52 protein-coding genes and 3 pseudogenes (1 of these 55 running past the window's edge) are annotated in these 56,897 nt (G+C 71.4%); 28 read left to right on the forward strand and 27 right to left on the reverse strand.

Translation table 11 applies throughout. From position 1 onward, the window contains the following. The first annotated feature begins 331 nt into the window (after positions 1–331). The gene (locus ACIRB4_RS10005; protein WP_403289691.1) at positions 332–973 is read left to right on the forward strand and encodes a histidine phosphatase family protein; all 642 of its coding nucleotides are present in this window, start codon (positions 332–334) and stop codon (positions 971–973) included. 140 nt (positions 974–1,113) lie between these two features. Here the strand turns inward: ACIRB4_RS10005 and ACIRB4_RS10010 are convergent, their stop codons facing one another. The 4 genes from ACIRB4_RS10010 to ACIRB4_RS10025 form a co-directional block, all read right to left on the reverse strand. Further along, on the reverse strand, positions 1,114–4,047 hold the full coding sequence (locus ACIRB4_RS10010) for a hypothetical protein (RefSeq protein ID WP_403289692.1): 2,934 nt from the start codon (positions 4,045–4,047) through the stop codon (positions 1,114–1,116). 62 nt (positions 4,048–4,109) lie between these two features. Further along, positions 4,110–4,535, reverse strand: coding sequence for a hypothetical protein (locus tag ACIRB4_RS10015; protein WP_403289694.1), 426 nt, complete (start codon positions 4,533–4,535; stop codon positions 4,110–4,112). A gap of 187 nt (positions 4,536–4,722) precedes the next feature. Beyond that, positions 4,723–6,336, reverse strand: coding sequence for a hypothetical protein (locus tag ACIRB4_RS10020; protein WP_403289695.1), 1,614 nt, complete (start codon positions 6,334–6,336; stop codon positions 4,723–4,725). Between the two features lie 88 nt (positions 6,337–6,424). Next, positions 6,425–9,199 carry a BTAD domain-containing putative transcriptional regulator gene (locus tag ACIRB4_RS10025; protein ID WP_403289696.1) on the reverse strand — a complete coding sequence of 925 codons (2,775 nt, stop codon included), beginning with the start codon at positions 9,197–9,199 and terminating at the stop codon, positions 6,425–6,427. A gap of 515 nt (positions 9,200–9,714) precedes the next feature. Between ACIRB4_RS10025 and ACIRB4_RS10030 the strand changes: the two genes are divergently transcribed. Continuing rightward, a complete protein-coding gene (locus tag ACIRB4_RS10030; RefSeq protein WP_403289698.1) occupies positions 9,715–10,152 on the forward strand; it encodes a hypothetical protein in 438 nt (145 codons plus the stop codon). A gap of 436 nt (positions 10,153–10,588) precedes the next feature. Here the strand turns inward: ACIRB4_RS10030 and ACIRB4_RS10035 are convergent, their stop codons facing one another. Further along, the gene (locus tag ACIRB4_RS10035) at positions 10,589–11,173 is read right to left on the reverse strand and encodes a hypothetical protein (RefSeq protein WP_403289700.1); all 585 of its coding nucleotides are present in this window, start codon (positions 11,171–11,173) and stop codon (positions 10,589–10,591) included. Then, a pseudogene (locus tag ACIRB4_RS10040) lies at positions 11,170–12,537 on the reverse strand (NF041680 family putative transposase); the annotation flags it as partial. The pseudogene ACIRB4_RS10040 and the gene ACIRB4_RS10035, both read right to left, overlap by 4 nt. 53 nt (positions 12,538–12,590) lie before the next feature. On the opposite strand from ACIRB4_RS10040, the gene ACIRB4_RS10045 reads away from it, so the two are divergent. Continuing rightward, complete coding sequence (locus tag ACIRB4_RS10045; protein WP_403289702.1) at positions 12,591–12,929, forward strand: hypothetical protein; 339 nt, start codon at positions 12,591–12,593, stop codon at positions 12,927–12,929. Positions 12,930–13,207: 278 nt separating this feature from the next. On the opposite strand, the gene ACIRB4_RS10050 is transcribed toward ACIRB4_RS10045, so the two are convergent. From ACIRB4_RS10050 to ACIRB4_RS10060, 3 genes are all read right to left on the reverse strand, one after another. Next, a complete protein-coding gene (locus tag ACIRB4_RS10050) occupies positions 13,208–13,726 on the reverse strand; it encodes a hypothetical protein (RefSeq protein WP_403289704.1) in 519 nt (172 codons plus the stop codon). 415 nt (positions 13,727–14,141) lie between these two features. After that, positions 14,142–14,447, reverse strand: a complete 306-nt coding sequence (locus tag ACIRB4_RS10055; protein ID WP_403289706.1) for a hypothetical protein — start codon at positions 14,445–14,447, stop codon at positions 14,142–14,144. A 336-nt stretch (positions 14,448–14,783) separates the two neighbouring features. Further along, a complete protein-coding gene (locus tag ACIRB4_RS10060) occupies positions 14,784–16,520 on the reverse strand; it encodes a protein kinase (protein WP_403289708.1) in 1,737 nt (578 codons plus the stop codon). Positions 16,521–16,697: 177 nt separating this feature from the next. Between ACIRB4_RS10060 and ACIRB4_RS10065 the strand changes: the two genes are divergently transcribed. After that, complete coding sequence (locus ACIRB4_RS10065; RefSeq protein WP_403289710.1) at positions 16,698–17,198, forward strand: hypothetical protein; 501 nt, start codon at positions 16,698–16,700, stop codon at positions 17,196–17,198. A 174-nt stretch (positions 17,199–17,372) separates the two neighbouring features. On the opposite strand, the gene ACIRB4_RS10070 is transcribed toward ACIRB4_RS10065, so the two are convergent. The 7 genes from ACIRB4_RS10070 to ACIRB4_RS10100 form a co-directional block, all read right to left on the reverse strand. Continuing rightward, positions 17,373–18,569, reverse strand: a complete 1,197-nt coding sequence (locus ACIRB4_RS10070; RefSeq protein WP_403289712.1) for an MFS transporter — start codon at positions 18,567–18,569, stop codon at positions 17,373–17,375. 98 nt (positions 18,570–18,667) lie between these two features. Then, positions 18,668–20,941 carry an MMPL family transporter gene (locus ACIRB4_RS10075; protein WP_403289713.1) on the reverse strand — a complete coding sequence of 758 codons (2,274 nt, stop codon included), beginning with the start codon at positions 20,939–20,941 and terminating at the stop codon, positions 18,668–18,670. Between the two features lie 416 nt (positions 20,942–21,357). After that, on the reverse strand, positions 21,358–21,576 hold the full coding sequence (locus ACIRB4_RS10080) for a ferredoxin (RefSeq protein WP_403289715.1): 219 nt from the start codon (positions 21,574–21,576) through the stop codon (positions 21,358–21,360). A gap of 4 nt (positions 21,577–21,580) precedes the next feature. Then, positions 21,581–22,807, reverse strand: coding sequence for a cytochrome P450 (locus ACIRB4_RS10085; protein WP_403289717.1), 1,227 nt, complete (start codon positions 22,805–22,807; stop codon positions 21,581–21,583). Between the two features lie 221 nt (positions 22,808–23,028). Further along, a complete protein-coding gene (locus ACIRB4_RS10090) occupies positions 23,029–23,865 on the reverse strand; it encodes a DUF4097 family beta strand repeat-containing protein (protein ID WP_403289719.1) in 837 nt (278 codons plus the stop codon). 134 nt (positions 23,866–23,999) lie between these two features. Next, positions 24,000–24,530, reverse strand: coding sequence for a hypothetical protein (locus ACIRB4_RS10095; RefSeq protein ID WP_403289721.1), 531 nt, complete (start codon positions 24,528–24,530; stop codon positions 24,000–24,002). A gap of 201 nt (positions 24,531–24,731) precedes the next feature. After that, entirely contained in the window at positions 24,732–25,640 is a 909-nt protein-coding gene (locus tag ACIRB4_RS10100) for an oxidoreductase (RefSeq protein WP_403289723.1), read from the reverse strand. Between the two features lie 113 nt (positions 25,641–25,753). On the opposite strand from ACIRB4_RS10100, the gene ACIRB4_RS10105 reads away from it, so the two are divergent. After that, positions 25,754–26,752, forward strand: a complete 999-nt coding sequence (locus ACIRB4_RS10105) for a helix-turn-helix domain-containing protein (protein ID WP_403290409.1) — start codon at positions 25,754–25,756, stop codon at positions 26,750–26,752. Positions 26,753–26,806: 54 nt separating this feature from the next. Beyond that, entirely contained in the window at positions 26,807–27,454 is a 648-nt protein-coding gene (locus ACIRB4_RS10110; protein WP_403289725.1) for an alpha-ketoglutarate-dependent dioxygenase AlkB, read from the forward strand. A 10-nt stretch (positions 27,455–27,464) separates the two neighbouring features. Here the strand turns inward: ACIRB4_RS10110 and ACIRB4_RS10115 are convergent, their stop codons facing one another. The 6 genes from ACIRB4_RS10115 to rhaI all read right to left on the reverse strand — a co-directional run bounded on the left by ACIRB4_RS10115 (position 27,465) and on the right by rhaI (position 35,238). Next, positions 27,465–28,142, reverse strand: coding sequence for a lactate utilization protein C (locus tag ACIRB4_RS10115; RefSeq protein ID WP_403289727.1), 678 nt, complete (start codon positions 28,140–28,142; stop codon positions 27,465–27,467). Continuing rightward, positions 28,139–29,572, reverse strand: coding sequence for a LutB/LldF family L-lactate oxidation iron-sulfur protein (locus ACIRB4_RS10120; protein WP_403289729.1), 1,434 nt, complete (start codon positions 29,570–29,572; stop codon positions 28,139–28,141). The genes ACIRB4_RS10115 and ACIRB4_RS10120 overlap by 4 nt, the downstream gene beginning before the upstream one ends. After that, positions 29,569–30,324: a (Fe-S)-binding protein gene (locus ACIRB4_RS10125; RefSeq protein WP_403289731.1), complete on the reverse strand. Its 756-nt coding sequence runs from the start codon at positions 30,322–30,324 to the stop codon at positions 29,569–29,571. The genes ACIRB4_RS10120 and ACIRB4_RS10125 overlap by 4 nt, the downstream gene beginning before the upstream one ends. Before the next feature lie 140 nt (positions 30,325–30,464). Continuing rightward, positions 30,465–31,913: a rhamnulokinase family protein gene (locus ACIRB4_RS10130; RefSeq protein WP_403289733.1), complete on the reverse strand. Its 1,449-nt coding sequence runs from the start codon at positions 31,911–31,913 to the stop codon at positions 30,465–30,467. Then, positions 31,910–33,958: a bifunctional aldolase/short-chain dehydrogenase gene (locus tag ACIRB4_RS10135; protein ID WP_403289735.1), complete on the reverse strand. Its 2,049-nt coding sequence runs from the start codon at positions 33,956–33,958 to the stop codon at positions 31,910–31,912. Before ACIRB4_RS10135 ends, ACIRB4_RS10130 begins: the two co-directional genes overlap by 4 nt. A 116-nt stretch (positions 33,959–34,074) precedes the next feature. Next, entirely contained in the window at positions 34,075–35,238 is a 1,164-nt protein-coding gene (rhaI, locus tag ACIRB4_RS10140) for an L-rhamnose isomerase (protein WP_403289737.1), read from the reverse strand. Between the two features lie 533 nt (positions 35,239–35,771). Here rhaI and ACIRB4_RS10145 point away from each other — a divergent pair. The 17 genes and pseudogenes from ACIRB4_RS10145 (at position 35,772) to ACIRB4_RS10225 (ending at position 47,602) form a co-directional block, all read left to right on the forward strand. Continuing rightward, positions 35,772–36,071, forward strand: a complete 300-nt coding sequence (locus ACIRB4_RS10145; RefSeq protein WP_403289738.1) for a gas vesicle protein — start codon at positions 35,772–35,774, stop codon at positions 36,069–36,071. A gap of 72 nt (positions 36,072–36,143) precedes the next feature. Then, on the forward strand, positions 36,144–36,581 hold the full coding sequence (locus tag ACIRB4_RS10150; RefSeq protein ID WP_403289739.1) for a gas vesicle structural protein GvpA: 438 nt from the start codon (positions 36,144–36,146) through the stop codon (positions 36,579–36,581). 3 nt (positions 36,582–36,584) lie between these two features. Next, positions 36,585–37,298: a GvpL/GvpF family gas vesicle protein gene (locus ACIRB4_RS10155; RefSeq protein WP_403289740.1), complete on the forward strand. Its 714-nt coding sequence runs from the start codon at positions 36,585–36,587 to the stop codon at positions 37,296–37,298. A gap of 25 nt (positions 37,299–37,323) precedes the next feature. Then, positions 37,324–37,581, forward strand: coding sequence for a gas vesicle protein GvpG (locus ACIRB4_RS10160; RefSeq protein WP_403289741.1), 258 nt, complete (start codon positions 37,324–37,326; stop codon positions 37,579–37,581). A 95-nt stretch (positions 37,582–37,676) separates the two neighbouring features. After that, the gene (locus ACIRB4_RS10165) at positions 37,677–38,135 is read left to right on the forward strand and encodes a gas vesicle protein (RefSeq protein ID WP_403289742.1); all 459 of its coding nucleotides are present in this window, start codon (positions 37,677–37,679) and stop codon (positions 38,133–38,135) included. Further along, the gene (locus ACIRB4_RS10170) at positions 38,132–39,019 is read left to right on the forward strand and encodes a GvpL/GvpF family gas vesicle protein (RefSeq protein ID WP_403289743.1); all 888 of its coding nucleotides are present in this window, start codon (positions 38,132–38,134) and stop codon (positions 39,017–39,019) included. Before ACIRB4_RS10165 ends, ACIRB4_RS10170 begins: the two co-directional genes overlap by 4 nt. Then, on the forward strand, positions 39,016–39,252 hold the full coding sequence (locus ACIRB4_RS10175) for a gas vesicle protein (protein WP_403289744.1): 237 nt from the start codon (positions 39,016–39,018) through the stop codon (positions 39,250–39,252). Before ACIRB4_RS10170 ends, ACIRB4_RS10175 begins: the two co-directional genes overlap by 4 nt. Beyond that, a pseudogene (locus ACIRB4_RS10180) lies at positions 39,249–39,605 on the forward strand (gas vesicle protein K); the annotation flags it as partial. The gene ACIRB4_RS10175 and the pseudogene ACIRB4_RS10180, both read left to right, overlap by 4 nt. Before the next feature lie 119 nt (positions 39,606–39,724). Beyond that, positions 39,725–40,153, forward strand: coding sequence for a hypothetical protein (locus tag ACIRB4_RS10185; protein WP_403289745.1), 429 nt, complete (start codon positions 39,725–39,727; stop codon positions 40,151–40,153). 217 nt (positions 40,154–40,370) lie between these two features. Beyond that, the gene (locus ACIRB4_RS10190) at positions 40,371–40,985 is read left to right on the forward strand and encodes a flavodoxin family protein (protein WP_403289746.1); all 615 of its coding nucleotides are present in this window, start codon (positions 40,371–40,373) and stop codon (positions 40,983–40,985) included. A gap of 53 nt (positions 40,986–41,038) precedes the next feature. After that, positions 41,039–41,374 (forward strand): hypothetical protein, encoded by a 336-nt coding sequence (locus tag ACIRB4_RS10195; protein ID WP_403289747.1) that lies wholly within the window; start codon positions 41,039–41,041, stop codon positions 41,372–41,374. Positions 41,375–41,593: 219 nt separating this feature from the next. Beyond that, positions 41,594–41,749, forward strand: coding sequence for a DUF6131 family protein (locus ACIRB4_RS10200; RefSeq protein WP_403289748.1), 156 nt, complete (start codon positions 41,594–41,596; stop codon positions 41,747–41,749). Between the two features lie 179 nt (positions 41,750–41,928). Beyond that, positions 41,929–43,671 carry a phospholipase D family protein gene (locus ACIRB4_RS10205; RefSeq protein WP_403289749.1) on the forward strand — a complete coding sequence of 581 codons (1,743 nt, stop codon included), beginning with the start codon at positions 41,929–41,931 and terminating at the stop codon, positions 43,669–43,671. Positions 43,672–43,773: 102 nt separating this feature from the next. Then, positions 43,774–45,108: a radical SAM protein gene (locus ACIRB4_RS10210; RefSeq protein WP_403289750.1), complete on the forward strand. Its 1,335-nt coding sequence runs from the start codon at positions 43,774–43,776 to the stop codon at positions 45,106–45,108. A 161-nt stretch (positions 45,109–45,269) separates the two neighbouring features. Next, entirely contained in the window at positions 45,270–46,028 is a 759-nt protein-coding gene (locus tag ACIRB4_RS10215; RefSeq protein WP_403289751.1) for a hypothetical protein, read from the forward strand. A gap of 255 nt (positions 46,029–46,283) precedes the next feature. Next, entirely contained in the window at positions 46,284–46,763 is a 480-nt protein-coding gene (locus ACIRB4_RS10220; RefSeq protein WP_403289752.1) for a hypothetical protein, read from the forward strand. Positions 46,764–46,984: 221 nt separating this feature from the next. Further along, positions 46,985–47,602, forward strand: coding sequence for a hypothetical protein (locus ACIRB4_RS10225; RefSeq protein ID WP_403289753.1), 618 nt, complete (start codon positions 46,985–46,987; stop codon positions 47,600–47,602). Positions 47,603–47,647: 45 nt separating this feature from the next. On the opposite strand, the pseudogene ACIRB4_RS10230 reads toward ACIRB4_RS10225, so the two are convergent. From ACIRB4_RS10230 to ACIRB4_RS10240, 3 genes and pseudogenes are all read right to left on the reverse strand, one after another. Then, positions 47,648–47,826: pseudogene (locus ACIRB4_RS10230) on the reverse strand (IS5/IS1182 family transposase); the annotation flags it as partial. A 17-nt stretch (positions 47,827–47,843) separates the two neighbouring features. Further along, positions 47,844–48,773: a ketopantoate reductase family protein gene (locus ACIRB4_RS10235; protein ID WP_403289754.1), complete on the reverse strand. Its 930-nt coding sequence runs from the start codon at positions 48,771–48,773 to the stop codon at positions 47,844–47,846. Next, the gene (locus tag ACIRB4_RS10240) at positions 48,770–49,333 is read right to left on the reverse strand and encodes a winged helix-turn-helix transcriptional regulator (RefSeq protein ID WP_403289755.1); all 564 of its coding nucleotides are present in this window, start codon (positions 49,331–49,333) and stop codon (positions 48,770–48,772) included. The genes ACIRB4_RS10235 and ACIRB4_RS10240 overlap by 4 nt, the downstream gene beginning before the upstream one ends. A 100-nt stretch (positions 49,334–49,433) precedes the next feature. Between ACIRB4_RS10240 and ACIRB4_RS10245 the strand changes: the two genes are divergently transcribed. Together ACIRB4_RS10245 and ACIRB4_RS10250 are read left to right on the forward strand one after the other, a co-directional pair. Continuing rightward, a complete protein-coding gene (locus ACIRB4_RS10245; RefSeq protein WP_403289756.1) occupies positions 49,434–50,855 on the forward strand; it encodes an ROK family protein in 1,422 nt (473 codons plus the stop codon). A gap of 184 nt (positions 50,856–51,039) precedes the next feature. Further along, a complete protein-coding gene (locus tag ACIRB4_RS10250; RefSeq protein ID WP_403290411.1) occupies positions 51,040–51,762 on the forward strand; it encodes a CDP-alcohol phosphatidyltransferase family protein in 723 nt (240 codons plus the stop codon). On the opposite strand, the gene ACIRB4_RS10255 is transcribed toward ACIRB4_RS10250, so the two are convergent. Beyond that, entirely contained in the window at positions 51,743–52,216 is a 474-nt protein-coding gene (locus tag ACIRB4_RS10255) for an adenylyltransferase/cytidyltransferase family protein (protein WP_403289757.1), read from the reverse strand. The genes ACIRB4_RS10250 and ACIRB4_RS10255 overlap by 20 nt on opposite strands. A gap of 199 nt (positions 52,217–52,415) precedes the next feature. Between ACIRB4_RS10255 and ACIRB4_RS10260 the strand changes: the two genes are divergently transcribed. Genes ACIRB4_RS10260 through ACIRB4_RS10270 form a run of 3 tightly spaced genes read left to right on the forward strand, consistent with a single transcriptional unit; the run spans position 52,416 to position 56,577 of the window. After that, positions 52,416–53,621, forward strand: coding sequence for a glycosyltransferase family 4 protein (locus tag ACIRB4_RS10260; RefSeq protein ID WP_403290414.1), 1,206 nt, complete (start codon positions 52,416–52,418; stop codon positions 53,619–53,621). Then, positions 53,618–55,339, forward strand: coding sequence for a lipopolysaccharide biosynthesis protein (locus ACIRB4_RS10265; protein ID WP_403289758.1), 1,722 nt, complete (start codon positions 53,618–53,620; stop codon positions 55,337–55,339). The genes ACIRB4_RS10260 and ACIRB4_RS10265 overlap by 4 nt, the downstream gene beginning before the upstream one ends. Further along, positions 55,336–56,577 (forward strand): hypothetical protein, encoded by a 1,242-nt coding sequence (locus ACIRB4_RS10270; RefSeq protein ID WP_403289759.1) that lies wholly within the window; start codon positions 55,336–55,338, stop codon positions 56,575–56,577. Before ACIRB4_RS10265 ends, ACIRB4_RS10270 begins: the two co-directional genes overlap by 4 nt. Here the strand turns inward: ACIRB4_RS10270 and ACIRB4_RS10275 are convergent. Beyond that, on the reverse strand, positions 56,550–56,897 hold the 3' end of the coding sequence (locus ACIRB4_RS10275; RefSeq protein ID WP_403289760.1) for a hypothetical protein. It continues 1,164 nt past the right edge of the window; 348 of the gene's 1,512 nt are visible here — the last part of the coding sequence; its start codon lies beyond the right edge, outside the window; it ends in the stop codon at positions 56,550–56,552. The genes ACIRB4_RS10270 and ACIRB4_RS10275 overlap by 28 nt on opposite strands.

Consider the following 56,897-nt stretch of genomic DNA (forward strand, 5'->3'; position numbering starts at 1 on the left):
GGGCTGGCTGCACTCCTACAATCACCACCGCGGACACACCGCACTCGCAGGCAAACCGCCCGCCAGCCGCGTCCCCAACCTCACAGGGCAATACACCTAGGCAGCGGATCGTCGCGAGGACCGATATCCGAGTAGTCCCTTCGGGTGAGACGTTCTTGTCTCAGTTGGTTAACATGTGTCTCACCGAGGGGTGTGCGCGTCACAGCCCCCCGGGCAGCTCAGCGCGTCGATTTGCCGGAGCGCCGCACGTCACGCGGCTGCCCGAGGAGCACCGCGGTGCGCGGCCGACGCGCAGCTTCGGCTGGCCGTCCACGAAGGAAGGACACGTCGCATGCGCACTCTCTACGTTGTCACTCACCCGCAGGCCACGCACCATGTCGAGGACATCGTCGGGGGCTGGCATGATTCGCAGCTGACCCCTGCTGGCATCCGGGCCGCGGCTGCCGTCGCCCAGGCGCTGCGTGCGCGAATTCCCCGGGGTGCCGACGTGGAGCTGTACGCATCGGACCTGCGGCGCACGCGGCAGACGGCCGAAGCGGTGGCCGAGTTGTTCGGCGTCGCCCCGGTGCTGGATCCCAGGCTGCGGGAGAAGTCCTACGGAGAGGCGGGCGGCAGGCCCCAGCAGTGGCTGGACCGGCGGTTCGTCCCGCCGCCGGTCGTCGGCGAGCGGCTGGAACACGACGAGGGCGTGGAGGGCGCCGAGACCAAAGCGGCTTGGGTCCGGCGCGTTTACGCCGCCATGGACGATATCCTCGGCCGCCCGTGCGAGCACCAGATCATCGTGACCCACGGTGGCTCCCTGACCTTCGTCGTCACGGCGTGGATCAAGATGCCGCAAGCAACGGTCGGCTACGCCAGTTTCCGGGTGCCTGCGGGCAGCATCACCACCCTGCACGAGGATGACTTGTTCCACAACCGGCAGATCGTCGCGCTCGGTGACACCCGCCACCTTGACTCCGCCGCAGCCGACTGACTGCCATCACTGCCATCACGAGAGCTCGGGCCCTGCCTCGTTGGTATCGGACGTCGTGGAGACGAAGCCCGGTGGCACCGTGCCGGCAGGCGCAGGCCGACTGGATGGTCGTTCGGGCTGCGTCGGCACCCCGAGGCTTCTCAGGGGGATCGGCGCCGCGCCGGACGGAGGAGCCACTGCCAGGGTGGCCGGTGTCGGCGGATCTCCCGGCGGACTGCGCGGGCCTTCTCCTGCGCGCCGGTCTCTTCGTGGAACCGTGCCAAGAGCTCGAGTGTGCGGACCACGTCCTTCCGGTAAAACTCGGGGTCGTCGGCCATCAGGTCGTCGTACACCCTTACTGCACGGCGCAGCCGTTCTTCGACCCCTGTGTCGCACGCGGGTCGCCCCATCTCCAGGCGATGCAGAGCAAGCTGGATGAGTGCCTCCGCGTAATCGCGGCGGTCCCTCCCGCTGCCGCCTTCAGCCAGCCGCCGGTACACGTCGGCGATCTCCGTACGCGCGGCGAGCCCTTTGGCGCCCTGTTGTTCCGCTGTCGGCAGGAGCAAAGCGACGAGGCGTCGGCAATAGACCGGTTTGATCCGCGCCATGTACCGGTAGACCGCCGTCTCCAGGGCGTCGATCGCCTCGATCGACTCGAGGACCTGCTGCGGTCCGTACTCCGCCGGGGGCACGCTGATCTCAGGTGGTGGTCGCATGCGGCTGCGCAGCTCGGCGGCCTCGGCGCGGACTGTACGTGCTTCTGCTGCGCGGCCATTCGCTTCGAGTGCGCCGGCGTGGGCCTCAAGGGATTGTTCGAGCGAGGGGGTCAGTGCGTCCGGGTTCGCCTTGGCCCGCTCTCGGTTGATTTTGACCGCCCGGGTACTCGCCTTCAGGGCCCGCATGCGCCAGTCGGTACCGATGGGGACGGCACGGTGCCAGGTGAGCAAAAGACCCGCGAGGTTGCTCAGGGCCAGTGCGTAGGTTCCGGGATGGTCTGGCTGGTCTCCGCCCTTCCTGTGCCCGAGGAGGAGCACCGCTCCCTCCGTCGCCGCGACCGCCGCTCCGCCGCGACCTGCCGCGGAGAGGTCGGTCCCGATGTTGAGAAGGGTCGCACCGAGGTCGTCGCCGTGCCTCTCGGCGTCCTGTTCGGAGAGCAGGACAAGCGTGTTGAGCGCCATGGCATGGGCGTGGAACCCTTCGGCCATTCGCCCGGCTGTACGGAGGGCTTGCCCATAGTCACAGAGGGCGAGCGCCCACCGGGCCTTCCGGCCGTCAGGGCCGAGTCCGCCGAGTTGGCCCTCAGAGTCGGTCTCGGTGAGGAGACGCTCGAAGCACACGGCCCGTTGCGCCGCTTCGACAGCCTCCTGCGGCTGGCCAAGACTTGTGTGGCTGGCGAACAGATTGACGTACGCCCCGGCCAGATTCGGGGTCTGTGAGCCGGGCCGCTCGGCCTCCAGCTGCTCCAGGATCTCGACGGCCCGCACCGTCGAACTGTGCGCTTCCTCGTAACGTCCGGCACGACGCTTGGCGTGCGCCAGTTTGCTGTGGACGGAAACATGTTCGCCTGCGTCGTCCGTGGCCGCAAGCCAGTGCGGGGCGAGTCGTTCTACCAAGACCGCGTAGGCCGGCTCCAGGTCGGGGTGCTCGCCCTCAGGTAGGCGAGCCTCGATCGCCTCCAGGAGTTCCATGTCGATGTCGTCGAGCGCGGCCACCGCGCCGAGTGCCCGTCCGCCGGCGGCGACGGCGAGCCATGGCGCCCGCCGCAGCAGCGGGTACAGGTGGTCATGGCGCATGTGTGGCCAGCGTTCGGCGGAGGCGGCCAGGAAGGTCAACGCGCGGGGCGTCCAAGGCTCCGGCCGCCTCTCGCGACCGGGCAACAGGAGGCTGCCGAGCGCCTCAGGGGCCCAGGAGGACGACGGGTAGGCATCCTGGGCCGAGTGGCCGGGAAGGGTGAGAGCGAGAAAGTCCTCAGCCAGCCGGTCGGGCAGCAGAGGTTCGAGGACGACGCCGGGCCCGGTTGCGGAGGGCGGGTAGCAGACGCTGTGGTCGGCGAGGACCCGGTCGGCGGGGTGCGGTGCGGCGGGCGGGATTGCGGTTACCTGGTCGACGACGATCCGGCCGATCCCCGAGCGCATGGTCCCTGTCAGTACGGCCGCGAACACAGCGCGGTTCATCACCTGCGGTGGAGTCGTGTACGTCCGCCCCACCGCGGCTGTCGCACGGCCTGCGTCCTGGGTGTGGAGTCGTGCCCAGTGGGCTTGCTCGCGGTTGAGGAGGTAGGTGACCAGGCCGACGGCACCGGTGGGTGTACGGCGGCCGTGCAGGTGGGCGTCGACGGCCACCAGGGCAGCCATGTGAACGGACAGCGTCAGCCCGAAGTCCGGCTCGTCCAGGGCCATCGGCGGGGAGATCCGTAACGGCGTGGTGCCGGGCGCGCCGGGGGCGGGTGCGAGGTAGGCGGCGAACGTGTCCCGGGCGGCCTCGAACATCTCTGCCCGTTCGCCGCCGGTTTCCCGCAGGGGCGTCAGGGCTTGGAGGGATGTGGCCGCCTGGAAGTCGTGCACGGCGGCCTGCACGGCGGGCCACTGGTCCGTGCCGCGGGCCAGCAGCAGCACCCGGGTCGGCAGGTCGGGATGGTGGAGCAGCCGGTTGCTCAGCAGCCAGGTGAGGTGGGGTAGCGGCCATTGGTCGGCATAGTCGACGACCAGCAGCACCCCGGCGGCGCCTGCGGCCCGCAGGTCTCCCCCGGCGCCGGCGGGGACCACGTTGCCGGGGCCGTGTACGGCCCTGACGACCTTCCATCCCTCGGCAACGCTGTCCCGGGCGAACGCCGCCGCGAGGCGGCTCTTGCCCTGGCCGCCGGGTCCGTGGAGCCAGCGGACGGCGAGCCGTCGGCCGCCGGCGCCGCGCCACGCGCGGAGCTCAGCGAGCTCCATCGCGCGGCCCGTGAAGGGAACGATCTCGTGCCGGGCGCTGAGCAGGCGGCTGGGCAGCTCCCGCAGCCAATCGGGGTCCAACTCCGCCGGGTCGAGCCACTCTTCCAGGACATAGGCGGGCAGCCCGTCCACATACACGTGAAGGTCGGCGCCGACCACGCCGTACGCGAATCCACCCTCCGCTGTGACGTGCTGACGCGCCGACGGGTCCTGCTCGCTCATCAGGGGGCGCCCTCGGCGGCCGGCCGGTGATGGTGTACATGCACGCTGCTGCCGGGGCCCTGGGCGCCGAAGGCGGCGCCGCCGGCGTGTGCGGTGATGTGCTGCGACCACTCCTGGGCGGCCGGGGGCACGGAGACCTCTTCGATCAGAGCACGCAGCTCGTCCGCAGCTTCGGGGTGTTCGCGCAGCAGGGCGCCGATCCGACGCGCCCAGGGGCGTACAAGGTCCTCGCGTACGGCGTCGGTGTCGTCGCCCTCGCCCGTGACCAGTTCCGCGTCGCCGTCCAACTGGGCCTGCAACGCGGTGGACCGCTCATCGCCACGACGACGGAACAGCTCGATCACGCGCTCTCGGGTTCCCTCCCAGGCGCTGGTGGCCATGGCCGCCACGACGGTCGTCGCACCCGTCATGGCCAGCACGGTCATCGGATCCGACATAAAACCCCTCTGGTTGTTGGGTGCAATTACGCCGGCAAGGGTACCGATGCCGTCGCGGCCCGTCCGGTGATGGGCGCATCAGCACGTTCGGGTTCGAGAACCGGCACGATCGCTTGCCCCGCTCAGCTCTGCCGACGAACGTGGCAGGCAATTCCCGGGCGGGGCTCCTCGAAGCTCAGGTCGGGGATCGATCACCCGCCCGGAGTGGTGGCACCGCCGGCTCGGTGGTTGCTGGTTTGGGGAGGACGGGTGTGGGTTGGGTGGTGTCGGGGGCGAGGTTGCCTTCCATGTCGATCCAGGTGTCGTTCCATGCGTGGCCGTGCTGCGGGCCGCGTTGCCAGGTGTGGGTGACTCGGCCGTGCGGGTCGCGTCCGAAGACGGACAGATCATCGCTGGGGTTGAGGATCACGGCCGGGTCGGTGCTGAGGTGTCCGCCCAGGGGTGTCCAGGCGGACCAGGGTCCGCCGGTTCCGGTCTGCCAGCGGTGGTGCAGGCCACCGTCGGTGCCGCGGGCGAAGAGGACCATGCCGCCGTCGCGGCCCACCAGAACCATCGGCCTGCCCAGCACGGCGCCTTCCATGTCGACCCAGGTGTCGTTCCAGGCGTGCCCGTGTTCCGGGCCCCGCTGCCAGGTGTGCGTGATCCGTCCGTCCGGGTCGCGGGCGAAGACCGACAGGGCGTTGTTCGGGCTCAGCACCACCGACGGGTCGCCCGCGAGCCGCCCGCCGAGGGGTGTCCAGGCGGACCAGGGTCCGCCGGTTCCGGTCTGCCAGCGGTGGTGCAGGCCACCGTCGGTGCCGCGGGCGAAGAGGACCATGCCGCCATCACGCCCCACCAGCACCGACAGACGGCCCGCGACCGAGCCCTCCATGTCGACCCAGGCGTCATTCCACGCGTAACCGTGCTCCGCGCCCCGCTGCCACGTATGCGTCACCCGGCCGTCCGGATCACGCGCGAATACCGACAACGCGTTGTTCGGACTCAAGACGACCGAGGGATCTCCCGCGAGGCGCCCGCCCAGTGACACCCACTCCGGCGCCCAAGCGCCCGCCTCCGACTGCCAGGTGTGCCACAGGGTCCCGTCCGCGCCACGGACGAACACCACGAGCTTCCCGTACCGTCCCACGAGCGCCCAGGGGCGTCCGACCGCGCCGCCCGGCGGTCGGCCCAGCCCGGTCCAGGCCGACCAGGCACCACCCGCCGCGTTTTGCCACCGGTGCACCACTCCACCGGACGGATCGACGCCGAAGACGGCCATGCCCGAACCGTGGTCCACCACCGAAGGCACACCCACACCCACCCGAACCACCCGCGGCGTGGCCTTCCACCAGGACGTCTCCTTGCGGGCACCTGCCCAGCTGAAACTGAAGTGGACGTGGTCGGTGTGCGGGCTCACTCCGGTGTACGGGGTCCAGCCGGCGTTCGGGCGGTAGGACTCCCAGATGCGCCGATTCCAGATGATGTACATGATGCCGAAGCGGCGGGCGAGGGCGTGGGGGTTGCCGTGCCGGTCTGTGGCGAGTAGCCAGTCGATCAGATCCGAGGCGAGGTGTCCCTGAGTGTGGACGTCGACGCCCCAGTCCCAGGCACGCCCTTCTTTGTGCTCGCTGTCGATGGTGTTCCCGCATGCGCGGCTGATGCCCATGCTGCTGGTACCGGGGTAGGTGGCGAGCACCAGGTCACGAAAGTCCAGCAGCCCCGGCTTTGCCTGCGGATCGCAGACGCGTGCGGGCTGGGACGGCGCGTAGCCGTCGATCTGGGGACCGAAGTCCGGGGCGGTGGGGGCCATCGGCGTGGTACTCCTCGTCTGCTGCGCACCCGGGACGCGACCGCGACCCGGACGCCCACCACTGTGCCGAGGCGCACTATCACCTCAGTCACTCCTCGGTCACATCCGGTGAGGACACCTCGTCGATGAGGGTGAGGGCGAGGGCGATGCCGTCGTCGGCCGCAGCGCCACGGTTCCACTTCCGGGAGTACGCCTCCGGACCCAGGCGGTCTCGGGCGAGGCTTTCGGTGCGCGTGTGGACCGTGTAGAAGGGGTGCAGTCCGATCAGTGCGACACCGGTGTCGCGGCGCAGCCGGTCGGCGGCCCCGAGGAGTCGAGCCGCCCGCCCGTGGTGCCCCAGGGCGCCGACGGCCCAGGCGATGGTCTCCACGGTCCAGACCGGGCCCCAGCTGTTGTCGATGGCCTGCTGCCGGCCCAGTGCGTCGCGCAGAGGTCCGAGGGCGCGGGCTGGGTCGCCGTGCAGTACCTCCGTCAGCCCGGTGCACCAGGTCGCCCAAGAGCGGGCCCATTCGGCTCCGTACGCCTCGGCTTCGGTGACGTAAGCGCGGCAGGCGTGCCATGCCGTCTCCCGGGGGCTGAGGAAGGCGGCGGCCATGGCCCAGAGCATGGTCGTCATGTGGGCGTCACCCGTGAGCCCGGCCGCGCGGAAGCCGTCCCGCGCGAGGGCGAGCCGCTCGACGCAGCCGGGGCTGCCGTGCACAAGGAAGTCATAGGCGCCCTCAATGTAGAGAGCCGGCGCCGTCGCGGAGTGCGCCCCGGCCGTTCGGCAGTGCTCGGCGAACCTCCGTGCCGCTGGACGGTCGCCCTGGCAGAGCGCGATCCATGCCTTCATCGCGGTGGCGAGAGCGCGCGCGTCGTCGGGCAGGTCGCTCTGCGCGCCGGCGAGGCTCTCCAGCCAGTGGCGCCCTTCGCTGGGGGTGCACCCGAAGAACCAGAAGCGGGTGCGGGTGAGGTTGATGGCGATCTCCACGCCGACGGCGGCCCGTCCAGGGTGAGTGCGGCAGAGTTCCAGGGCTGCTCTGATGTTGGGCACTTCAGCTCGCAGCCGAAGCAGCCAGGGCACCTCTGCCGGCCCGCACCATTCCGTGGCGGCGCGGACGGTCATGCGGTGATAATGGTCGTTGTGGCGCAGGCGCACCCCCGTCGCCTCGGCGGTATCTTCCTCCAGGCGGCTCATGCCGTACTGGCGGATGGTCTCCAGGAGGCGGTAGCGGGCCGTACCACCGGTGTGCTCCGCGACCACGATCGACTTGTCCACCAGACCGGTGAGGAGGTCGAGCACGTCCCCCGGAGCGATGCCGTCACCCGTGCACACCGCCTCGGCCGCTTCCAGCTCACAGGTGCCTGCGAACACCGAAAGCCGCCTCCACAGCAGGCGTTCAGTGGAGGTGCACAGTTCGTAGCTCCAGCCGATGACTCCTCGCAAGGTGTGCTGGTAGCGATGGGGCGTGCCCCTACGGGGCGCGGCCAGGAGCCGGAAGCGGTCTTCCAGGCGCTCCAGGATCTGCTCGACGGTCAAGGAGGTGAGGCGGACGGCGGCCAGCTCGATGGCGAGGGGAATGCCATCGAGCCGTCGACAGAGTTCGGCGGCCGGGGCGCTGTCCGCGTACGCCTGGGAGGAAGCCGGGGCGCAGGCGGCGGCGCGGTCGGCGAGCAGGCGCAGCGCCTCCGAGGGGGCGGCGCCGTGCTGGCCAGGCAGGGAGAGGCCGGGCACGAGCAGGACGTGTTCCCCCGGCACGCCGAAGCGTTCGCGGCTCGTGGCCAGGATGCGCAGTCCGGGGGCGGCCCGCAGGAGCCGGAGGGACAGGGCGGCGGCGTCCTCGACCAAGTGCTCACAGTTGTCCAGCACGAGCAGGGCGCTGCGGTCGCGGAGGTGTTCGGCGACCACCTCGGCCGCGGGCCTGGCGGACTGGTCACGTAGACCGAGGGCGTCGGCGACCGCCCGGTCCAGCAGGTCGGGCTCGGAGAGAGGGGCGAGGTCCGCCAGCCACACGCCGTCGCCGAAGCCGGGTGCCGCCTGCCGCGCGGCGCGCAATGCCAGCCTCGTCTTGCCGACGCCCCCGACGCCGGTGAGCGTGACCAGTCGGGACAGCTCCAGCAGGCGGTGGATGCGGGCGAGCTGGCTCTCCCTGCCGATGAAGGTCGTGGTCTCCGCGGGCAGGTTTCCAGCGGTGCGTGTGCGGGCCGGCGCCGCGACCAGCTCCGGTGCGGCGTTCAGGATGCGCTGGTGCATCGCGCGCAGTTCGTCCCCGGGGTCCACGCCCAGTTCCTCGGCGAGTAGCGTGGCGACCTCGCGGTAGCAGGCCAGCGCCTCGCCCTGGCGGCCGGTCTGGTAGAGCGCCAGCATGCGCTGGGCCCAGAACCGTTCACACAGGGGATGCCTCTCGGTGAGAGCGCGCAGTTCGGGCAGCACGTCGCCCGGGCGGCCGCGGCGCAGGTCCGCCTCGATGCACAACTCGAGTACCTGGGTCCGCTGTTCGACGAGGCCGGGGATGACATCCTGGAACAGCTCGCTCGGCAGATCGGACAGAGGATCACCACGCCACAGTGCGAGGCCCTCACGCAGGAGGGCCGCGGCGCGCTCGGGATCACCTGCCTCCAGGGCTGCTCCGCCCTGCCGTGCGAGAGCGGCGAAGCGGTGCGTGTCCAGTGCCGAGGGTTCGACATCGATCCCATAGCCCCGGCGGTGGGTGCGGATGAGACCCGGGTCGAGGGCGCGGCGCAGCCGCAGCACGTAGTTCTGCAAGGTGTTCCGCGCCCCTGCCGGCGCGTTCCCACCCCACACCCGGTCAACGATGGTGTCGACCGGGAGGATCCCGCCGGCATGAGTGAGCAGGACGGCCAGCAGAACCCGAAGACGCATGGCCCCGACGCTGACAGGAACGCCATCCCGCAGGATCTCCAGCGGTCCCAAAAACTTGAACTCGTACTGTGCGCCCATTGGCGTGAGCGTAGAACAGCAGTGACCGCGGTGCTACTTTGCGTGACGAGGGAGTCACTGGTAAGTGACCGGTACGTCGCTGAAGTGTGGAACGATCGGGAGCCACCGGCTTCGGCGTCGCAAGCTCACGCCTCCGCCGGCATACAGCGAGATGGCAGCGATACGATTCCCCGCCCTGACCGCCGCCGGGCTCCTTCCCGCCGAGCTGCAGGAGATGGCCGTCTGCTACCTGCCAAGGCGCATCGGGACCGCCGCTCCGCCGAATCGCGCCGCGGCATGCAGTACGTCACCGACACCGGGGGCCGCCTCGCCCCCGCCGCCCGCCGCGGCCGCGCACATCTCGCCCGCCTCGCCGGCGACTTCCCCACCACCCACGCCATCGTGCCGACCGACCTCGGCTGGCCCGGACGCCACCACCGCGTCGACGGCAACGTCTGGTGGCCCCACGGCGACACGCCCCGCCCCGCCCCGCCGCCGGGTACAAGGCCGCCCGCACCGAAGCCGAACAACACGGCGTCGCCGGCGGGGAGACCGGCCTCGCCGAGCAGCTCCTGACCGGCCTCGACCTGCGGGCCACTACCCTCACTGTGAAGATCGCAGCCCTCGTCCGCGCCGCCGGCACCGACAGGGATGTCCCCGACCGCGCCGAGGCCCTGCGTGCCGAGATCACAACCGCCGATCTCCGCGCCTCCGAAGCGATGCTCGAACTCGCCCTGGCCTTCCACCGCACCGCCACCGGCAACAGCCCGGCGGCGGCTGCGAACATCACCCGGCTCCGCGACCTCTTCCCGGACGGCGACTACGCGTACTGCGCCGAGGTGGCATGGTCGGAAGCATGGATGAGGCAGTGGAGCTCAAGCGCCGGGCGGCCGTGATGCAGGGGGATCTAGGGCACCTGCCTGTATCGGCCGACGCCAGGAGAGCGGAACCTGACGGCCGCGCTCATCACGGCCCGGGAGAGCGACGGTGACCGACTGACCGGCGCGTCCGTATGCGGGGGCACGCAGGAGACCTCCGGCGGTGACGCTGCCGCCTCTCCTCTGCTGAACTTGTTGCCCCTGGTTTGGGCGGTCCTCGAGAACCAGGTAGCCCGAGAGTCGTCCCATGGCCGCTCGGCTCTCGGCGAGGTGAGTGATCTCCCGGATGCCGTCGTCGCCTACCCAGGGCCGGCCTGACCCGCAGTGCGCGGGCCCGGGACTGCGGCCGGGCGGGCGAGCGCACCGCTTGAGCTTGCGTTTTAACCTTTGCCTCGACCAGTTTTTGGCTGGTCGAGGCAGACAAGAGAGTTCGCACGGACCTGAGTGCCAGCTCTCAATCTTCATGCGACACACCGAGGTCGTGGCGCATAGCGGTCCTCATAGTTCGGAGCATCTCCCAGACCTCGTACTGGGCCTGGGCCGCGGTCTCCATCGTTTCGCCTGGTTCGGGGGCGCCGCGTTCGAGGCGCTTGACCTGGCCGTAGACCTTGTTCAGGGCTTGGTTGACGACACTCGCTCGCATGAGTACTTCTTCGGGGGCGATCATCTGTGCTTCGGAGTATCGATCGCGGTGCGCGTTCTTCGCCTCCTCAAGTGCGTCGCTGTCGGCCTCCTCCACGCCGCGTTCCCTCATGACGTGTAGGTGGCGGTTGAGTGCGGTGGTGAACTGCCGGGCATCTCGGTTGAGTTCCACATAGCAGGTGCGTCGCAGCGAACGGTTCTCGCGGACCTCCTCATGGTCTCGAACGAGCTCTATCTCCCGGCGCTTCGCTCGTTCGGAGCCGCGCTGGGTGAGTAGCGCCCCTCCCAGGGTTCCTGCGACGCCTGCGACAGCGATGATCACTGAGCTGAGATCCACCGACGTACCCCCGTGAACTTCCTCGGCCTCGTGCCCGCTGCACATGGCCCAGGCCGTCAAGTTTGCCGCTCCTCGGTGCGCCGGGGTTTGGTGCCCTTCTTGTGGTGGGCGGGGCGGCTGTACGCCTCGCCGGTGGCAAGGACTCTGCCCACGTCATGACGGGTGGCCGGGTGGCGGTTCTTCGAACCCGGCGGCCGGCCAGGCCCAGGACGAGACGGTTTCGGTGCACTGGCCGGGGAGCCGGTCTTCGTGCACAGGTTCCTGAACCCCCTGCGGACCCGGGCGGGCGTGAGCCTGTTCGGCGGAGCCGGTTTCTCCCAGGGGCGCCGGAGATCGGTGGCCAGCGGCCGCGCGAGCCGGAGCTGGGCATAGGCGGCGATCACCAGCCACGTCCACCGGTCGGCAGCCTCCGAGCTGCGAAGCCGGGGCTTGGTCCATCCAAGTGTCTGCTTGAACAGGCGGAAAGTGTGCTCCAGGTCGAAGCGGCGGAGGAAGGACTGCCAGCAGCGGTCGACATCGGCCTGGGTGGCGGCGGTGCCCGACCACCACAGCCAGACCGGCTTGTTCACCCCGCCGCTGGGCAATGTCTCCACGACCAGGCGGATGACGGTGCCTTCGATGATGGGTAGCGGTCCGTCGTAGTCGATCCTGGCCGCCCGGCGGGTGAGCCGAGGGTGCAGGCGGTCCCATGCCTGCGCGGTCGCCTTGCCGTAAAGGTGGGTGTCGGTGGTCGTCACGGCCTGCTCGATACCCCACGTGGAGGGGTCACCGAAGACGAACTCGCCTCCGTGCTTGGGTGGTCGGCCGCCCTTGGGGTCGTAGACCCGCGGCGGTGTCGGCCGGCGCATGACGCGGTCGGAGCGGAGTCTGCCGGGGATCTCGACGGGCAGATCGGTCAGCAGGTGGGCGATGCGGGGTGCGTCGTATCCGGCGTCCAGAACGATCAGGACTTCGGGGTCGCCCGGCTTCCACTGGCCGGCGGCGACGAGCCGCTCGACCAGCTCGCGGAGCTGGACCGTGGTCACCGCGGCGACGTCCGCGCCGGGCTCCAGACGGACCGCGTCCAGCACTGCTGTCCACGACGTCCGGCCGGTCTCCAGCGCAGCCACGATCGAGTACGGCCAGCCTGGGACCATCTGGTGCTTGCCCTCACCCCGGCCGAAGGTGTGGCAAAAGGACCGGTCAGCACAGGTGTTGGCGTCCGGCCGCAGCCACGGCGAGACATCCGCGGCCAGCACGATCCGACCATCCGCCGCCCTCGGCAACGGCATCGAAGCCAGGGCCCGACGCAGCCGGGCGATATCGATCCGTCCCTGGTTGAGGCCGCCGTAAAGGGCCCCGTGCCCGCGGCGGTGCTCCGGTGCGAGCGCCAGATCAACCAGCGTCCGCACCGGCCCGTCCGTGCACAACAACGCATCGCATAAAACACTGGGCGGGCCGGGGAGAGGAGAGTCTTCAGGCCGACGGCGGAGGCATCGTGACCTGCATCAACGTCGCGTACAGCCTGTCCCTGCTGGAGTTCGGCATCACACACCCGGACGTCCGAGTGCCGTCGTTGCTAATTATCGACTCCCCACGGAAGGCGTCCGGGAGCAACCTCGACGACCAGGCCCGAGGCCGCCGGACCTACCAGCGCTTTCAAGCACTTGCCGAGACCCACGCCTCCCAGGTTCAGCTGATCATCGCCGACAACGACTCGGCGCCGATCCCGGGCCCAGCCTTCGGAAGAATCGAACTGGACTACGAAAATCCCCTTGTCCCGGGCGTAGCCCACCCTGGGCCCGAGCACACCCACCGAGCCGAGGACGAGTCCTGACGCTAGTCATGACACTGGCGGCATCGCTCAACCTGACTGCAAGGTAGAGCCCGCCCTGGTCCGGCCAAACGTTTGCCAGTAATGCCTTCGGTCCATCTTCCCGAGTCGCTTCACCCCGCCCTTGCCGTGGCAGGGAGTCACGCACACATCACGGCCCTGGACCAGGGGTGGGTCAGCGTATTCCATAACGAACGCCTACGCCCCTCCAGCCCACTGCCGGCTACGGGCAGGCTCTCCGAGGTCTGAACGCCTGGGCGATGAGCTGACGAGTAGGGCGGTCACGAGCGGTGAGACTCCGGGACCCACTGTTCGAGCAGTACCTCTGCGGGCAGCGCGCTGCCGTCGGGCGTCAGGCGCTGGACCGGCATGTCGTGAGAGGCGCATGCGAGCAGTTGCTCGGCGACGAGGTGGGGAACGAGTAGGGCTGTGGTGCCTGCCTGCCGGTTGAAGGCCACCTGGTAGGTGGCGATGACGGCAGCTTCCCACAGGGTGAGGGGGTCGCGTTCCGGCTCGCTGTGGTGGGTTCGGGGGAGGGCGGGTGCCTTGACTGCCACCAGCTGCCATGGCGTGCTAGCGGGGCAGCAGGCTTCTACGCGTGCCTGGCGGATCCAGTCGGCGGTGAGTTCGCGAAAGGCGGCGTGGGCCTCGAGCTTCCCTTTACGGCGACGCCCGAAGGCGTCGCTGACGACGGTGTAGACCGCGAAGTCCTGATCTTCCAGGCGGCGCCATGACCAGATGGCTCGCTGACTCCACTCGTACCAGGCTCGCCGGAAGGTCTTCTCCGCCGCCGCTCCCAACCCGGCGAAGCCGGGATGCTCAGTGAACTGTGGCGTGGGCAGGACACGTACGGCTGCCGCCTCCAGCAGTCGGGCCGGCTGCAGGAGGGCCGCGAAGGCCCGGCGCTCGTCGTCGAGGACGGCGGCGAGCCGGGTCTGCAGCCTCTCAGTCCACGGGGCGAGGAAGGGGTACTCGGCTACGGCCTCGTTGCTCCATGTCAGGTAGGAGTGCAGTCGGCGCCAGTGCTCGTGGCGCTGGGACCGGAGGTTGCGGGCGCGGTCGTACCGCTCCCATTCCTCGTCGCGCCCGGCCTCGTCGTCTTCCTCCTCCTCGTCGCTGGAGTCGGTGACGCGGGGCGGGTACTCGCCGGCGGTCAGGGCGATGGCGGCGTCACGCTCGGCCTCGATGTCTTCCTCTCTTCGGATCCCGGTCGAGTCAGATGGCGAGCGAGTCCACCACGCTCACAGCGGCGCCGAGCGGAAGGATGAGGCTGTCCGTGGGCAGAGGCCATCGGCAGTTCGTACAGAGCCGCTCCACGGCTTCGCCGAACGGGATGTCGATCTGGTCCACGGAGGCGGCTGACCGCAGCGTGCTGCACTCGGGGCTCCCGTGGAGCTTGCCCTTGCCCGTCGCCGAGGCGTGGCAGGTAATGAGAACGTCCCGGGTCGGTCCCAAGGAAACCTCAGGCGTGAAGAGAGAACCGAGCATGACGTGGCGAAGCTCGTCGCGAGTCGAGGGCATGTCGGGAGGCTATGCCCGGGCACTGACAGTCCGCCGGTAATCCGCCCCCTCCGCCCTGCAGTGACCCGAGAAGCTGGAGCAGATGCCTCGCCGCCAGAACGGCCGTCTTGGGGACCAGTTGGGGACCACACGCTACGCGCAGTGCTGCACAAGACATACCGCCGTGCACACGTTGCGCCTGGATTAAGTCTGCTATATCCGGAAAATGCCCTCGACCCGCACATCTGGGGGTCAAGGGGTCGCAGGTTCAAATCCTGTCGTCCCGACTTGCATCTACGCAGGTCAGAGGCCGTATCGGAAGCATCCGATACGGCCTCAAGATCGTCATGCCGGCTGTCATTGCGGGTTGATCGTCTTCAGGCAGACCGTGCCGGGCGGTCCGGTGAAGTACCAGTCCTCCGGGTCCCTCCCGCAGCTCTCCCGCCCTCCGAACGTGCCAGGCAGAACCCTGGTGATCCGCAGCGGCATACCCCCGCCCGGAGCCGCGGTGCCGCACTCGTACGGGGACCACATCTCTTCCGTGGCCACCGCCCTGATCTCGACGTAGCGCTTGCCGGCGACGCACTCGCCCGCGCGGAACTGCCGGGTGAGACAGAGGTAGCGGCGATCGGTCTGGGTCTTGCTGTCGTTGGACCAGGAGATCGTGCCGTTTGAGCTGTAGTCGCATCCCTTGACGTCGTCCGTCACGGCTTGCACGTACGTGTAAGCCTCGGACGCGTCGCAGTCGACCGTCTTCGGCACCTCCGGTGTCCAGCTTCGTCCTTCGGGAGCAAGCACGTTCGTCAGGCAGTTGCCTGCCCGGATCTCGCGGAAGGCCGGCAACAGCGGATTGTCGGAGAAACTGTCCGCGTACCACTTCTGGTAGACGGACAGCCCACCGAAGAAGACTCCGACGGCGATGAGGAGCGCAACCAACACACGCCGTAGCTTCCGCAGCGCCCCGTCCCGCTTGTCGTCCAGGGCGGGGCGGGGTCGTGAGGCAGCAGGACGAGGGCCGGCAGTCGCACGGCGGGCCGGCGACGGCACGGGCTCCGCACTTTTGGCGAGAGCGCCTTTCACCGCCTTGGTCGGTGGGTCCGAAGGGACGCGCTCGGTGGGGGTGGATCGTCCCGTCGGCCCCTCGTACGACCGGATAAGGGCGATCCAGCGGGCGGGCAGCAGCCGACGTCCGCTGTCAGCGGTGTGCGACAGGCCGCGCAGTACGTCGGCGGGCGATGGCCGCGCCGCGGGATCCAGCGACAGGCAGGAGCGGACCGTCTCGTCGAGCTCGGGCGGAAGTCCCGTCAGATCGAGCTCGCCCCGCTGGACATGCGTCAGAAGGCGAAGCGTGTCCGAGTCCTCCGCGTACGGAGGGCGCCCTACGGCGAGGTGGAAGAGGGTCGCCCCCATCGAGTACACGTCGGACTTGGCGGTTGAGGCCTCTCCGCGCGCCTGCTCCGGAGAGGTGAAGGCGATGGTGCCCAGCGTGAGCGACGTGCGGGTCAGGTCCGTGGCGTGGGAGATGCCGAAGTCGATCAGACGCGGACCGCTCAGCGGCAGCAGCACGTTGCCCGGTTTCACGTCCCGGTGCACCACGCCCGCACGGTGCAGGTCGACGAGCGCCTCGGCCATGCCCGCGGCGACCCACCCGGCGGCGGCCGGCTCCAGCGCCCCGGCGTCACGGACGAGCGCGGCGAGCGACGGCGCCGGTACGTACTCGGTCGCCATCCACGGCGGATCGCCCGCGGCGTCGGCATCCACGACGGCCACCGTGAACACGCCCGTCACCCGCCGGGCGAGCGCCACCTCCCGGGCGAAACGCCGCCGGTCGAACTCCGCCGTCTCCCCAGCGGCCAGCAGCGTCTTCACCGCTATGAGCCGGCCGCTCAACGTCTGTGCGAGATAGACCCGACCCATGCCGCCGGCACCGATGCGGCCAAGGAGCCGGTAGTCACCCAGACGTAAGGGATCACCGTCACCCAGCGGTCGAATACCTGGCACGTGCACGTTCACTGCTTCCTCCCCGACAGGCCAGTGCGCGCGGACGCCGCAGCCTACTTGCAACAGCCGCGCCACCCCAGGGCCCTGGATCATGCGCCGCTCACCGCTGCCCTCGGGCAGGGCTTGGCCTACTGCTCACTGCTCGTACGGACACCGGCCCGGCGTCGGGGAGCTGCAGAGCCCTCCGTTCAAGGACGCGGGAACCCTGGTCCCGACGCGTGCGGTCGAATTCGGGTGCGCTGATCTGCGGGGCAGCCGCATACTCACCGCATGGCTCCGTTCTCCGGCCGGTTTCAGGACCCGCGCAGCACCGAGTACGACTTCATCAGCTCGATCATGGTGCGATGCCCCGGCGGCGCGAAGGCCGCTCGCGTCATTCCAGCGCCCGAAGAGTGCCATCCCGGAGGCCGGATGCTGTTCAGGCCGCGGCGGATGGTCTGCCGTGGTTGCGGACTGTCACGAGTGTGGAGCGGCCGGGCGGTCATGCTCCCCCGCGGTACGGCTGTACCCGCGACGGATCCGTACTTCGGTATGCCGTTGTGGCTCCAGGTTGAGACCCGGCATGGCTGGTTGTGGGCGTACAACCTCGAACATCTTGACCTGATCCGCCGTTTCGTCCAAGCACCGCTGCGGGAACGAGCGCCCTGGTACGACACAGGACCGCAGAAGACCTTGGTGGCCCGCCTTCCGGCATGGATCAAGCGAGCGAAGAACCGAGACGAGATCCTGCGTGCCGTCAGTCGGATCCACGGTTCATTGGCTGCCGCCTGAGCTGCTGACCGATCGACGCCGAGACCAGAGGTGGTCGCTGTCGGCCGGCCTGCCCTTCCCGCGGGATCCCGTCCGTCGGCCGGTCCTGGCCATGGACGTCTCGCCATGGGCGCGGGGGCGCTGTGGTCGGACGCACCGTGCTCCTCAGGCCGGTCAGCGGTGGGGCCGTATGTCTCAGCCCTGCGTCGTCCGCACCGGCCGGCGCAGAAGGTAGGCCGCCGCCGTGGTGACGAGGAGGAGCATGCAGGCGATGAACACCAGGCCCGCGGTTCCCAGGCCGAGGGGGTCCGCCAGGAGGCCGACGCCGATGACCGGGAGGGAGATGCCGGCGTAGGCGACCAGGAAGAGGGTCGAGATCACGGCGGCGCGCCGGTCCGGTGGGGCGGTTGCGGCGACGGCTGACAGGGACACGCGGAAGACGAGGCCTTGTCCCGTGCCGCCGATGACGGCGGACAGGACGACGAGGGCCAGGAGGTCCGTGTACAGGGCCCCGGCCAGGAGGGCCAGACCGGTGAAGAGGACGGCGCAGCCCGCGGGAAGGGAGCGCGTCACTCCGACGCGTCCGACCGCCAGTTGACCGGCGGTCGAGGAGAAGAAGGCGAGCGCCACCACCAGACCGCTCACCGCGTGGTTGTCCACGTGCAGGTAGCGGGCGAGGAAGGCCGGACTGACCGAGGTGAACACCCCGAAGAGGGCGAAGCCGGTGAAGGACGCGATCGCCGCCGGAACGAACACCGGTCGGACCCGGGCCGGCAGGGCGGGGCGACGCGCACGTACGGCCGTGAGGGGCCGTCGCTGCCGCACGGTCTCCGGAAGGCGCAGCAGCACCAGCGCCGACACCGCCGCCAGAGCCAGATGGATGCCGTACGGCAGCAGCAGCAGCGGGGCAGGGGCGTACTGGGCGAGCAGCCCGGCGAGCAGAGGGCCGCAGCCGAGGCCGCCCATGTTGGCCGCCGTGGCCACGAACGTGGCCCGCGGCCCGCCGCCGGGCGGGGCCAGCTCCATGACGTACGCGGTGGCCGCCCCCGTGAACAGGCCCGCGGACAGGCCCGACAGCAGCCGGCCCGCGTACAGCCAGCCCACGGAGTCGGCGCACAGGAAGCAGACGGCACTCGCCGCGGCGAAACCCAGACCCCACAGCAGGGCCGGCCGTCTGCCCACGATGTCGGACGCGTCACCCGCGACGAGCAGGACGGCCATGACCCCGAACGCGTACACCGCGTACACGACCGTCACCGTCAACTCGGAGAACCCGAACTCCGCCTGGTAGACGGGGTACAGAGGGGTGGGAAGCGTAGTGCCGGCCATGCACACGACGAATACGGCGCCGGCGAGCAGACAGCGCGGCCAACTCCGAGGATCACCAGCCATGCCGCCGACCGTAACCCCGAAGGGCGCTTTCGCCCCTACAGCACCACGCCCGGGTTGGCCAGGCGTGGTGCCGTGTGCGCAGGAGGCGTACGGAGTGGTCAGCCCACGAGGTGGTCCTCTCGCGCGGAGTGCCCCGAGGGCGCCCCGGGCCGCTGCCGCGTCAGTTTCTCCCCCTCGACGTCGATGTTCGGCAGGAGCCGGTCCAGCCACTTCGGCAGCCACCAGGCCGACGCGCCGAGGAGAGCGAACAAGGCGGGCACGATGGCCATGCGGACGACGAACGCGTCGAAGAGGACGGCGGCGGCGAGACCGAAGCCGATCATCTTGACGAAGTCGTTGTCCTCCATGATGAAGCCGGAGAAGACGCTGGTCATGATGAGCGCGGCGGCGCTGACGACCCGGCCGCCGTACCGGAAGCCGGTCACGACCGCCTCGCCGGGGCGGGCGCCGTGGACGTACGCCTCACGCATCCGCGAGACCAGGAAGACCTCGTAGTCCATCGCGAGGCCGAAGACCACGCCGATCATGAAGATCGGCAGGGTGCTCATGACGGGCCCTGGCTGGTCGACGCCGACGAGGCCGGCGAGCCAGCCCCACTGGAACACCGCCACCACGGCGCCCAGGGCCGCGGTCACCGACAGCAGGAAGCCGAGCGCCGCCTTGAGCGGGACGAGCACGGAGCGGAAGACCACCATGAGCAGCAGGAACGCCAGGCCGACGACCAGGCCCAGGTAGGGGAGCAGCGCGTCGTCCAGGGTCTGCGAGAAGTCGATGAACATCGCGGTCTGGCCGGCGACCAGGATCGCGGAGCCGCCCGTCGCGGTCTCCAGGCCGCGCGCCGTGGCACGCAGGGAGCGCACCAGGTCCTCGGTCCGGGCGTCGGTCGGACCGGTGGCGGGGACGATGGTGAGGAGCGCGGTGTCGCCCGCCCGGTTGGCGGTGACGGCGGAGACGGCGTCCACTCCGCGTACGTCCGCCAGCGTCGTGCGGACCCGCTCGGCCGCCTTCGGCGCGTCCTGCGCCTCGACGATGACCGTCAGCGGACCGTTGAAGCCGGGGCCGAAGGAGTCGGACAGCAGGTCGTACGCCTTGCGCTGCGTGGTCTGCGGGGCCATGGTGCCCTCGCCGGGCAGCCCCAGTTCGAGGTCGGCCGCGGGCAGGGCGACGACGCCGAGGCCCACCACGCCCAGCAGCAGAACGGCGACGGGGCGGCGCAGCACCAGACCGGCCCAGCGAGCGCCGAGGTTGGGCTTGCGACCCGCCTCAGGCTTGGCGGCCTCACGCTCGTCGGCCAGACGCTGGGCGGCCTTGCGTCGCTGACGCTTCGACAGCGGCTTGCCGGTGTACCGCCTGCGCTCCGCGCGGGCGAGAACCCTGACAGGTGCGAAGCCGAGGAGTGCGGGCACGAAGGTGATCGCGACGAGTACGGCGACGGCGACCGTCCCGGCCGCGGCCAGGCCCATCGTGGTGAGCATCGGGACGCCCACCACCGCGAGCCCCGCCAGGGCGATGACCACCGTGAGCCCGGCGAAGACGACCGCCGAGCCCGCGGTGCCCACGGCCCGAGAGGCGGCCTCGGCGCGCTCGTGCCCCTCGGCGATCTCGGAGCGGTACCGGGAGACGATGAACAGGGCGTAGTCGATGCCGACGGCGAGGCCGATCATCATCGCGAGCGTCGTGGTGGTGGACGACAGGCCGAGCGGGCCGGCGAGCGCGGTGATGCCGCTGACGCCTATGCCGACGCCGACCATGGCCGTCAGCAGAGGCATTCCGGCGGCCACCAGGGAGCCGAAGGTGAGGAGCAGGACGACGGCGGAGACGAGGATGCCGAGCTTCTCACCCGTACCGCTCATCGCCTGCTCGATCTCGACGGCGTCCCCGCCCGCCTCGACCACGAGCCCCGTGTCCCGGGCCCGCTCCATCGCGCCGGTGAGACCGTCGCGCGCCGCGCCGGTCAGCTCACCGGCCGCCACCTCGTACGTGACGTAGGCGTACGTGGTCGTACGGTCGCCGCTCACGGCGTTCGCCTCGAACGGGTCTGCAACGACCGCGACTTGGGGCGCCTTGGCCAGATCCGCGACCAGTCGCCCGACCTGCGCCTTGCGGACGGGAGAGGTGATCTTCTCGGTGCCGGGGGCGCGGATCACGACGCGTGCGGCGGCACCGTCCGGGCGGGCGTCGGGGAACTTCTCGCGGAGGAGGTCGAAGGCCCGCTGCGACTCCGTGCCGGGCATCGAGAAGGTGTCGGCGGGAGGGGCGGGTGCGGTGGAGGCCGCGAAGCCGGCGCCGACGAGAGCCAGGAGCCATAGGAGGACGACCAGGCCCCGCCGTCGGAAGGCGAAGCGGCCGAGCCGGGAGAGGAAGGTAGCCACGGTGGAGGAAGTCCTGTCGTCAGGGTGGTGGTTGGCGTGGGGTGGGGGAGAGTGGCACCGCTCGCCGGCGGCATACGAAGGGCGCCGTTGAGGGCGACGGGTCGCGCTCTCCGGAGAGGCACGGTGCTCAGAGCGCACCGGGGGGAGGGCGGCTGGGCCGGGCACCGGGCGGGGAGGGCTGGACCGGGTGCCGTGGGGGAGCCGCCGCGGGCGGTGGTGAAGGGGCGGCGACGCTGAGCCGGGGGCAGCGCTGAAGGCGCGGCGCGCTGTACGGGCGCGGGCTGCACGAGCGGCGATCGGGGCCGCTGCGGCGCGATGAACGGGGAGCGGGCGCGAGGGACTCGGCGGCGCGCGCCGTTGGAACGCGTTGCGGCAGCGGTGAGTTGCCCTGCGCGATGCTGAGAGCAGAGGAGCGCCTACGAGGCGGGGGCTGAAGGCTCCCTGTCGGTGAGGGTGATCGCGGCGGCGGGGCAGACACCGGCCGCGACGCGGACCGCAGCCTGCCGCTCCTGTGGCGGCCGGGCGTTCAGGAGGACGACCAGACCCTCGTCCTGGTCCTGGTCGAAGACCTCAGGGGCGGTCAGGGCGCACATCCCCGCACCGAGACAGCGGTCGCGGTCGACACGGACGTCCATCGGCTCAGCCCTCGTCCCAGGTGACCGGCAGCCGGTGCACGCCGTAGATGTTCATGTTCGTACGCAGCGGCACCTTGTCCGCCGGCACATCGAGGCGCAGCGTGGGGAACCGTAGGAGCAGCGCGGGCAGGGCCACCGTCAGCTCGACGCGGGCCAGTTGCTGACCCAGGCACTGGTGGATGCCGTGCCCGAAGCCCAGATGCCCCGTCGCCTTGCGGCTCAGGTCGAGCGTGTCGGGGTCGGGGAACCTTTCCGGATCCCGGTTGGCGGCCTCGAGCGAGAGGGTGACGGTCTCGCCGGCCGTGATCGTCAGGCCGTCCAGCTCGATGTCTTCCAGCGCGGTCTTCACGGTGGTGTGGGCGACCGTCAGATAGCGCATCAGCTCCTCGACGGCCTCGGGAGCCAGATCCGGGTCGGTGCGCAGGGCTTCGGCCTGGGCCGGGTTGGTGAGCAGCGCGAACGTTCCGTGGGCGATCATGTTGGCGGTCGTGTCGAGACCGGCGCTGAGCAGGAAGCCGCCGACGCCGACGAGTTCCTCGTCCGTGAGGTCCGAGCCCCGGGCGAGGTCGCCCAGGAGGTCGTCGGAGGGTTCGGCGCGCTTGGCGGCGACCAGCTCCGTCATGAACTCCTGCAGTCCGGTGAAGGCGGCGTACTGTTCCTCTGGCGCCGCGTCCATGGTCATCAGCGTGTGGGCGTGCCCCTGGAAACGCTCCCGGTCGGCGTAGGGGACACCGAGCAGCTCGCAGATCATCAGCGCGGGCAGGGGCCGGGCGAACGCCTCGACCAGGTCGGTGCCGGGCCCCCGACGCTCCATCGCGTCCAAGTGCTCTGCGGTGATCTCCCGTACTCGATCGGTCAGTCGGCGCATGCGGCGAACGGTGAACTTGCTTATGAGGATCCGCCGGAAGCGGGTGTGCTCGGGCGCGTCCATGCCGGTCATGTCACCGACGGGAGCGGGCGGGACAGGGCCCTCGGGTCCACCGGGGAAGGGGTAGTGCATCAGCTCGTACCGCGAACTGAAGCGGGAGTCGCCCATGATCGAGCGGACGGTGGAGTAGCCGGTGGCCAGCCAGCCGACGTGCCCGTCGGGGTACGTCATCCGGGCGAGCGGGCGCTGATCGCGCAGCTCCGCCAAGCCGGCGGGCGGGTCGAAGGGACAGCCGGCGGCGCGCTGTGTGGGGAGCGTGACGGGCTCGGCGGCATCGGGCCGGGTCGACGGTTCGTGCTGCATGGTGTCCTCCGTGGAGAGTGACGTGCGGTGAACTGTGACGTGCGTCGTGATCTGCGGCCTGGGGTCGTCTGTCGCGTGGGTGGTCGAGTGGGGCGGGCGGTCGTCAGCGCTTGGCCGTACGGCCGAAGGCGGAGCGCGCCCAGAGGGGTGGGTGGAGGTCTGGGCGGAGGTCTGGGCGGCGGGTGACGCGGTCATGGGTCGCGCTCCCCCTTCCGGGGAGGTCAGGCGCGGCGGATCACGATGTCGCCGACGCTGGTACGGGCACGGATCTCGACGGTCTCGTCGGAGGCGTCGGGGCCTTCGGCGTCGCCGAGCGCGTTGCGGAACGTGCCGAACTTGGAATTCACGTCCAACCAGGCGGCCGTGGACTCACGGATGCCGACCTCCACGTCACCGACCGCGGTCTGGAGGTCGATCACGCCGCGCGCCACCTGGTTCACGCTGATCGCGCCGTTGGCGGCCTTGGCCTCGACCGAGGCGTGCGCGATGCCGACCGTGATGCGGCCGTTGGAGGCGTTGACCTTGAGGTCGCCGGTGATCTCGCCGATCGAGGTTTCGCCGTTGCCGTTCCTGACGGTCGCCGCTCCCGCGATCTCGCCGATGTCGACCCGCCCCGACCCGTGGATCTCGGAGTCGCCCACGGCCCGGCCGACGCGGACGTCGCCATGGCCGGTCCGCAGGTTCACGGCGGAGGCCTCGTCGAGCCGGATGTCGCCGAGCGAGGTCTTGACGCGGCACTCGCCGAGCGGTCCCTCTCCGATGTAGTCACCCATCGGGGAGGTGCCGCGGACGTGCGATCCGGCGGGAAGCTCGACGGTCACGTCGATGGAACCGTGCTTCCCGAACAGGCCGCGCTTCTTCGGCCCCTTGAGGGAGAGGGTGCCGTTGGCGTACGTGACCTTGGTCTGCTGTGCGGCCCGTACGTCGGCGTCCTCGGCGCCGTTGCTCGGCACCACCTCGACAACCGTGTCCTGCCGCTTGCTCGCGGTGATCCGCACATTGCCGACCTCGAACTCGAGGACCGCGGTGATGGGTTCGGGGGTTTCGTAAGAAGGCATGGCTGTCCCGTCCTCGTGACTCTGGAGTGTGTATCCGCAGGTGGGAAGGTGGTGGTGTGTGTGATGTCGGAGTGGGGATCCCGGCGAGGACCTGTGCGGCCCCGGCCGGCCCGGACGCCCGCTGGACAAAGCCCCTAGCGGACCCAGCCCTGGTAGCCCTGGCCTCGACGCGGGGCGCGGGGGGCGGGCTGGGCCGGTGAGCCGCCCGGCTCCAGGGCGGTGGCCACCGCCCGTACGAGCCAGGCGTTCACGGACAGGGCCTCTTGAGCGGCCGCGTACTCCACCCGAGCCTTGAGGTGCGCCGGCAGGCGGAAGTTGATGCGGGCCGTCCCCCCCTCCTCGTTGTCGGCCGGAGATGGCGCCACGGGCGGTGCCACCGATGCCGCGACGGCGGGGGCCTCCTCGGCGGAGGGTTCGGCGGCCGGGGGCGCCGTCACCACGAACTCGGGGTCGAGCCCGCGCAGCCGTACGTCCACCGAGCCCGGGGCGAGGTCGCGGGTGATCTCGTCCGAGGCGTCGGACAGCGCGTTCAGGAGGGTCAGCCGGGCGGCCGACTCAAGGGGTGCGGTCAGCCGCTCGGCCAAGGCGCGGGCCTCGTCACCGCCGGCGCTCGCGGCGACCGCGAGCTCCCGGCGGAGGTGATCGACGTAGGGGGTCAGGTCCATGAGTGCCATAGTGGCACCACTGTGGCGCCACTCGCAAGCCATTGTGGCGCCGTGTGGCATCTCATGGCGTCGTGCGGCCCCCTCATGCGCCATCTGGCGGTGCGGTCCGCCGTTCCGATGCCATGTCGCCGAGCGGTGCCACGTGGTGCCGTGATGGTGCCATCCCGCGATCGGGCACCGCCCCCCCGTACGCCTCGTCTCTCACGCTGCCCTGCGGTGCACGGAGTCGAGAAGCGCCAGCTCGTCCGCGGAGAGCCGCAGCGCACCGGCGGCCACGTTCGCGGCCAGGTGCTCCGGGTCGCCCGTGCCGGGGATGGCCAGTACGTGCGGCCCCTGGTGCAGCGTCCAGGCCAGCCGCACCTGTGCCGCGCTCACCGCGTGCGCCCGGGCCAGGGCCAGTACCTCGGCGCTGTCGCCGCCGCTCGCACCCGCCTCCCGCCCGGTGCCGGCGATCGCGTAGAACGGTACGAACGCGATCCCCTGCTCACCGCAGGTCCGCAGGAACGCGTCCTGTTCGGGCCGTACGCCGATGCCGTACATGTTCTGGACGCAGACCACGGGAGCGATGGCCTGCGCCTCGGCCAGCTGGTGGGGGTGGATGTTCGACAGGCCGAGGTGCCGGATGAGGCCGGCCCGGCGGAGTTCGGCGAGCGCGCCGAAGCGTTCGGCGATCGAACCGGTCCCGACGATGCGCAGGTTCACCACGTCGAGGTGGTCCCGGCCGAGCTGGCGCAGGTTCTCCTCCACCTGGCCGCGCAGCTGCTCGGCGGTGGCGTGCGGCGACCAGGCCCCTGACGGGTCCCGGCCCGGCCCGACCTTGGTGGCGATCACGAGATCGTCGGGGTAGGGGGCCAGTGCCCGGTTGATCAGCTCGTTGGCGGAGCGCAGCGGCGAGAAGTAGAACGCGGCGGTGTCGATGTGGTTCACCCCGAGCTCCCTGGCGCGGCGCAGCACGCCGATCGCCTCCTCGCGGTCGCGGGGGACGGCGTCGGGGATGAGCGCCTCGCCGCTCTGCGGCAGGCGCATGGCGCCGAAGCCGATCCGGTTGACCGTGCGGTCCCCCAGTGTCCAGGTGCCGGACGCCGCTGCTGTGATCGTCTGTGAGGTCATGTCGGGGATGGTCTCCGCCCGATAGGCTGCCGGGCCATCGATTAAGGCATCTGTGAATCCTCGGGGTGGATGTGCTGGCGGAGCTGGCGTTCTCGGTGAGTGACCTGGCGCGGATGCGGTTCGCCGTCTGCCCCATGTGGGAGGTCGGGCCCAGCATGCGCCTGCTCCGGGCCGGCTCCACCCCTCTCGTACACCGGACCTGGGTCTCGCAGGTACGGCCGCGGCTGGCCGCCGCGGGCCTCGACCGGGGCCGGTTCGCCGCCCTGGTCCCGCCCTCGGGGTATGTCCCCGACTTCCTCAACCCGGCGCCCGCCGGGCCCGTGCCCTCCCTGGAGGAGGAGCTCGCCGGGATCCGGGCCACCCCCGCCGGCCGGGTCCGCCGTGAGCTCGACCGCCTCGCTCACGAGCAGGGGAGTCTCGGCCCCCTGTCGCGTGCCTTGTACGCCGATCCGCGACGCGAGCTGGCCGCCCTCGCGGAAGAGATCGAGACGTACTGGAAACTGGCCTTGGCGCCCTACTGGCCGAGGATCCGCGAGGTGCTCGACTCCGACATCTTCCACCGGCTCCGACAGCTGGCCGAGCACGGCGCGGGCCGCCTCTTCGCCGAGCTGCACCCCTCGGCGAGCTGGGACGATCACGCACTGCGGCTCGCCGGCCGGCCGGGCCCGCTGTCCCGGCCGTCGGCCGGTGCCGGGTTGCTGCTGATCCCGTCGGTGTTCGCCGGGCCGGGTCTGTTCACCCGCGTGACACCGCCCGACCCGCCCCAACTGGCCTATCCCGCCCGGGGGGCCGGCTCGCTGTGGGAACCACGGCCTCTCCCGCGAACCGATGCCCTCGCCGCCGTGCTGGGCCGCTCGCGAACCCGGCTGCTGACCGAGCTGGACTCCCCGGCCTCCACCAGCGAACTCGCCCGCCGCACCGGGCTCTCGGCGGCCGGTGTCTCCCAATGTCTGACCGCCCTGCGCGATGCGGGCCTGGTCAGCGCCCACCGAGTCGGCCGCCGTGTCCTCTACGCCCGTACCTCCGTCGCGGAGGAGCTCTGCGCGGCCGCCGCGCCCACCCGCCACAGGGCCGAGGAAGCTCCTGATCGCGCTGCTTCCGATTCCTCCTGATTCACACGGCTCCTGATTCGTGCAGGCGTTCGATTGTTCGTCTACGCTGGAACCATGACCGCACCACGACCGGACATCCCCGGCCTCCAGGGATCCCTCTTCGACCAGGACACCGACATCCGGCTCGGCCCCCTGGACGGCGTGCGGCGGACCGCCCTCGACGGCGGGGCCTGGGTCGACCACCTGCCCGGCTGGCTGAGCGGTGCCGACGCGCTCTTCGAGGAGCTGGTCGGTGCGGTGCCGTGGCAGGCCGAGGAGCGGAAGATGTACGACAACGTCGTCGCCGTACCCCGTCTCCTCGCCTACTACCGCGAGGGCGCCCCCCTCCCGCACCCCGTGCTCGCGGAGGCCCGCGAGGCCCTCAGCGCGCACTACGGCTCCGATCTCGGCGAACCCTTCGTCACCGCCGGTCTCTGTCTCTACCGCGACGGACGCGACAGCGTCGCCTGGCACGGCGACCGGACGGGGCGCTCCGCCACCCGCGACACGATGGTCGCCATCCTCTCCCTGGGCGACCCCCGCGACCTCGCGCTCCGCCCCCGAGGCGGTGGCTCCGTGGCGCTCCGGCTTCCGCTGGGCCACGGCGATCTGCTGGTGATGGGCGGCTCCTGCCAGCGGACCTGGGAGCACGCGGTCCCGAAGACCAGCCACGCGGTCGGGCCACGCATCAGCGTCCAGTTCCGCCCACGGGGAGTGGGCTGAGGAGGCCTGGTCAGAGGCCGCGGGCCGACGCCCGTCCTGGCTCCGGGTCCCCGACGAGCACGACGTCGAGACGGCGCGGGCCGTGGACGCCCTCGACGCGGTCGAGTTCGATGTCGCTCGTGGCGGAGGGGCCGGAGATCCAGGTCAGCGGGCGGGCCGGATCGAGGCGTTCGAGAGCCTGGGGGACGGACGAAACGACCTGCTCGGGGGCGCGGACCAGGCAGATGTGGTGGTCGGGCACGAGCGTGAGGCGCCGGCTGCCCTGATCCTGGCCGCCGTCCAGGACGAGGGTGCCGGTCTCGGCGATCGCCAGCGCGCAGCCCGTCACCACGGCGTCGCACGTGTCGAGATCGTACGGAGTCAGGTCGGCGCGATCGGGATACGGAGTGACGTCCGCACGGTCGAGCACCCGGGCCGGCAGCCCACGCGGGACGAGCACGCGTCGAGCGCCGCGCTCGGCCAGCAGGCGCCCGACGAGCTCCGGAAGCTCCGCCGGCCGACAGCGGTGCACGGCGGCCCGGTACTCCTCCAGGTTCTCGGCGAGGAGGTCGACGCGCTGCTCGGGGGTGAGGCCGCCGTGCTCCCGGGCGTAGTCGCGGGTCACCGCCCGCGCGTACGGCACGTCTGCCTCGGGGACGTCGGCAAGGGCCTGCCGGATCCGTCCCAGGACCGACTCTCTGTCGCTCACCGCGAGCCCTCCCCGCGTTCGTGCTCCCGCTTCCACCAGGCGCGGAAGGGCTGGGCGGGCACCTCGGGCAGATCGCGGCTGTCCGTCCACGCCCGCCCCGGCCCCGGAAGGCGTGCGGGGTGGAGCCGGCGCGTGAAGGAGGCGAGGCGCTGACCCGCGGCCAGGACGCGGGGATGGCGGAAGACCCAGGCGGCGGCGCCCATGGCCGCTCGCTCCGTACGATGACCCGGATTCTCGGCGACCTTCTCGCGGAGGTGGACGAGCACTTCAGGGATGTCGATCGCGACGGGGCAGACGTCGTAGCAGGCGCCGCACAGGGTGGAGGCGTACGGCAGGGAGGCGTCGATGTCGCTGGTGGTGCCCCGGAGTTGAGGCGTGAGGATGGCGCCGATCGGGCCGGGATAGACCGATCCGTAGGCATGCCCGCCGACACGTTCGTACACGGGGCAGACGTTGAGACAGGCCGAACAGCGGATGCACCGCAACGCCTGACGGCCGACCTCGTCGGCGAGCGCGGTGGTACGGCCGTTGTCGAGCAGCACCAGATGGAAAGCCCGCGGCCCGTCACCGTCGCTGGTCCCGGTCCACATGGACGTGTACGGGTTCATCCGCTCCGCCGTCGAGGAGCGGGGCAGGGTCTGCAGGAAGACCTCCAGATCACGCCAGGTCGGCACGATCTTCTCGATCCCGACCACCGAGATCAGGGTCTCCGGCAGGGTCAGACACATCCGCCCGTTGCCCTCCGACTCCACCACCACCAGGGTGCCGGTCTCGGCCACCATGAAGTTCGCCCCCGAGATCCCCACCTTCGCCCGCAGGAACTTCTCCCGCAGATGCAGCCGGGCCGCCTCCGCCAACTCGGCCGGCGCGTCACCGAGATCCTCCGGCGCCGGACGCCCCCAACGCCCCATCCGCGAGGCGAAGATGTCCCGGATCTCACCGCGGTTGCGGTGGATGGCCGGAACCAGGATGTGCGAGGGCCGGTCCTCGCCCAACTGCACGATCAGCTCCGCCAGATCCGTCTCGTAGGCCGTGATGCCCTCGGCTGCCAGGGCCTCGTTCAAGCCGATCTCCTGCGTGGCCATCGACTTGACCTTGACCACCTCCGACTCGCCCGTCGCCTTCACCAGCCCCGCGACGATCCGGTTCGCCTCCTCCGCGTCACCGGCCCAGTGCACCCGCCCGCCCGCCGCCGTCACGGCCTCCTCCAACTGGACGAGGTATGCGTCCAGATGACGCAGCGTGTGATCCTTGATCTGCTTCCCGGCCTCCCGCAGCCGCGCCCAGTCCGACAACTCCGCGACCGCCCGGGCACGCTTGTCCCGGATCGTGTGCGTGGCGTGCCGCAGATTCGCCCGCAGTACCCCATCACCCACCGCATCACGCGCCGCCTCAGGGAACGACGGCATCCCCACGAACGTCCCACTCACGCCAACGGCTCCTCTTCCGTACTCGCCAGGATCTCGGCGATATGGACCGGGCGGACGCCGGCCTTCAGGCGGCGCATCGTTCCTCCGATGTGCATCAGGCACGAATTGTCCGCCCCGCAGAGCACCGAGGCCCCCGTCGACACCGCCGACCGCACCTTGTCGGCGCCCATCGCCGCCGACACCTCCGCGTTCTTCACCGCGAACGTCCCCCCGAAACCGCAGCACTCCTCCGCCCCCGGCAGCTCCACAAGCTCCAGACCCCTCACCGCCTCCAGCAGACGCCTCGGCCGCTCCCCGAGACCGAGACCCCGCAGGCCGTGACACGAGGGGTGGTACGTCACCCGGTGCGGGAAGTACGCGCCCACGTCCGTCACCCCCACCACATCCACCAGGAACTCCGTCAGCTCGTACGTCTTCGGAACGAGCGGGGCGACGGCCAGGGCGAGTCCGTCCCCCCGGCCCTCCACCCGCGCCCGCTCGCCCATGCGCGGGTACAGCTCGCGGACCATCGCCCCGCAGGAGCCGGACGGGGTGACGATGGCGTCGTAACCGCCGAACACCTCGGCGAACCGGCGGGCGAGCGGCTCGGCCTGGCGCCGGTGGCCGGTGTTGTAGTGCGGCTGCCCGCAGCACGTCTGGCCCATCGGGAAGTCGACGTCGACCCCCAGCCTGGCCAGGAGTCTCACCACGGCACGGCCCGTGTCCGGATAGAGCGTGTCGTTCACGCAGGTGAGGAAGAGGGCGACACGCATCGCGGCTCCTTCGAGTCCATCGGTGGGACTCCGGGTGGGCACGGTGTCAGGGCCGCGCCCACCCGGAGGGTTCATGGCCGGTTCTACGCGATGATCCGCCGGCTGGCGGTTGTACGCGAGAATCGGCCGGGCTGCCGGTTCTACGCGATGATCCGCCGGGCCGCCGCGTCCCAGGCGGTCCTGTCGCCCGACGGTTCGTACCGGCGCGACGGCTGCGTACGGGCGAGGAGTTCCCGCATCGCGGCGCGGTCCCCGACGAGTCCGTGCGCGCGCGCCTGGACCAGGACATTGCCCAGCGCCGCCGCCTCCACCGGGCCGGCGACCACCGGCAGCCCGCACGCGTCGGCGGTGAGCCGGCACAGCAGGGCGTTCCGGGCCGCACCCCCCACCAGGTGCACCACGTCGACGGGGTGGTCGGCGAGCCGCCGCGCCTCGTCGATCGCCCGGCGGTGGGCCAGGGCGAGCGAATCGAGGATGCAGCGCGTCGTCTCCCCGCGCGTCGAGGGGACCGGCTGACCGGTGGCCCGGCAGGCGTCGGCGATCCGCTCCGGCATCCGGCCCGGCGCGAGGAAAGCGGCGTCGGAGGCGTCCACCACCGACCGGAGACCGGGCGCCTTCTCGGCCTCCCGCAGCAGGCCCACGACATCGCTCTCGCCCCAGACGCGCATGCACTCCTGAAGCAACCACAGGCCCATGATGTTGCGAAGATAGCGGACCGTTCCGTCGATGCCCGACTCGTTGGTGAAGTTCGCCCTCCTGCTCGCCTCCGTCAGCACGGGCGCCTCCAGTTCGAGCCCGGCCAGCGACCAGGTGCCCGTACAGATGTAGGCGTACCGCTCGCCCCTCGCGGCGGGCACGCCGGCCACGGCGGACGCGGTGTCGTGCGACCCCACCGCCGTGACCGGCACCGGAGCGCTCGCCCCGACGTACTCCCGTACGTGGGGCAGCAGCGCGCCCGCCGGATCGCCGGGGTGCCGAAGAGGTGCGAAGAGGCCGAGATCGACACCCAGCGCCTCCGCCACCCCCGACGACCAGCCGCCCGTGCGGGCGTCGATCAGCTGGGTCGTCGAGGCGTTGGTCACCTCCGTCCCCTGCTCGCCCGTCAACCAGTACGTGATCAGATCGGGAATCAGGAGCAGGCGCCGCGCGGCCGCGAGTTGAGCCGTGCCCTGGGCCGCCACCAGCTGGTAGAGCGTGTTGAAGGGGGCGTACTGGATCCCCGTCTGGGCGTACAGCCGTTCCGGGGGGATCTTCTCCCACACCCTCTCCGCCACGCCGTCGGTACGGGAGTCGCGGTAGTGGACGGGCGGCCCGAGCAGGTTTCCGTCGGCGTCGAGCAGGCCGTAGTCCACGGCCCAGCCGTCGACGCCGACGGAGTCGACCGGGCCGGCGGCCCGCAGCCCGTCCAGGATCCCGGAGTACAGGGCGAGAACGTCCCAGCGCAGCCCTTCGGGGAGGCGGCACGGCCGGTTCGGGAACCGCTGGACCTCGGTCAGGTCGAGGAGGTCCCGGCCGACCTGGCCGACCATGACGCGCCCGCTGCTCGCGCCGAGGTCGACCGCGGCGAACGCCTTCGTCCGTCCGCTCATCGCAGGAAGGCGGCGGCGACGCCCGCGTCCACGGGGACATGGAGGCCGGTGGTGTGCGTGAGGTCGCCGCCGGTGAGGGCGAAGACCGCGCCGGCCACATGCTCGGGCAGCACCTCCCGCTTGAGCAGGGTCCGCTGGGCGTAGAACTCGCCGAGCCTCTCCTCCTCGATGCCGTACGTCGCCGCCCGCTGGGCGCCCCAGCCGCCCGCGAAAATCCCCGAACCGCGCACCACCCCGTCCGGGTTGACGCCGTTGACCCGGATGCCGTGCTCGCCCAGTTCGGCGGCGAGCAGGCGGACCTGGTGGGCCTGGTCGGCCTTGGTGGCGGAGTAGGCGATGTTGTTCGGGCCGGCGAAGACGGCGTTCTTGGACGCGATGTACACGATGTCGCCGCCGAGGCCCTGCGCGATCATCACCCGGGCGGCCTCCCGGGAGACGAGGAAGGAGCCGCGGGCCATGATGGCGTGCTGTACGTCCCAGTCGTCCGCCGTCGTCTCAAGCAGCGGCTTGGAGATCGAGATCCCCGCGTTGTTGACGACGAGATCGACGCCTCCGAAGGCGAGCACCGCGCTGTCGAACGCCCGGGCGATCTGCCGCTCGTCGGTGACGTCGACCGTCACCGGCACCGCCCTGTCCGGGCCTCCCAGCTCCTCGGCCACTGTCGCCGCGCTCTCGGCGTCGCGGTCCGCGACGACCACGCACGCGCCCTCGGCGGCCAGCCGGCGCGCGATCGCCCGGCCGATGCCGCTGCCCGCCCCCGTGACCAGGGCGACCCTGGTCGCCAGGGGCTTCGGCTTCGGCAGACGCCGCAGCTTGGCCTCCTCCAGCTCCCAGTACTCGATGCGGAACTTCTCCGACTCCTCGATGGGCGCGTACGAGGAGACCGACTCGGCGCCGCGCATGACGTTGATCGCGTTGATGTAGAACTCGCCCGCCACCCGCGCCGTCTGCTTGTCCTTGCCGAAGGAGAACATGCCCACGCCGGGGATCAGCACGATCGCCGGGTCGGCGCCGCGCATCGCGGGGGAGCCGGCGGTGGCGTGCCGGGCGTAGTACGCGGCGTACTCCTCGCGGTAGGCGGCGTGCAGCTCCTTCAGACGGCCGACCGCCTCCTCCGGCGGGGCCGTGGCCGGTAGGTCGAGCACCAGGGGCCGGACCTTCGTCCGCAGGAAGTGGTCGGGGCAGGAGGTGCCGAGCGCCGCCAGGCGGGGGTGCTCGGCACGGGCCAGGAAGTCCAGGACCGCGCCGGCGTCGGTGAAGTGGCCGACCTGCGGCCGGTCCTTCGAGGCGAGGGCGCGGATGTGCGGGGCGAGGGCGGCGGCGCGTGCACGGCGCGCCCGCTCCGGCAGCGCCTCGTACCCCGGGACGACCGGACCGAACGGCTCGGGCGCGCCCCGCTCGGCGAGGAACGCCTCGGCGGTGCGGATGATGTGCAGCGAGTTGGCCTCGCACTCCTCGGGTGTGTCGCCCCAGGCGGTGATGCCGTGCCCCCCGAGGACGCAGCCGATCGCCTGCGGGTGGGCGGCCTTGACGGCGGCGATGTCGAGGCCGAGCTGGAAGCCGGGGCGGCGCCACGGCACCCACACCACACGGTCGCCGAAGCACTCGGCGGTCAGCTTCTCGCCGTCCGCCGCGCAAGCCAGGGCGATGCCGGAGTCCGGGTGGAGATGGTCGACGTGGGCGGCCTCGACCAGGCCGTGCATCGCGGTGTCGATGGAGGGGGCCGCGCCGCCCTTCCCGTACAGGCAGTGGTCGAACGCGGCGACCATCTCGTCCTCGCGCTCCACCCCCGGATACACGTCCTTGAGCGCCCGTAGCCGGTCCAGCCGCAGGACCGCGAGCCCGTCCTCGGTGAGGGTGCCGAGATCGCCGCCCGAGCCCTTCACCCACATCAGCTCGACGTCCGTACCGGTCACGGGATCCGTGCCGGTTCCCTTCGCCGACGTGTTGCCGCCGGCGTAGTTGGTGTTGCGGGGATCCGAGCCCAGACGGTGCGAGCGGGCCAGCAGGGCGGCCGGTGCGGGGGGAGGCAGTGCGGAAGACATGGATCGATCGCCCTTCGGGACGTGACGAACGGGGAGAGGGTGTGCGGGTGTTCCGCGTCGGACGCGCTCGGTGTCGGGGCGGTCGGTCAGGCGCCCCAGCCCGCGGGGGCGGTCGGTCAGGCGCCCCAGCCCGCGGGCGCGCCGCCGACGCGCTCCTCGGTGACCTTCCGTGCCCAGCCCGAGCGGTGGTAGGCGGCGACCGGATCCGGGTCGAGTCCACACTCCTCACGGACCTCCGCCAGCAGCGGGCGTACGTCGGTGTTGTAGGCGTCCATCAGCACGGCGTTCGCCTCCAGTACGTCACCGGACCGCTGGGCGGCGGCGAGTGCCTGGCGGTCCACCAGGAGGGCCTTGGCGGTGGCCTCCTGCACGTTCATGACGGAGCGGATGATCGCGGGGATCTTGGCCTCGACGTTGTGGCACTGGTCGAGCATGAAGGCGACGTCGGGGCCGAGGCCCTCGCCCCGGACCACCTCGTACATGATCCGGAACAGCTGGAAGGGGTCCGCGGCGCCCGCCATGAGGTCGTCGTCGGCGTAGAAGCGGGAGTTGAAGTCGAAGCCGCCGAGCTTCCCCTCGCGCAGGAGCGTGGCGACGATGAACTCGATGTTCGTGCCGGGGGCGTGGTGCCCGGTGTCCACGACGACGCGGGCCTTGGGGCCCAGCTTCAGGCAGTGGGCGTAGGCGGTGCCCCAGTCCGGGACGTCGGTGGTGTAGAAGGCGGGCTCGAAGAACTTGTACTCCAGCAGCATGCGCCGGCCCTCGCCGAGCCGGTCGTACACCTCGCGCAGCGCTTCGGACAGCCGGTCCTGACGGTCACGGATGTCGTCCTGGCCGGGGTAGTTGGTGCCGTCCGCGAACCACAGCTTCAGATCCCTGGAACCCGTCGCCTCCATGATGTCCACGCACGCGAGCAGGTGATCCACGGCCTTGCGGCGCACCTTGGCATCGGGGTGGCACACGCTGCCGAGCCGGTAGTCGTCGTCCTGGAACGTGTTCGAGTTGATGGTGCCGAGCCGCAGGCCCCGCTCCTCGGCGTACGCGGCCAGGGCGGCGTAGTCGTCCACCTCGTCCCAGGGGATGTGCAGCGCGACGGTGGGAGCCGCTCCGGTGAACTCGTGAACCTTCGCCGCGTCGTCGAGCTTCTCCCACGGAGTGCGGGGGACGCCGGGCTGGGTGAACACCTTGAACCGGGTTCCGGAGTTGCCGTAGGCCCAGGAGGGCGTCTCGACGGCTTGCGCCTTGAGAGCGGCCTTCACGGCCTCGTGCACGTCAGTCATGAGCCACCTCGGAAGCTGGGCCGGTCTGTGAATCGTTTCAGTAACGCTAAGCCCTGGCTTCTTCCATGGTCAAGATGGGTGAGGGGGTGTGCGTGAAAGGATTCAAGAGATGAGCTGGCGGAGGTCATCGCACGGTGCACGTGCCCCGCCGGATACGCCCCAGGTCGGCACCAGGACGCCTCGAACAGGCCGTCAGGGCAGTCCCACGGGACGGGGCGGCAGCGGCCACGCACGGTGCCTGAGCCGGCCGGCCCCGCCCCCCGCATGACCGCCGATGGCTCCACCGCGGTCACGCAGCCTGACGCCAAGAGCCAACTGCGCTCCGCCGCTCCCGAGTTGAATCACGTGGCGGCACCGTCCCGCCAGGTTCCGGGGCTCCAGGTTCGGCGCGGCGCGGGCGGATTCGCGTCGTCGCTCCGGTGAATTGCCATGAGATACGCATACGTTCCGGACGCACGGGCACGCGAACGTCAGCCACAGACGGCGGACGGAGAGATTCTCCACGCCGATCTTCCGGGCCTACAGGCGGGATCATGAACGCGACTGACGACGAACGTGACAGGAAAACCGGCGAGCGTATCGACATCTCCACCGCGATGAGACGGGCCTCCGCCCAGCTCGCGGAACTTCTCCGGTGCGAGCCGGGATCCGTCTCGGCGGTGAAATCCACCGAAGAGGGCTGGTCGGCCGATGTGGAAGTGACCGAAATCGAAAAGGTCCCGGACACGATGAGCGTCATGGCGTCCTACCACGTCGCTCTCGACCCCGAGGGCCGACTCGTCGGGTACGAACGGACGAGACGCTACGCCCGAGGCCAGATCGACCGCCGCTGACGGCGGACGGGGCGCAGGCACCCCCAAGCGGGGCCGCCGGGCGCCGAAGGCACCATCGGAAGGAGTTCCATCGTGACACTCGTCCAGCAGAGCAACGCAACGAGCGGCGGAAGCGGTTCCGGAAATCTCTACGATGTTCTGGAACTCATTCTCGACCGGGGTCTCGTCATCGACGCGTTCGTACGCGTCTCCCTCGTCGGGATCGAAATACTCAAGATCGACGTCCGTGTGGTCGTCGCCAGTGTGGACACCTATCTGCGGTTCGCCGAGGCGTGCAACCGGCTCGATCTGGAATCCGGCCGAAAGGCACCGACCCAACTGACCGAGATCGTCGGCGACATGACCGAGAACGGCGCCAAAGGAAAGTCGAAGGGCGCACTGAGCGGTGCCGTCGAGGCGTTCACGGACACCTTGCAGGGCAAGCGCGAGGAATCCGAGGAAGAGCCGCGGAAGCGGTCGGCACGCAAGACCACCTCCAGCCGTTCGTCGGCCCAGGGAAGCGAGGAGTAGCGCATGTCCACCTACGTCTACGCCATCACCGGCGCGGACCACCCGTTGCGGCTGGACGACCTCCAGGGAGTGGGCGACCCGCCGTCGCCCCTGCGGACCGTCACGACCGGCACCGTGGCCGCGGTCGTCAGCGACGCGCCCGCCGGGCTGCGGGCCAAGCGCCGTGACGTGCTGGCCCACGAGAACGTCCTCGAAGCCCTGATGTCGGACGGCGCGACCCTGCCCATGCGCTTCGGGCTGCTCGGCCCGGACGACGAACGGGTGGCCGAGGTCCTGGACCGGGAGGCTCCGGCCTACCAGGAGCGGCTGGCCGAACTGGACGGCCATGTGGAGTACAACCTCAAGGCCGCCCGCGACGAGCAGGACATGCTGCGCGAGATCCTCACGCAGTCCGAGCAGGTACGGCAGCTCAACGAGCGCACCCGCTCGAACCCGGCGGCCCACGACGAACGGGTCGCCCTGGGGGAGCTGGTCGCCCATGAGGTGGCGGCCCGCGGCGGCGGCCAGGCCGAGGAGACGATGCAGCGTCTCTCCCCGGCCGCGGCCCGCGCCTCCCGCAGCGAACCCGGAGCGAGCCACTTCCTCAACGTGTCGTTCCTCGTCCCGACCGGGTCGACGGACGCCTTCGTACGCGCCGTGCAGGAGGAGGCCGACCGGCTGGGTGAGGCGTACACCTTCACCCTGACGGGGCCGCTTCCCCCGTACAGCTTCGTGTGACCGCCCCGGGAGGGAGGTGACGGCCATGGGACTCATCACCGGCGTGCTGACCTTCCCGCTGGCGCCCGTACGCGGCACGGCCTGGGTTCTCGACCAGGTGCTGCTCGCCGCGGAGCGGGAGTACTACGACCCCGAGCCGGTGCGCGCACAGCTGGCGCGGCTCGCGGACGACCTGGCGAACGGCCGTATCGACGCCGAGGAGTTCGACCGGCGAGAGGACGAGCTGCTGGACCGGCTCGACGAGATCGAGGAGTACCGCCGGCGACGGGGGAACAGCTCATGACCGCCCCGAGCGAGGGCCGGCCGTAGGCCGGGTCCGTAGCCGTACCCAGGCCGTCGGCAGCGACCGCGAACCAGCACACAGACAGGGACGACACCGTGTCCGATTCACTGGCAGGCCGTATGCCCGCCCCACCGCGCGCCGCGCCGGTCCAGGGCCCGCAGGGCTCGTCCGCCAACCTCGCGGACATCCTGGAGCGCGTGCTCGACAAGGGCATCGTCATCGCCGGCGACATCCAGATCAATCTCCTCGACATCGAACTCCTGACGATCAAGCTCCGGCTGCTGGTCGCCTCGGTCGACAAGGCGAAGGAGATGGGCATCGACTGGTGGGAGCACGACCCCTCGCTCTCCTCGCGGGCACGCCCCGCCCCTCCGGTCGAGGGCGGGCACGAGCCGGCGCTCGACCGGAGGGACCCGCTGGCCGAGGAGAACGAGCGCCTGCGCGCTGAACTCGCCCGGCTGCGATCGGTGGCCGGCTCTACGAGTGCGGGTGCGGATGCCGGTACCGGTGCGGGTTCCGATGCCGGTGTCGTACGGGAGGAGGGCGAGAGGTGAGCACACAAGAGCGGACACGGGAGACGGCTGCCGCCCTGGGCACCGCCTCGGACGGGTCGGAGACGACGCTGACGTACGTGTACGCCGTCGGCCGCGACGACGGTGTGCTCCGCGGCGTCGCCGGCCGCCTGGCCGGAGTGGACGGTCACGAGCTGGGGCTGATCGGTGGCGGCGGCTGGGGCGATGGCGGCGGGCTCGTCGCGCTCGTCTCGTCCGTACCGGCCGATGTGTTCGGCGAGAGCGCGCTGCGGGCTCAGATGGAGGACCTGGGAAGACTGGAGGAGATCGCCCGCGCCCATCACGCCGTGATCGACGCCGCGTTCGCCGAGACGGTCGTGCTTCCCCTGCGCCTGGCGACGGTCTATCTGGACGAGCGCCGGGTGGTCGCCATGCTGACCGAGCAGCGGCTTCCCTTCGAGCGGCTCCTGGCGGAGCTCGACGGACATGTCGAGCTGGGAGTGAAGGTCTACGCGGACCCGGCCGCCGTCAGTACGCTTACGGCCCCCACTCCGCCGGAGGCGCCGGCCGCCCCGGCCAGTCCGGGCAGGGCGTATCTGGCCCGGCGGCGGGCCCAGCGGCGCGGCACGCAGGATCTCTACCGAGCCGCCGGGGACATCGCGGCCGAGGCGCGGAGTGTGGCGGAGTCGCTCTCCCGCGCCAGGGCGGTGCACCGCCCCCAGCAGGGGGAGCTGTCCCGGCATCGGGGCGAGAACGTCAGCAACGAGGCGTATCTGGTGGCCACCGAGGACGCGGACCGGTTCCGGGAGCGCGTCGGTGACCTGGCCCTGCGCGCGCCGGGCGTCCACGTCGAGGTGACGGGCCCCTGGGCTCCGTACTCCTTCGCGACAGCGGAGACGGGCGGGGACGAGGGCGCACCACGATGAGCGCGCCGTTCGCGGGCGACGGCTTCCAGGACAGGGAGCCTCTCGCCGGGCCGCCGGTGGCCCTGATCGACCTGCTGGACCGCCTCCTGAACGGGGGAGCGGTACTGACCGGGGACCTCGTCCTGTCCGTCGCCGACGTGGACCTGGTCCACGTCAACCTCCGCGCGGTCATCCGTTCGGTCACCGGTGACGAACCGGCTCCCGAACTCATCTCAGGGAGGCACTCGGCGTGAAGGAAACACCCCCGGCACCGGACGCGGTCCGGACGTCGGACTCCGCCCCGACGGTGAAGGAAGGTGCCCGGAGAGGCGTCCCCACGGCTCGACGGCTGGCCACGGACCCGGACACGGTGGAGCGGGACCTCATCAAACTCGTCCTCACCATCGTCGAGTTGCTCCGTCAGCTGATGGAACGCACCGCCGTCCACCGGGTCGACCAGGGAGACCTCAGCGAGGACCAGGAAGAACGCATCGGCATGACGCTGATGATCCTGCAGGAACGAATGGAAGAGCTGTGCGAGAGATACGGCCTTTCGATGGACGATCTGAATCTGGATCTGGGGCCGTTGGGGTCATTGCTTCCCCGTGACTCGATCGGCCGTGACGGAATGTTCTCAGTGACGGAATCCGGCGGAATCTTCTCCGTGACGGAACCCGGCGCAACGCCCCCCGTTTCATCAGTGGTTGAGCGGCAAGGAGGAAACACATGACTGCAGAGAGCGAAAACGCCAGGAATTCCCGCACCACGCAGACCAAGAACACCCAGGCCAAGAAGACGACGGCCAAGCGGGCGGAGTCGAAGGCGTCGAACGCCACGGCCACGGTGGAGTCGGCGGCACGTGACGCCGAGAACTCCGTGTCGGCGAGCGCGCGGTCCGCGGGCGAGGCCACCAAGCGCGTCGGCCGTGCGGCGGCGAGCGGCCTCCAGAGCGGGCAGCAGACCCTGACGGCCAACGCCGCCAAGGCGGCGACCGCGGCCACCACCGCGTGGACGGTCGTCAAGCAGCGGAAGGCCATCGCGGCCGGAGCCGCGGCGGGAGTCGCCGGGGTCGCGGGCGCCGCCTTCGCCATCGGCCGCTCCACCGCCAAGCCGCCGGTCGGACCGCTGACCCGGCTCGCGCGCGGCCGGATCTGACCGAGTACGGACTCACAGGCCCCGGCGGCGCCCGTCCCCGGCCCCGCACCCTCCGGTCCGCCCCGTCACGACGGGGCGGACCGGAGGCATGCGGCGCCGCGGCGACGCCGACGCGGCCGCCGCCGGGGCGGGAAATGCCGCCCGTACGCCGGCTCAGATGCCGCAATCCGGAGCTCGCGCTGACATAGCGGACCTGTCACGGGGTAGCGGGGCACTCATGGACACCACACCACTGCGCGCCGTCGCCCTCGTCTGCAGCCTGTCGCCGTCGCCCGCTCCCTCCAGCTCGCAGCTGCTGGCGGAGCAGACCATGGCCGCGCTCAGCGACCACGGCGTCACGGGCAAGACCATCCGCATCGCCGACCGCAACGTCCTGCCGGGCGTGAAGACGGACATGGGTGACGGGGACGACTGGCCCGAGATCCGGGACACCGTCCTGGGCGCGGACATCCTGGTCCTGTCCACCCCGATCTGGCTCGGCCATCCGTCGAGCATCGCCCAGCGCGTCCTGGAACGCCTGGACGCCGAACTCTCCGAGACGGACGACGAGGGCCGTCTGCTGACGTACGGGAAGGTCGCGGCCGTCTGCGTGGTGGGCAACGAGGACGGCGCGCACAAGGTCAGCGCCGATCTCTTCCAGGGCCTGAACGACGTCGGCTTCACCCTGGCCCCCGGCGCCGTCACGTACTGGGTGGGAGAGGCCATGCAGGGCACCGACTACCTGGACCTCGACGAGCCCCCCAAGGCCACCGCCCAGACCACCGCCACGCTCGCCTCCAACGCGGCGCACCTGGCCCGGCGCCTGAAGGCGGCCCCCTATCCCCCGTCCTGAACGCCGGGGCAGGACCCTCCCAGCAGGCACCGGACAACCGAAGGAGCACGACCATGACCGAGAACAGGCGAGACGAGCACCGCCCCCGGACCACCCCCTCCGAAGCGGTGGGGGAGAGCGGTGACCAGGAGGCGCGGCGCGAGGCGGACGAGGCGGTCGTCGACGACAAGGCCGGCACGCGAGGCACGGAAGGCACGCGAGGCGACGCAGGGGACGCAGGCGACAGAGGCCACGCAGGCGACGGAGGTACGGAGGACACGCGCGGCGCGCAGGGGCACGAGGCCAAGCTGGAGCGCCCCGGTCTCGGGCGCGAGGAGCAGACCCGTCCGTACCCGTCCGGCGTCTCCGGAGCCGACGACGGCGCCCCGTCGCGGAGCGACGACGACTAGGCGGCGGACGGCACGCCATGACCGTGCGCCCGAGAGAAAGCGGCTCGGAAAGGAGCCGATACGCACCGGTCCGTTCCGTCCGACGCCCGCCGGTTCGTTCTCCGCGCAGATTTCTTCGTTCAACGCGAATGAGATGGCGCCGGTGATGGTATTCGCTTCATGCCTTTTCACTCCGTTCTTCTCGGCGGAGTCATCCAATCGGGGTGCAGGGAGGTCGTCGTGATCATTCTCGGAGTGATCCTGCTGATCATCGGTTTCGTCACCGGAATCTCGATTCTCTGGACCATCGGGCTGATCCTGGCCGTGATCGGTCTGGTGCTGTGGATCGCCGGTGCCGCGGGGCACGCCGTGGGCGGCCGATCCCACTACTGGTGATTCGGATCCAGCCGCCTACGGGTGACCGGATCCAGCCGCCGCGAGGCGGCCCGGCCGGCAGCGTGACCGGACCGGAACGCCGTACGCGCGGGGAGACCCGCGCGTACGGCGTTCCCGGCGGCGCCCGGCCGTGAGCGACGAGACGGGAGGACCGATGCCGTGACGGGAGGACCGACGCCGTGACGCGAGCCGACTGGCTCCTGGCGGACGGGGAACGCGGCAACACCGCGACGCGCCTCGACAGGCGACGCCCGGACGGAGCGTGCTGGGCCGAGGGCAACGAGGCCCGGCCCGTGGTCCACGGCGCCGCCTACTTCGCGGAGCTCCTGGCGGGCATCCGCGCGATGCGCGCGGGTGATCTGCTGCTCTTCACCGACTGGCGCGGGGACCCCGACGAGAGGCTCGACGGGGACGGCAGCGAGATCGGCGCCGTCCTGCGTGACGCGGCCGAGCGCGGTGTCATCGTCAAAGGGCTCCTGTGGCGCTCCCACCTGGACAGATTCCGGTTCAGCGAGGAGGAGAACCGCCACCTCGGCGACGAGATCGAGGAGGGCGGCGGCGAGTGCCTGCTCGACATGCGGGTACGGCCCGGCGGCTCGCACCACCAGAAGATGGTGGTGCTGCGCCACCCCGGCCGGCCGGAGCGGGACGTCGCGTACATCGGCGGAATCGACCTCTGCCACGGCCGCAACGACGACGCCGACCACTACGGCGACCCGCATACGCTCCCCTTCGCCGCGGCCTACGGGCCGCGCCCGCCGTGGCACGACGTCCAGCTCGCCCTGCGAGGGCCGGTCGTCGGCGACATCGAGGCCGTCTTCAGGGAGCGATGGGAGGACCCCGCCCCGCTCAGCCGCAGCCCCGTCACCCGCCTGCGAGAGCTGGCGCACCGGGAGGACACCCACGCGGACAGACTGCCGCCGCAGACGCCCGACCCCGAGCCGCGCGGCACCCACACCGTGCAGGTCCTGCGGACCTATCCCAACCGGCTGCTCGGCGGCTACCCCTTCGCCCCCGACGGCGAGCGCAGCATCGCGCGGGCCTACCTCAAGGCGCTGCGCCGGGCCCGGAGCCTGATCTATCTGGAGGACCAGTACCTGTGGTCCCCCCGGGTGGTCGCCTCCTTCGCGGAGGCCCTGCGCAGGCACCCAGGACTGCGGCTGATCGGCGTCATCCCCTCCGTCCCGGAGCAGGACGGCCGGCTCACCCTCGCCATGAACCTCATCGGACGCATCACCGCCCTCGACGCGCTGCGCCGCGCCGGCGGGGACCGGGTCGCCGTGTACGGCCTGGAGAACCACGCAGGAACCCCCGTCTACGTCCACGCCAAGGTGTGCGTGATCGACGACGTATGGGCCTCCATCGGCTCCGACAACGTCAACCTCCGCTCCTGGACCCATGACTCCGAGCTCAGCTGCGCCGTACTCGACCGGAGCACGGACCCGCGGCAGCCGACCGATCCGGGCGGACTGGGCGACGGCGCCCGCGTCTTCGCCCGTGACCTGCGCCTCACGCTCATGCGCGAGCACCTGGACGCCGAGGAGCCGGGGGCGCCCGCGCCCCGGAACGCCGATACGCGTCGGGCGATAGCGGGAGCCCCCGAACCGGCCGCGGCCGCATCGCCGGACGCGCTGCGTGATCCCGGCGTCGCGGGAGCGCGCCGATCCGCCGCGAGCGTGGTGCCGGACGCGGACGCGCTGTGCGACCCCGGCGCCGCCTTCGACGCCTTCCGGGAGACCGCCGCCGCGCTGGACGCCTGGCACGAGGGCGGCCGCGTCGGCCCACGGCCACCGGGCCGGCTGCGCCGGTACGTCCCGCCCGAGCTGCCCCGGACCCAGCGGCTGCTCGCGACTCCGCTGCACCACCTCCTGGTCGACCCCGACGGCCGCCCGCTGCGCCTGCGGCGCCGCAACGCCTTCTGAGAGCGCGACGCCTGCTGCGAGCGCGACGGCCGCCGTCCGGGCTCCGCGCGGCCGGAGATACGCTGCCAGGGATCCTCAACGGAGTCAGGGATGGAGCAGCACATGGAGAGCCTCAGCCGAACCGCGCTGGTCGAGGGCCTGATGGGGCGCTTTCCGCACGTGCCACGGGAAGCCGTGATCAAGGAGGACCTGCTGCGCGGCGGCATGGCCTTCGACGAGTCCGCGCTCAGCGGCACCGCCGACGGGGCCTCCGGTGACGTCAAGCCGAAGTCGTACTTCATCTTCTCCTTCGACCACCGCACACTCCCGGAGCTCGGAGCCGCGGCGCTCAACCGGCCGCCCGAGGAGATCGTCCTCACCGGCGGCCCCTACGACCTGCGCCGTACCGTCGTGTCCGTACGGGTCAACCCGGACTCCCCCTACGTGGTCCGGGCCGGGGAGGACGGCGCGCTCGGGCTCTATCTGGACGGCGTGCGGATCGCGGACGTCGGGCTGCCGCCGATGCCGGAGTACTACCGGCACACGCTGTCGAACGGCAAGTCGGTGATGGAGGTCGCGCCGACCATCCAGTGGGGCTACCTCGTCTATCTGACGGTCTTCCGGGTGTGCCAGTACTTCGGCGCGAAGGAGGAGTGCCAGTTCTGCGACATCAACCACAACTGGCGCCAGCACAAGGCGGCGGGCCGGCCGTACACCGGGGTCAAGCCGGTCGAGGAGGTGCTGGAGGCGCTGGAGATCATCGACCGGTACGACACCGCCGGGACGTCCCGGGCCTACACCCTGACGGGCGGCTCGATCACCTCGCAGGTCGGCGGCCGCGACGAGGCCGACTTCTACGGGCACTACGCGAAGGCGATCGAGGAGCGGTTCCCCGGCCGCTGGATCGGCAAGGTCGTCGCGCAGGCGCTGCCCCGCGACGCCGTCCAGCGCTTCCACGACTACGGCATCCGGATCTACCACCCCAACTTCGAGGTGTGGGACCGCCGGCTGTTCCAGCTGCACTGCCCGGGCAAGGAGCGCTACGTCGGCCGTGACGAGTGGCACCGCAGGATCCTGGACTCGACAGAGGTGTTCGGTCCGCGCAATGTGATCCCCAACTTCGTGGCGGGCATCGAGATGGCCGAGCCCTTCGGGTTCACGAAGGTGAGCGAGGCGATCGACTCCACCGCCGAGGGGCTGCGGTTCTTCATGTCGAACGGGGTCGTCCCGCGGTTCACCACCTGGTGCCCCGAACCGACGACGCCGCTGGGCAAGGCCAACCCCCTGGGCGCGCCGCTGGAGTACCACATCCGTCTCCTGGAGACCTACAGGGCGACGCTGGAGGAGTTCGGCCTCAGCTCCCCGCCCGGCTACGGCCCGGCGGGCCCCGGCCGCGCGGTGTTCTCGGTCAGTTCCTTCATGGACAGCCTGGAGGGGCTGGAACACCCCGACTCCTGAAGGATGGTCTGCGGCACGACCGCGGTGGTGGTGTGCGGTCCCGTGGGAAAGGGGATTGCTCCGCGCCCGGGCGCGGGTGATCATGTGGGGCCGCATGCGCTCGGAGTCTCATGCGGGGGAGCCGCCGACCGGCGGCATGAGAGATCAGAGAGCCACCGCCCATGCGTACGTCCGTCAGAACCGCCGCCGTCACCGCCATGTCCCTCGCCCTCCTCGTCACCGCGTGCGGCGGCGAGAAGAAGGCCGACGAGCAGGGCAAGGGCAAGGCGACCGCGCCCAGCGCCGCCGCCACGCCGACGGCGCCGGCGGCGAAGGTCCTCACGCAGGGTGAGCTGGAGGAGGCGATCGTCGGCCAGGCCGACCTCAAGGGGTACAAGGTCGAGGCGGGCGAGGGCTCCAGGATCGGCTCGAGCGCCGTGATCGTCGACAAGGAGGCGTGCAAGCCCCTCGCCGACGCTGTGAGCGCCATCCCCCACCACCTCGCCTTCGCCACGGCCGAGACCACGGCGGTCGAGCTGCCGAAGAAGGACCCCGCCGCTGAGCCCGGGGAAGCCCTGCTGAAGGGACTCGGAGCACGCGCAACCACTCTGGCCCTCTCTTCGTACGAGGGGGACAGCGCTCAGGAGGCGCTGTCGGCGGTGAAGGCGTCCGGCACGGCGTGCGCCGGCGGCTTCACCGTCACGGTGATGGACGAGAAGACGAAGGTGCGCTCGGTCGCGCCCGCGTCGGTGTCCTTCGGCGACGAGTCGCAGGCGTGGACGGTCACCATGGTCGTGGAAGGCGCCCCGCACGTCACCAATGTCGTCCTCTTCCGCAAGGGCGGCACCGTGGCCCTCGCCGTCACCAACAGCCTCGCGCCCGGCGGCACCGCCACCCTGCCGAAGGCCGTCCTCGCGGCCCAGGAGGCCAAGCTTGGCTGAGCAGGCCCTGCCCTGGGGATTCCGCGCCCGGCGCCTCCGCTCCGCCGTCCTCGCCGCGACCGCCCTCGCCTGCTCCTCACCGCCTGCGGCGGCGAGGCGCGGGACGGCGGCGACGCCGGGGAGCGGGCCGCGGCGGCCGGTGCGGACGCCTCCGCCACCGTCACCCCGGCGGCGGCCGAGACGCTGGGAATCGACGAGCACTTCGAGGCACTGCTGACGCCCGACGACCTCCCGGGCCACCGGCGCCGGGGTGAGGTGGATCTCCAGGTGGTCCCGGCCTCGGCCGTCCGTACCGACGCGCCCGCGTGCAAGCCGATCGCGGACGCCATGTCACGGGTGCCCGGCGACGCGACGGTGGCTCTGTTCCAGCCGATCGGACCCGTCGCGAAGACCCTCACGACGGACGTCACCCTCGGGACGTACACGGGGACGCGTGCCCAGGAGTGGTTCGCCTCCCTGCGGGCGGCGGTGGGGCCGTGCGCGCGGGGCTTCACGGCGACCGACTCCACGGGGACGACGACGTACCGGAAGGCCGAGCCTGACTCCCTTTCGGCGGGCGACGAGGCGCTCGCCTGGGGCCTCACCGTCGAGCGGGACGGGGAGCCGGTGGTCGTCCGGCTCGCGGCGGTCCGCAAGAAGAACAACGTGGCACTGTTCTTCACCCACGACCCCGCGGGCGGAGTCGGCCGGCAGCCGACGGCCGTCATCGACGCGCAGATCGCCAAGCTGCCCTGATACGCCTCCTAGACCGTTTCCTTCGAATCACATGCCGTCGGTACCGGTCGCATCCGTGTAGACCGCACCACGGTCAGAGCCGCGGTCCCATGCTTTGACCGTAAGGCCGCGGCCGGGTGCTGTTTCTCACCACAGAACCTCCTGTCCGGGCACTCACGTATGCGTAGGTCGTCGATCCGGCGCAGACGAAATCATTTGACGGCGTCAGGAGAATGCCTGGCATGGGTACGGACATAAGCGGCTTCATCGAGTATCGGGTGCCGCAAGACGATCAGGAGCCGACCTGGTACAGCGCACACGACCTCAGCTCCCTCAACGATGTCCGCGACTATGACGCGTTCGGTTGTCTCTTCGGGGTCCGCAACTACGCGAACTTCCGTCCCTTGGCCGCAGACCGGGGGTTTCCAGCCGATGCCTCGGCCACCGTGAGTGCGCGGTTCGCCCAGCTGACCGAGTGGTACGGGGAAGACGGCTTTCACAGCACCACGTGGATCACGTGGGCCGAGGTGAAGGCCGTCGACTGGAACGAGCCCGCAGAGAAGCCCGACAGTCGGCTTCACGAATACCACCAGACTTCGAGCGGGCTCAGGATGACGGGCAAGTCCTCCTGGAGTCGCGCATTCGCCGATGCTGTCGGTCTCGAAGCCGGCGAGGCGCGGGAGTGGCCCGAAGGAAGTGAGTGGCTCGTCGGGGACACGCTGTACAGATCAGTCACCATCCGCCGCAGAAATGCCGTCACCGAAACCGGCGAGTGGCAACCCGTCTGGGAAGCCATGAAGGAACTCGCCGAACAGCACGGTGACGACAACGTGCGCCTCGTCGTGTGGTTCGACGACTGAGCAGGACACTGCGACCGCGCATCGCCGCTGGACGCCCCATCCGGGTCATCTCGCTGACCAGATGAAGATGGCGGGGACGTGGAGTCCGGCCAGCTGGATGGGGTCTTGTCGTAGCGGGTGGCCAGGCCGCGCCATTGCTTGAGCCTGTTGATGCACCGCTCGACGGTGTTCCGCTGCTTCTAGGCGTCACGGTCGAAGGCCGGCGGGCGGCCACCGAGCCGGCCTGGTGGCGGCGGTGCAACTAGGAGGCCGGGGACATGACGCGGCGCTGGTGGACGCGGAGGTGGAGGGTGGCCAGGTCAAGGAGCGGGGTCGCCACCGACAGGGCGCGGGCCCGGGCCACCAGGTCGCCGAAGAGGTGCTCGACCTCGGTGGGGCGTCCGGCCGTCAGGTCGCGGTAGAGGGAGGGGACCATCGGGGAACCGGTCGCCGTCACCATGTCGAGGGTCGCGGTCAGCTCCCGCTCCGGTACGGGATGGCCCGCCGCCGCCGACACCGCCGCGGCCTCCGCCAGGACCGCCGGGCCGAGTTCGGCTCCGCCCGGCACGGCGTTGACCTCGCCGACCGTCCCGCGCATCAGGCCGGTGACGGCGCCCAACGTGGTGATGAAGACCCACTTGTGCCACATCGACGCCATCACGTCCCCCGGAACCAGGACGTCGATGCCCGCCTCGTCGAGGACGGCTCGGATCTTCTCCAAGCGGGGCGAGAGCGAGCCGTCCTGTTCACCGATCGTCAGCTGGGCCAGGGGCGCGAGACGGACGATGTCGCCCTCGTCGTTCAGGGTGGTGACCACCTTGGCGACGCCGCCGAGGACCGGCGCGGTGCCGAAGCGGGCGTTGAGGGCGTCGATGTGCGCGAGACCGTTGAGCAGCGGCATGATCGCCGTGTCCGGGCCGACGGCCGGGGCGACGTCCTCGATCGCCTGCTCAAGGGCGGTGGACTTCACGGAGAGCAGGACGAGATCGTAGGGCTCGGCCAGGACGTCGGCGGTGACGAGCCGGGGCTCGACGTGCCACTCCTCCTCCAGCCCGGTGACCCGCAGCCCGCGCTCGCGCAGGACGGTGGCGCGGTGCGGCCGGACCAGGAACGTGACGTCCCGTCCGGCACGGGCCAGCACGGCCCCGAAGTAGCCTCCGGTGGCTCCTGCGCCGACGACCAGGATCTTCATGAGTGCGAGCCTCTCTTGGAGCGTGGAGTGAGCGGGACGTGCGGCAAGGGTTCGAGCAGCCGGTGCGGACGGGCGAGGGCGCGCGTCACCGGATCGTCGTCCTCCGCCGCCGGGGCGAGCCCGGGGCCCGGGGTGACCAGCAGGTCCTCGACCGGGACCGGTGCACCGCAGCCGGTACAGCGCCCGTCGGCCGCGACCGGGGCGTCGTCGTCCGCGTGGCGGAAGATCCGGCGGGGGCCGGCGTCCGCCGCGTAGAACGCGTCGCCCCACTCGGTGAGCGCGCGGACGGCGGGCCAGAGCGCGACGCCCTTGGGAGTGAGCGTGTAGACCTCGCGGCGCCCCGTGTCCGGGAGGCGCCGCAGCACCTCCGCGGCGGTGAGGGTGGTCAGCCGATCGGTCAGCACCGCCCGGGGGAGCCGCAGATGCGCGGCGAACTCCCCGAAACGACGCACCCCGTAGAAGGCGTCACGCACGATCAGCAGCGTCCACCGCTCGCCGATGATCTCCATCGAGCGGGCGAGGGCGCATGTCTGGCCGCTGTAGTCGCGTGGCAGGGGCATGCGGGGGACACTAGCGGAAAGAGTTCGGTGATTGAACTCTTCGTTCGGTGATCGAACCCTTCAGGGGAGGCGGGAGTGAGGAGGTTAGGCTCGGCGCACGATGAAGAAGACTCCGGCGACCGGGGGCGCGCGCCCGGTGGAACCCAAGGCGGACAAGGCGAGCGTGCGCCGGCACAACCTCAGCCTCGTCCTGCGTACGGTTCACGAGGCGGGCGAGACGACCCGCGCGGCGGTCGCGGCGCGCGTCGGGCTGACCAGGGCCGCCGTCTCCTCACTGGTCGAACAGCTCCTTGAGCACGGCTTCCTGGTCGAGTCGGGCAAGACCTTCAGCGGACAGGCGGGGCGGCCCGGGACGGTGCTCAAGGCGGCGGACACCGGTCCGGCGGGCCTCGGCGTCGAGATCAACGTCGACTATGTGTCGGTGTGCGTCGTCGATCTGGCGGGCGCCGACCGGATCCGGATCACTGAGCCCGTCGACAACCGTGCCAACCGCGCGGCCGGCCCCGTCGAGGTCCTGGAGCGGGCGGCGCGGATCGCCGCGCGTGCCCTGGAGGCCGCGGCGGAACGGCGGTTGCGTCCGGTGGGTGTACGGCTCGCCCTGCCCGGTCTCGTCTCCGCCGGCACCGTCCAGCAGGCGCCCAACCTCGGCTGGAACCGTGTGGAGGCCGACCGGCTCTTCGCCGGGGCGCTCGCCGTGCTGCGTCCCGGGCGGCCGGAGCTGCCGGTCGCCTCGGACAACGAGGCGAACGCGGCGGCACTGGCGGAGCTGTGGTTCGGCGCCCTGGGCGCGGTGCGCAGTTTCGTGCACCTCACGGGCGAGATCGGGGTGGGCGGCGCGATCGTGGTCAACGGTGAACTGCTGCGCGGCGCGCACGGGTTCGCCGGAGAGATCGGCCATCTGCCCGTCGACGCCGACGGCCCGCTGTGCCGCTGCGGCTCCCACGGCTGTCTGGAGCAGTACGCGGGCCAGTCCGCCCTGCTCCGAGCGGCCGGCCTCCCGGACCTGACGACGACGGGCGCCCCAGCGACCGCCGCTGCCGAGGCGCCCGTGCCAGACGTGTCCGGCGCGACCACCGCTGCCGAGGCGCCCGTGCCAGACGCGTCCGGCACGACCACCGCTGCCGAGGCGCCCGTGCCAGACGCGTCCGGCACGACCACCGCTGCTGAAGCCCCCGCGTCCGGCGCCTCCGCCGTCGACGAGCTGGTCCGGCGGGTCGACGCCGGGGAGCCCCGTGCCGTGGCCGCCGTCGAGGAGGCCGGGCGGATGCTCGGACTCGCCCTGACCGGCGCGGTGAACCTGCTCGACCCGGAGGCGGTCGTCCTCGGCGGCATCTACCCCCGCCTGATGTCCCGGCTGGCCCCCGCCGTCGAGGCCGAGCTGGGGCGTCGTGTCGTCTCCGGGCTGTGGACCCCCTCCGCGGGCCGCCTCCGCGCCGCTTCCACCTCCGCCGACGCGGCGCGCGGCGCCGCCGCGGTCGTCATCCGGGAAGTCCTCGCCGACCCGCTCGCCCACACCGGCTGACGCACCGGGCGCCGTCCGCGCCGACCACCTTGAGGTATGACGGGGGATCCCCCGGAGGCGCTCGACGCACAGCACAGGAGCCCGCCGAGGAGGACGGCCTCTGGGGGCCGCCCTCCGGTGCTGTCATGATGTGCACCATCGCGTACGACATGTGACCGTACGCATCATGACCCGGGGGGGGTTCGTGGGAACGATCGGGACCGCGCTGACCGAGCTGAGATCCGCCCAGAAGTCCGCGAAAGGGGTCTCCCTCTACTCGCGCTTCGTCAACCGTCCCGTCGGGCGGTACTTCGCCGCCGGAGCGTACGCCGCCGGCCTGACGCCCAATCAAGTGACGGTGATCAGCGCCGCATTCAGCTTCGCCGCCGTCGCCGGCGCGGCGCTCGGGACACCGTCCTGGACGCTCGGCCTCCTGATCTGGCTCGGTCTCGCCGTCGGATTCGCCTTCGACTCCGCGGACGGACAGCTCGCCCGCCTGCGCGGTGGCGGCAGCCCGGCGGGGGAGTGGCTCGACCACGTCGTGGACAGCGCGAAGATCACCGCCCTGCACCTCGCCGTCCTGATCACCTTCTACCGCCACCCCGGACACTACGGAACGGCCGAAGACGCCTGGCTGCTCGTCCCGCTCGGCTTCCAACTCGCCGCCGTGGTCACCTTCTTCGGCGGACTGCTGACCGAGAAGCTCACCCCGCGTCCCGCGCCCGGGGCCCCGGCGCAGGCGCCCTCCACGGTGCGCGCGGTGGCCCTGCTCCCCGTCGACCACGGCGTCTTCTGCCTGGTCTTCCTCCTCCTCGGAGCAGGCTCGGTCTTCCGCTGGGCCTACACCGTGCTGGGCGTCTTCAGCGTCCTGTTCCTCGTCGCCTTCCTGGCGAAGTGGTTCCGGGAACTCAGCGCTGTGCGTCGCTGATCACGGCAGGACGTCCGGGCTCCTGCGTCAACAGGTCGAGCGAGCGCCGGAGTTGCGTGCTGGAGGTGTGCACCGTGTACGGGAAGTAGACGATCTCCACGCCCACCCCCGCGAAGTCCCGCTCCAGCTTCTCCCCCTTCGGCGTGCCTCGCCAGTCGTCGCCCTTGAACAGCACGTCGAACCGGACCTGCGACCAGGTCTCCAGCTTGTCCGGCGCGGTCTCCACGAAGGCCGCGTCCACGTATTTCACGCTGCGTACGATCTCCAGGCGCTCCACCAGCGGAATCATCGGGCGGCGGCCCTTGGCCAGCTCCGCCATCTCGTCCGAGACCACCCCGGCCACCAGGTAGTCGCACTGACTGCGCGCGTGGCGAAGGATGTTGAGATGTCCGATGTGAAAGAGGTCGTACGCCCCCGGCGCGTATCCGACCCGGTACGGCCTGCCTGCGGTCATGTGGGAACCCCCCCAGGTGCGTTCGCGCTCCCCAGCGCGAAGGACTTTCCGACGATAGCGTGTGCGTTCCGTCGACAAGGGGTGAACGACTAGGGTGAAACCCGTCCGCGAACCGGGGGAGAGGGGCGGCGGCATGGGGGAGACAGCGGCCGGGGGGCCGAACGGGGACGGCGGGCCCGCCCGGCGGCGGCGCCTTCTCATGGTGTCCACCAACTACGCCCCGGAGCACGCCGGGATAGGCCCCTACGCCACCCAGATCGCCGAGCACTGGGCCCACCGCGGCCACGAGACCCATGTCCTCGCCGGTATGCCCCACTACCCCTCCTGGTCCCTCGACCCGGCCTACGCCGGAGTCTGGCGCCGCACGGAGGAGCGGGCCGGAGTCTTCGTCCACCGCAGACGCCACACGGTCCCGCCCCGGCAGACCGCGCTGCGGCGGGCCGCCTTCGAGGCCACCGTGCTCGTCCACGGTCTGCTCGCCCCGCCGTCCATGGCGCGCCCCGACGCCGTCCTGTCCCAGATGCCCAGCCTCGCGGGCGGGATCATCGGCGCCCGCCTCGCCGCCCGCTGGCGCGTACCGTACGTACCAGTCGTCCAGGACCTGATGGGGGCCGCGGCCGCGCAGAGCGGCATCCGCGGCGGCGACCGGGCCGCCGCCCTCGCCGCCAGGGCCGAGTCCTACGCGCTGCGCGGAGCGACCCTCGTCGGCGTCATCCACGAGACCTTCGTCGACAAGGTCGCCGCCCTCGGCGTCGACCGCCGCCGCATACGGCTCGTCCCCAACTGGTCACACGTCGCCCGCCCTTCGGCGCCCCGGGACCAGACCCGCGCCCGGCTCGGCTGGCGCGACGGCGAGACCGTCGTGCTGCACTCCGGGAACATGGGCCTCAAGCAGGGACTCGACGTCCTGGTCGAGGCCGCCCGGCGCGACCCCGGGACCCGGATCGTCCTCCTCGGCGACGGCAACCAGCGCGCGCACCTGGAGACCCTCGGCGCCGGCATCCCCAACCTCGACTTCCTGGAGCCCGTCGGCGACGACGAGTTCCCCGACGTCCTCGCCGCGGCCGACGTCCTCGCCGTCACCCAGCGGGCCTCCGTCCTCGACATGAGCGTCCCCTCCAAGCTGACCTCCTACTTCGCCGCCGGACGGCCCGTCGTGGCCTCCGTGGCCGCCGAGGGCGGAACAGCGCTCGAAGTGCTGCGCTCGGGCGCCGGGATCCTCGTGCCGCCGGAAGACCCCGACGCGCTCCTCGCCGAGGTCCGTAGACTCGGCGGCGATCCGGCGGCCGCCGACGCGCTCGGCGCCCAGGGGCCCCGCCATGTCGAGGCCCATCTGACCCGGGCGGCCGGACTCGCCCGGATCGACGCACTGATCGACGAGGCTCTGGGGGGTCCGCGCACGTGACGCACACGCACGTCTCCGCCGTGGAGGACGACGAACCGGAGCTGCTGCGCGACCAGTTCCGCCAGCTCCTGCGCTACCGCGCGGTCATCGGCGCCGGCGTCGGCATCGGCCTGCTCGGCGGTGTCTGGTTCGGCCTGTCCAACGCCGACACCTACGTCGCCACCAGCCAGGTCGTGCTCCGCGCACCCGTCAACGACCCCTTCAACCCCAGCATCTCGCAGGACAAGACCCTCAACATGGGGTCCGAGCGGCAGACCGCGCTCAGCAGCAGTGTCGCCGAGCACGCCGCGAAGAAGCTGGGCTGGACCGGCACCATCGGCAGACTCCAGAAGGACCTGCAGGTCACCAACCCGCCGCAGAGCCAGGTCCTCCAGTTCACCTACACCGCCGACACGCCCCAGGCCGCCGCCGACCGGGCCAACGCCGTCACGCGGGCCTATCTGGAACTGCGCGAGAAGCAGTGGACCGACGTCCGGGCCACCATGCTGGAGGGCCAGCAGAAGCAGCTCGACGAGGTCGCCAAGAAGCACGACCGGAAGACCAAGGAACTCGACCGGATGCCGGACGGGGCCGCCCGCGACGCCGAGTACGGCGTCAAGACCAACCTGCTCAACCGGATCAACGAGCTCGATGCCCGCATCAGCCAGCTCAAGTCGCTCGACATGTCACCCGGCACCGTCATCCGTACCGCCAGCGCCCCTGGCTACTCCGACGGCCCCGGACTTCCCATGAGCCTCGGCCTCGGCGCCCTGGTCGGAGTGGCCCTCGGCCTGCTCGCCGCCTGGGTCCGGCTCGTCTTCGACCCCTCCCCGCGCTCGGCGGGCGACGTCGCCCGCGCCCTGCGCGCCCCCGTCCTCGGCACCCTCCCGCGCGGCGCCACCGACGTCCTGCTCGCGGACGACCACACCGACGCCCGGGTCGCCGAGGAGTACCGCTCCGTCGCCTTCCGCCTCGCCTACGACCAGCGGTTCGCCGACCGCCGCCGCCTGCTCGTCGTCGCCCCGCGCGGCGACAACGACGCCGCCACGGCCGTCGCCTCCCACCTGGCCGCCTCCTTCGCCGAGACCGGCAAGGACGTCCTGCTCATCGAGGCCGATCTGCGCACCCCCACGCTCGCAGGCCGGTTGCGCGCCCACGCCGCGAGCGCACCCCGCTGGAGCACACCGGCGGAGCCCAAGGGCGGCGAGGAGAGCGGCTGGCCCTCCCGGCGCCAACTCGTCGTCGACGCGGGCGAGTCGGGCTCCTTCGGCCTGGTGCCGGGGGAGCGGGTACGGAACGTGGCCCGCGCCCTGACCGCGCCCAGGGTCTCCCGGCTGATCTCCGAGGCCGACTCGCCCAACTCCACCGTCGTGGTGCTCGCCCCGCCGGTCCTCAACTACGCCGACGCCCTCGCCCTCGTCGACCGGGTCGACGGCGTGCTGATCGTGTGCGACCCGCGCGGTGTGCACCGTGCGGACCTCCAGCGCATCCGCGAGCTCATCGCCGGAGCCGGCGGCACCGTCCTCGGCGCCGTCGTCCACACCCCCGGCCGGCGCCGCACCGCCAAACGGCCCACCGGCGGCCGGGGCCGCCGTGCCCCCCAAGGGTTCGTGGACACCGACGAGTTCGCCGCCGAACCCGAGCAGATCATCCTCGGCGACGGCTCCGACACCGTCGCCCTGCGCGCGCTGCGCGCCCAGGACCCGCGCCCCCGCGACATCCACGCGGGCGATCGGTGAGACGTGCCGTCACCGTCGCCGCCTCGGTCCTGGACCAGGCGGCGTCCAGCCTCACCAACATCGCCGTCCTGGTGATCGCGGCCAGGGCGTCCAGCGCGGACGGCTTCGCCGCGTTCTCGATGGTCTACATCACCTTCACCGTGCTCCTCGGCCTCAACACGGCCTTCGTCGGCCAGAGCGTCGTCCTGGAGAAGGGCGAGGACGACGCGGTCGCCGCCGCCGCCCGCTCGGCCGTCACCTTCACCGCCCTGTCCTCCGCCGCCGGCGGACTGCTGCTGGTCGCGGGTGGCGCACTCACCGTGGGCGCCACCGGCCGGGCGTTCCTCGCGCTCGGCCTGGTGCTGCCCGTCGTCCTCGTCCAGGACGGCCTGCGGTACGCCTTCTCCGCGCTCCGCCGGCCCCACCGGGCGCTCGCCGCCGACACCCTGCGCCTCGCCTGCGCCGTCCCCGCCCTGCTGCTCCAGCCGTACGGCACCTCACCGGCCCGGCTCGTCCTCGTCTGGGGGCTGTCGGCGCTGCCCGCCGTCCTCCTCGGGCTCGCCCTGCTCCGCCCCTCCGTACGCGACCGCCCCGGCGACCCGCGCCGCCAGCTGCGCAGAGGCCACCTCGGGCGGCGCTTCGTCGTGGAGTTCGCCGTCGGCAACGCCTCCAGCCAGCTCGCCGTCCTCGCTCTCGGACTCCTCGCCGCCCCGCTCGCGGTCGGCGCGCTGCGCGGCGCCTCCACGCTCTTCGGCCCGCTGAACGTCCTGTTCACCTCGGTCAACGCCTTCGGGCCGCCGCTGCTCGGCCGGGCCGGCTCCCGCCGCGCCACCGTCCGCGCCGCCGCCGGACTCGGCGGCGTCCTCGCCGTCCTCGCGGCCGGCTGGGCCGCCGTCCTGTACGCGCTGCCCGCGCACATGGGCCGCCAACTCCTGGGCGACACCTGGGATTCCGCCGCATCGCTGCTGCCCGCCACCGGAAGCCAGTACGCGGTGATGGCGGCGGGCACCTGCGCCCTGGTCACCCTGCGCGTCCTCAGCCCCCGCGCCACCCTCTCCGTCCAGGTCGTCTTCTCCCTGCTCGCCGTCGCCCTGATGCTCGGCGGGTACCTCCTCGGCGGCGCCGCCGGAGCCGCCTGGGGACTCGCGGCCGGCTCCGCCCTGAAGGCCGCCGCGGCCTGGGCACGCGTCACGCGCACACGCCCCGCGCCGCACGATCCCCAGGCCGAGGGTCAGCGCAGCGCGGCGCCCCTGTCCTGACGCCAGGTGGTGACCAGCGCGACACAGATCAGGGCGATCGCCACCCGGCCCGAGGCCTGGAGCAGCGGGCCGCGCAGCAGGATGAAGGAGTAGCCCGCGACCAGCGGCACGACCAGCGAGATCAGACTGCCCGGCGGCGCCCGGCGCGTCCCCCGGCGGGCGAAGCGTCCGTCCACCCGCGCGGCGGCGTAGCCGAGCCCCAGCATCCCGGCGCCCATGCCCACCGCACCGAAGTCGATCCACAGCTCGGCCCAGATCGGCGAGGACAGATTCGTGTTCACCGTCCCCATCCACTGGCCCACCATCACCCCGGTGTCCCG

It is taken from the genome of Streptomyces sp. NPDC093600 (assembly GCF_044764755.1).
Classification (GTDB): domain Bacteria; phylum Actinomycetota; class Actinomycetes; order Streptomycetales; family Streptomycetaceae; genus Streptomyces.

Coding starts and splice junctions, on each gene's coding strand:
- ACIRB4_RS10005 (WP_403289691.1), top strand. CDS start 332: ATGCGCACTCTCTACGTTGTCACTCACCCGCAGGCCACGCACCATGTC.
- ACIRB4_RS10015 (WP_403289694.1), bottom strand. CDS start 4,535: ATGACCGTGCTGGCCATGACGGGTGCGACGACCGTCGTGGCGGCCATG.
- ACIRB4_RS10020 (WP_403289695.1), bottom strand. CDS start 6,336: ATGGCCCCCACCGCCCCGGACTTCGGTCCCCAGATCGACGGCTACGCG.
- ACIRB4_RS10025 (WP_403289696.1), bottom strand. CDS start 9,199: ATGCGTCTTCGGGTTCTGCTGGCCGTCCTGCTCACTCATGCCGGCGGG.
- ACIRB4_RS10055 (WP_403289706.1), bottom strand. CDS start 14,447: ATGCCCTCGACTCGCGACGAGCTTCGCCACGTCATGCTCGGTTCTCTC.
- ACIRB4_RS10060 (WP_403289708.1), bottom strand. CDS start 16,520: ATGATCCAGGGCCCTGGGGTGGCGCGGCTGTTGCAAGTAGGCTGCGGC.
- ACIRB4_RS10065 (WP_403289710.1), top strand. CDS start 16,698: ATGGCTCCGTTCTCCGGCCGGTTTCAGGACCCGCGCAGCACCGAGTAC.
- ACIRB4_RS10070 (WP_403289712.1), bottom strand. CDS start 18,569: ATGGCTGGTGATCCTCGGAGTTGGCCGCGCTGTCTGCTCGCCGGCGCC.
- ACIRB4_RS10080 (WP_403289715.1), bottom strand. CDS start 21,576: ATGGACGTCCGTGTCGACCGCGACCGCTGTCTCGGTGCGGGGATGTGC.
- ACIRB4_RS10085 (WP_403289717.1), bottom strand. CDS start 22,807: ATGCAGCACGAACCGTCGACCCGGCCCGATGCCGCCGAGCCCGTCACG.
- ACIRB4_RS10090 (WP_403289719.1), bottom strand. CDS start 23,865: ATGCCTTCTTACGAAACCCCCGAACCCATCACCGCGGTCCTCGAGTTC.
- ACIRB4_RS10095 (WP_403289721.1), bottom strand. CDS start 24,530: ATGGACCTGACCCCCTACGTCGATCACCTCCGCCGGGAGCTCGCGGTC.
- ACIRB4_RS10100 (WP_403289723.1), bottom strand. CDS start 25,640: ATGACCTCACAGACGATCACAGCAGCGGCGTCCGGCACCTGGACACTG.
- ACIRB4_RS10105 (WP_403290409.1), top strand. CDS start 25,754: ATGCGGTTCGCCGTCTGCCCCATGTGGGAGGTCGGGCCCAGCATGCGC.
- ACIRB4_RS10110 (WP_403289725.1), top strand. CDS start 26,807: ATGACCGCACCACGACCGGACATCCCCGGCCTCCAGGGATCCCTCTTC.
- ACIRB4_RS10125 (WP_403289731.1), bottom strand. CDS start 30,324: ATGCGTGTCGCCCTCTTCCTCACCTGCGTGAACGACACGCTCTATCCG.
- ACIRB4_RS10130 (WP_403289733.1), bottom strand. CDS start 31,913: ATGAGCGGACGGACGAAGGCGTTCGCCGCGGTCGACCTCGGCGCGAGC.
- ACIRB4_RS10135 (WP_403289735.1), bottom strand. CDS start 33,958: ATGTCTTCCGCACTGCCTCCCCCCGCACCGGCCGCCCTGCTGGCCCGC.
- rhaI (WP_403289737.1), bottom strand. CDS start 35,238: ATGACTGACGTGCACGAGGCCGTGAAGGCCGCTCTCAAGGCGCAAGCC.
- ACIRB4_RS10145 (WP_403289738.1), top strand. CDS start 35,772: ATGAACGCGACTGACGACGAACGTGACAGGAAAACCGGCGAGCGTATC.
- ACIRB4_RS10155 (WP_403289740.1), top strand. CDS start 36,585: ATGTCCACCTACGTCTACGCCATCACCGGCGCGGACCACCCGTTGCGG.
- ACIRB4_RS10160 (WP_403289741.1), top strand. CDS start 37,324: ATGGGACTCATCACCGGCGTGCTGACCTTCCCGCTGGCGCCCGTACGC.
- ACIRB4_RS10175 (WP_403289744.1), top strand. CDS start 39,016: ATGAGCGCGCCGTTCGCGGGCGACGGCTTCCAGGACAGGGAGCCTCTC.
- ACIRB4_RS10185 (WP_403289745.1), top strand. CDS start 39,725: ATGACTGCAGAGAGCGAAAACGCCAGGAATTCCCGCACCACGCAGACC.
- ACIRB4_RS10190 (WP_403289746.1), top strand. CDS start 40,371: ATGGACACCACACCACTGCGCGCCGTCGCCCTCGTCTGCAGCCTGTCG.
- ACIRB4_RS10195 (WP_403289747.1), top strand. CDS start 41,039: ATGACCGAGAACAGGCGAGACGAGCACCGCCCCCGGACCACCCCCTCC.
- ACIRB4_RS10210 (WP_403289750.1), top strand. CDS start 43,774: ATGGAGAGCCTCAGCCGAACCGCGCTGGTCGAGGGCCTGATGGGGCGC.
- ACIRB4_RS10215 (WP_403289751.1), top strand. CDS start 45,270: ATGCGTACGTCCGTCAGAACCGCCGCCGTCACCGCCATGTCCCTCGCC.
- ACIRB4_RS10225 (WP_403289753.1), top strand. CDS start 46,985: ATGGGTACGGACATAAGCGGCTTCATCGAGTATCGGGTGCCGCAAGAC.
- ACIRB4_RS10235 (WP_403289754.1), bottom strand. CDS start 48,773: ATGAAGATCCTGGTCGTCGGCGCAGGAGCCACCGGAGGCTACTTCGGG.
- ACIRB4_RS10240 (WP_403289755.1), bottom strand. CDS start 49,333: ATGCCCCTGCCACGCGACTACAGCGGCCAGACATGCGCCCTCGCCCGC.
- ACIRB4_RS10245 (WP_403289756.1), top strand. CDS start 49,434: ATGAAGAAGACTCCGGCGACCGGGGGCGCGCGCCCGGTGGAACCCAAG.
- ACIRB4_RS10255 (WP_403289757.1), bottom strand. CDS start 52,216: ATGACCGCAGGCAGGCCGTACCGGGTCGGATACGCGCCGGGGGCGTAC.
- ACIRB4_RS10260 (WP_403290414.1), top strand. CDS start 52,416: ATGGTGTCCACCAACTACGCCCCGGAGCACGCCGGGATAGGCCCCTAC.